The sequence below is a fragment of the Ramlibacter sp. genome (genome assembly GCF_035627355.1).
Taxonomy (GTDB): domain Bacteria; phylum Pseudomonadota; class Gammaproteobacteria; order Burkholderiales; family Burkholderiaceae_C; genus Ramlibacter.
Window position 1 is genome coordinate 54928 of record NZ_DASPLW010000011.1, and the last position, 55880, is coordinate 110807.

Below are 55880 nucleotides of genomic sequence, written 5' to 3' on the forward strand. Positions count from 1 at the left end.
TACATTGCCGAGTGGAGGTGGGGTCATGAGAACAGACGATGGGGAAGACGCAGGCGGTGCACTGGAGCGTCTTCGAGCTACCTTGGAGGGCACCTACGTGCCGCCGAGAAAGGACGCGTTCGACATCGGCACGGATACCCTCTACGGGGCCATAGGCGGCCTTGAACTGCACTGTCCTCACTTTGACCTTCTGCCCGGTTTGCGACTGCGGAGCACGTTCTGCCGGGTCATTGCGCCTTACCTCATGGCGTTCGCGCCTCCACCCCGCCCGGGCCTGCCCCACCCCAACCCATGGGTGGCGCTCGGAGAGGGTGGGCTTACCGTGCTCACCGAACTTGAACTCACAGCGGACGCCGAAGCGATTGGCTTCGACCGGTTGAACACCGTTTGGTTCGTCGTCGCGCTGCTGCGCTTGCGCTTGGGACAGCCGCTGCAAGTTCCTGTCATCGCCGATCGACCGTTCTCCGTGGTCAAGAGTGCGCCGGAGTCCGCCAACATCATCCCCGTTGAACTCGGAGCCCCGCTGGTACGAACGACACCTCATCGCGGCGCTACCCAGTCCGACCTCCAGTGGATCCAATCGCACCTCAGGGCGGCTGCGGCCCTGATGCAGGACCCCATCTTTAACCGTGCGCTGCAGACCTTTGACCGCGCCGTGGCAGTGCCATACCCAGGGGCTGGAATCGTCATCGCGTGGGCATCAATCGAGTCGCTGTTGCGCCCCGGGCAGCAGCGCATCACGGAGAGGTTATGCCGGGCGCTTGCCACGCTTCTCCACCCGCCCGGCAGCACGCGCGACCGAGCATTCACGGAAATTGCGGCCTGCTATGAAGCGAGGGGTGGTGCCGCGCACGCCGGCCACATGCCGGACACCAAGCAATTCACTAAGGCCTTTGACCTCGCCCGAGCCGCCCTCATGGCAACCATTGAACAGGGCCGTTTGCCATGCAGGGATGAGCTCCTGCGGCGTTGGTCCCAAAAGCTGTAGCCGTGTACGAAAGCGTCCGCTTTCGTACACCTTGGTACGACAGGTACGAAAACTAGCTCCAACCTGTTTTGGACATGGCGCAGGATCTGGACGGCCATTTCGTACAGAGGTCACACCATGCCCCGCACCTTCGCCTATTGCCGCGTCTCCACCTCCGACCAGACCACCGACAACCAGCTGCAAGAGGTCATCCAGGCCGGCTTCGCCGTGGACCCGCGGCGCGTGGTGGCCGAGACCATCTCCGGGTCGGTGCCGACCAGCGAGCGCCCCGGCTTCAACCGGCTGGTGGACAAGCTGGAGGAAGGCGATGTCCTGGTCGTCACGAAGCTGGACCGACTGGGCCGGAACGCCATGGACGTGCGTGCCACGGTGGAGGCGCTCGCCGGCCTGGGCGTGCGGGTCCACTGCCTGGCACTCGGCGGCATCGACCTGACCAGCGCCGCCGGGAAGATGACCATGGGCGTGATCGCCGCGGTGGCGGAGTTCGAGCGGGACCTGCTCATCGAGCGCACGCAGGCAGGCCTCGCCAGGGCAAAGGCTGAAGGGAAGTTGCTGGGGCGGCCCTCAGCGCTGACGGACAAGCAGCGGCATGAGGTTCGGGCCCGCTTGGCCCGGGGCGAGTCGGTCGCGGCCGTGGCGCGCGAGTACGGAACCAGCAGGCAGACCGTCATGCGCACCCGGGGTACAGCGGCGCATGGCACGGCGACAGGTGCCTGACGAGGAAGAGCGAGCCGGCCGCGTGGGGGCGACCGGGTTGGCACCCGAAGCGCCGAAACGACCGGGACGGCGTACCCAGCTGCGCCGGGCCGTCGGCACGATGGAGCGCAAGATGAGCGACGCCTTCCACCCGCGATAGCTCGCCTGGCCCCTGCGCTGACCCCTGGCAGGGGCGGCAGGTGGGCGACACGCGAGTTGGTGTTGTTGCGGCGCCGTGACGGCGATGTCGCAGTGGCCGTCACGGTGATGTCACGCCAGGGTCGTGACAAGCGCGTGACGCGCCGCGAGGCGCGGTGGGCAGTTCTACACGTCAACCTCGTCCTCAATGCGCTTGTGGGGTGCTGGCGCGGTCGTGTAGTCGGCCGCCGCGCGTCAGACTCCAGCTCGCTCCAGCATCTTGACGAACTCCTGCGGCGTCGCGGCCCCGGGCAACAGCACCAGACCCTGCCGCAGTTTTTCGGGCCACTCGCCGGTCATCCGATCCTGCTCGGCGCATGCGAGCCAGGTATCCAGAAGCGCGTGCACCTCTTCCAGGGTTTCGGCCAACCCTGATGACAAGGACGACGCGACGATCTGCCCCAGCGGTGCCGCGGGCCGCTTCACCAGATAATCCGGCCGTGGGCTGTAGGTGCCGATGTAGTCCGGCGCGGTGGGGTCCGGCACGAGCAGCAGGCCTTCGTCCGACTGCGGGTAGGTGGATTTCCGACCGCTTGCTGGCTTCGGCACTTGGAACCCCTCTTGCACCGGCCTGTGCTGCGCGCACACCCTACGCCGGCAAAAGCGCTTGCGCCATCGCAAACGCACGGTCCTTGAGCAGGGCGCCTTCGCCGAACCAAGCAGCATCCAGCCCGGTCTCGCGGGTGGACCCGCGCTCGAAGTCAACGAACTGCGTGACCGCGTTGACGGCGCCCCAGAGGGTCTTGCCGGCCATGGCGGAGCCCATCGCCTGGCCGTTGAACAGCGCGGTGATGCGCCGGTAGGCCTTGGTGTTGCGGGCGACCGCGATGGCCGGCGCGTCGCCGCCGTCCACGCGGTACAGCTCCAGCAAGAACGCATCCAGCCGGTCGGCGTCGATCTTGGCTGCGGCCAGCCGCCTCGTTTTGATGAGGAACTCCTCCCAGGACGAGGTGGCAATGGACAACTGCTCGCGCACGGCCTGCGCGTCGAACTTGCTGGCGTGCGGGATGCTCACGCGCGGCTCGTAGGTGCGCCCGCTGGAGCCGTGGTCGCCGACGGCCGCGGTCAATGTGTTGTTGCAGACGACGCGGACGGCCGTGAACTGCGCCGTGGTTGCAACCGAGCGGTCGTAGCTGGTCGCCAGCAGCAGGTAGGGTCGCACCTTGTCGCCGTCCACGACGTTGGCGCCCTCGCCGACCCTGGCCAGCGCCCAGATGCGCCTGCCGCCGCGCAGGCTGCCGGCCGTCTCCAGGGTGAAGCCGTTGCCCTTCACCAGCTCCTCGAAGAAGCCCAAGACCTCGCCGGGCTGGACCACCTTGTACCGGCGCGACACGATGGACAGCGGGGCGCGGGTGTCGCTGCGCAGGAGCAGCTTGTGGTCGGACACCAACCGCAAGTTGCCGGCGCCGCGGCGGGGCCGGTACAGCACTGGTTGCGCTTTGACGGACCACTCCAGGCCGGCGGCCTTGCGCCAGGTGAGAAGGTCCGCGCCGGCCGGGAGTTCAGAACCCAAGGTGTGCCAAGGCGCCTTGCCGATATAGGCCATGTTCGCGCGGCCATTCGAGAAGTCGAGCTCGTGCGCCATCGCTGCCTCCTTTGCCCCGTCCAGTGACGGTCGGGTGGACCGCCGGCCGAGCCCGTCACGAGGCCCCAGCCGGGCACGCCGCCAGCCTACACGGCTTTGGCGAGGGCAACCATGGGGGCATCGGGTTTCCAAGCCAGTTGCACGATCAGCCCGCCCCCCACCACTGGCGTCGCTATGAACGAGCGGCTGAGCCTTGGCAGCTAGACTTGTCGAGCTACCAAAATCCTCCGGCTGAGGGCCCATGACCGCACTGCAACAAATCCTCGAATCCTTCCGCCAGACGGCCAAGACGGAGCGCGAAAAGGGCAACTACTTCGAGAACCTGGCCAAGCTGTACTTCACCCATGAACCCAAGTTCGCCGAGCTGTACAGCCAGGTGTGGCTGTGGGAGGACTGGCGGGCGGACTGGGTCAAGGCCGGGCACACCGACCCCGGCGCGGACACTGGCATCGACTTGGTGGCCAAGACCCGGGGCACGGACGAGTACCACGCGATCCAGGCCAAGTTCTACGACTCCGACAGCACCATCTACAAGAAGCAGGTGGATTCGTTTTTCACCGCTTCGGGCAAGAAGCCCTTCGCGCAGCGCCTCTTGATCCTGTCCACCGACAAGATCAGCCCGCACGTTGACGCGGCGATGCAGGGGCAGCACATCCCCTGCCAGAAGATCACGCTGGCGGACCTGGAGCTGAGCGCCATCGACTGGGCGGGCACGTTCAAGAAGCACGCCGTACAGCTCAAGGCGCGCAAGGAGCTGCGGGACTACCAGAAGGCTGCCATCGCGCAGGTGGTCGAGGGCTTGGCCCAGGCCGACCGGGGCAAGTTAATTATGGCGTGCGGCACCGGCAAGACCTTCACGGCGCTGCGGCTGGCCGAGCAGATGGCCGGAGCGGGCGGGCGGGTGCTGTTCCTGGTGCCGTCGCTAGCGCTGCTGTCGCAGTCGCTGACCGAGTGGACGCAGGAAGCCGCCACCCCCATGCACAGCTTCGCCGTGTGCTCGGACAGCGACGTGGGCAAGAAGCGCGACAAGGACGACGACTACCAGATGCTGGTGCACGAGTTGCAGTACCCAGCCACCACCAACGCCACGGCGCTGGCCCACGAAATCGGCAAGCGGCACGACGCCAAGCACATGAGCGTGGTGTTTTCCACCTACCACTCGATTGATGTCATCTCGCAGGCGCAAAAGCAGCACCACCTGGCTGAGTTCGACCTGATCGTCTGCGACGAGGCCCACCGCACCACCGGGGCCACCTACGGCGACGTGGACGAGTCCGCGTTCGTCAAGGTCCACAGCCAGCACACCATCAAGGCCAAGCGGCGGGTGTACATGACTGCCACGCCGCGCATCTACGGCGAGCTGGCCAAGGCCACGGCGGAGAAGGACAACGTGGCCCTGTTTTCGATGGACGACGAAGCTGTCTTCGGCAAGGAGCTGTACGTCATCACGTTCTCGGAGGCGGTGCGGCGCGGGCTGCTGGTGGACTACAAGGTCATCGTGCTGGCGGTGGAAGAGGCCCACGTCAACCGGCGCCTGCAAAACATTCTCAAGGACGACAACAACCAGCTGCGGGTGGACGACGCGGCCAAGATCGTCGGCTGCTGGAAAGCTTTATCGAAACAGGAGCTGGAGGGGGCCAAGGACCACGACCCCATGAAGCGGGCCGTCGCGTTCTGCCAGGTGATCGAGGTGCAGAAGGGCGCCAAGACCCACAAGGTCAGCTCCAAGAACATTGCGGGCATGTTCCAGGCCGTGGTGGATGCGTACCAGGAATCCGCTGATGCCGACGAGCAGCTGGCCACGCTCACCTGCGAGGCCGAGCATGTGGACGGCGGCATGAACGCCAGCCAAAAGGAAGCGAAGCTGAATTGGCTGAAAGCCCCCACGCCCGACAACACCTGCCGCGTGCTCAGCAACGTGCGCTGCCTGTCCGAGGGCGTGGACGTGCCCGCGCTGGATGCCGTCATCTTCCTGACCCCTAGGAATTCCCAGGTGGACGTGGTGCAGTCCGTGGGCCGCGTGATGCGCAATGCGCCGGGCAAGAAGCGCGGCTACGTCATCCTGCCGGTGGTGATTCCCGCCGGCCTTGAGCCGCACGAGGCTCTGAACGACAACAAGACCTATGCCGTGGTGTGGCAGGTCTTGCAGGCCCTGCGCTCGCACGACGACCGCTTCGACGCGATGGTCAACAAGCTCGACCTGATCGGCAAGGACACCAGCAAGATGGAAGTCATCGCCATCACCGACAAGCTGGCGAAGAGGCCCACCAGCAAGGGCACTGGCGCGAACAATGGGCAGGCCGGCAAGGGCTCGTTCGTCATTGGCGGGGCAGCGCCAAAGCCCCCGGCAGGCGACCAAGCCCACCTGCCCTTTGAGATCGGCGAGATCGAAAAGGCCATCTACGCCAAGCTGGTGCAGAAGGTGGGCAATCGGCACCACTGGGAGGACTGGGCCAACGACATCGCCAAGATCGCCCGCACCCACATCGACCGCATCACTGCCATTGTCGAGAACCCCGCCAACAAGGCGGAGCGCCAGGCGTTCAACAGTTTTGCCGGCGAGCTGCGCGACGACCTGAACCCCAGCATCGACAACGGCGAAGTGATCGAGATGCTGGCGCAGCACCTCATCACCAAGCCGGTGTTCGATGCGCTGTTTGCCGACTACAGCTTCGCGCAGCACAACCCCATGTCCAAGGCCATGCAGAGCGTGCTGGACGCGCTGCACGAGCACCGGCTGGACAAGGAGGCTGACACGCTGCAACGCTTCTACGACAGCGTGAAGATGCGCGCCGAAGGCATCGACAGCGCCAGCGGTAAGCAGAAGATCGTTGTGGAGCTGTACGACAAGTTCTTCCGCAACGCCTTCCCCAAGATGACCGAGCGGCTGGGCATCGTGTACACGCCCGTGGAGGTCGTGGACTTCATCATCCACAGCATCGACCACATCCTGCGCGCCGAGTTCGGGCAGACCCTGGGCAGCCAGGGCGTGCACATCATCGACCCCTTCACCGGAACCGGCACCTTCATCACCCGGCTGCTGCAAAGCGGGCTAATCGCTCCCGCCGAGCTGGCGCACAAATACAAGCACGAGATCCACGCCAACGAAATCGTGCTGCTGGCCTACTACATCGCGGCCATCAACATCGAGGCTGCCTACCACGGCATGGTCGGTGGCCAGTACCAGCCCTTCGAGGGCATCTGCTTGGCAGACACCTTCCAGATGTACGAGAAGGAAGACTTGATTGACGCCCTCCTGGTGGATAACAGCGCCCGTCGCAAGCGGCAGAAGAAGCTGAATATTCGGGTGATTGTGGGAAATCCACCTTATTCCGTGGGCCAGAAGGACGACAACGATAACGCGGCGAATATCAGATATCCGCAGCTAGACGCGCGACTGCAAAGCACATATGTTGCACGCTCTACCGGAAATCCACGCAGCTTGTATGACAGCTACATCCGAGCCCTTCGTTGGGCATCGGATCGTATCGGTGATGCAGGGGTGATTGGGTTCGTCACAAATGCCGGGTACATCGACGGAAAAGCAGCCGATGGACTGCGCAAGTGCTTGGCCGACGAGTTCAGCAGCATCTATGTGTTCCACCTGCGAGGGAACGCGCGCACCTCGGGTGAGCTGCGGCGCAAAGAGGCTGGCAACGTCTTCGGGCTGGGCAGTCGCGCCCCTATCGCAATCTCCATACTTGTGAAGGACCCGAAGGCAGCGCAGCATGGTCAGATTTACTTCTACGACATTGGTGACTACCTGAGTCGGGAGCAGAAGCTGGAGAGGGTCGGCGCATACGCCAGTGTGGCGGGCATTGCCGCCACAGGTGAGTGGCGCACCATCGTGCCAGACGAACATGGTGACTGGATAGCGCAGCGCAAGGCTGGTTTTGAGCTATTCATGCCCATGGGCGATAAAGACAAACAGGTGCCTGCAATTTTCTCTGCATTTTCCAATGGGGTTAAGACTAACCGCGATAGCTGGGTTTACAACGCATCGCGCGCGACACTTATCCGCTCCATGCGGTCAATGATCGACTTCTACAACGAGGCGGTGTCAGGTGAAGTCTTGGGGGATCTGAATGATTCTTCAAAGATCGGATGGTCGTGGGTTCTTCGGGAACGCTTTGAAAAAGGGAAGCGCGGTGTCTTTTCGGAAAAGAAAGTCATAAAAGCCGTGTACAGGCCATTCGAGCGACGGTGGATGTACTACGACGGGTTCTTCAACGAGAACCGCTATCAAATGACCAAAGCCTTCCCGACAGGAGAAGAAGAAAACTTGATGATCGTTGTCAAGCAGCGATGGTCAGGCCATGGACAGTTTGCATTGATGGTCCAAAACGTGATCGATGTGCAATCGGACGGTGGCACGCAGTGCTTCCCCTTCTATATCTATGACGAAGGAGCCGGGGTTCAAGGAAATACGGGGGAGCTGTTTTTCGAGCAGACGGCAGCACCGCGCAAGGGCCGCGACGCAATCACCGCAGAAGGTTTGGCCCACTTTCAGAGCGCGTACCCCGGCGAGGTCATCGGCAAGGAAGACATCTTTTACTACGTCTACGGCCTGCTGCACTCGCCCGAGTACCGGGAGCGCTTCGCCGAAAACCTGGCCAAGGAGCTGCCGCGAATCCCCTGCGTCAGGGGGGCTGCGAGCTTCTGGGCTTTCAGCCAGGCCGGCCGCAAGCTGGCCGATCTGCACCTGAACTATGAAACCGTGTCGCCCCATCCCATCACCATCGACACGGGCGGCAAGAAGCTGACCGATGCGGATTACCGCGTCGAGCAGATGAAGTACGGCAAGAGCGGCAAGGAAAAGGACCTGAGCACGCTGCACTACAACGCCAAGATCACGCTGCGCGGCATCCCGCTGGAAGCTTATGAGTACGTGGTGAACGGCAAGCCGGCGCTGGACTGGGTGGTGGAGCGCCAGCGCGTGAAGACCGACAAGGACAGCGGCATCGTCAACGACGCGAACGACTGGGCGGTTGAGACGATGGGCAACCCGCGCTACCCGCTGGAGCTGTTCCAGCGCGTCATCACCGTGAGCTTGGAGACGATGAAGTTGGTGCGCGCCCTGCCGGCGCTGGACATCGCGGAGTCCCCGGGCTCGGCTGGCGAGCGCCTCGACCTGCTGGCGGCTGCCGCTTAGGCCAATACTTGAGCATTCCGAGTGCCAGGCGGACAAGCAGGAGCAGGCGACCGAGGCGGTGCAGCGGCTGGCGAAGTCGGTGTGGCTGCTGGTGCAGTCGCCCAGGGCACCCTGGCCCCCAGCCCTTCTTGGTGTAGCCGGGTAGCTATGCGGGCCCGCGTGGTGCTCGTCGCCTGCTTCCTCGTTGCTGCTACGGCCACCGCCGCGGCTGCCGCCGACGCCACCATCAGCGGCTTGGTCGTGGGCGTCGCCGACGGGGACACCCTCACGGTGCTGGACGCCCAGTACCGACAACACCGGGTTCGCCTGGCCGGGATCGACGCGCCTGAAAAGCGCCAGGCGTTCGGCCAGCGGGCCAAGCAGAACCTGTCGGCCATGACGTACCTGCGGCAGGCCGACGTGCAAGGCGGGAAGTTCGACCGCTATGGCCGGATCGTCGGCAAAGTCACGGTCGGCGGCACCGACGTGAACCTGCGCCAGGTCGAGGTCGGCCTGGCTTGGCATTACCGGCGCTACGCGCGCGAGCAGTCGCCGCTGGACCGCGAGGCCTACGCCGCTGCCGAAAGCGCCGCTAAGGGCGCATTGAGGGGCTTGTGGGCCCTGCCCAGCCCCACGCCGCCATGGGAGTTCCGGCGCCGCGGTGCCCGGTCACGGCGGTGACCAGGCGAGCTGCGTGTCTGCGGCCAGGGGTGCTGCCGGGTGGCGCCCGGTGGCGGAGGGTCGGGGTGCGACGACATCCTCGCCTACGCTCCCCGCGCCTATACGTTCTCGTCACGGGGAGGGTGCGTGCACCACTGCCGGATTATCCTGGTCGCCAGCCACGCCGCGCTGTGTTGGCGGGGCCCCTGTGCGTGCTGTTGTGCTCCATGTGAAACATCTCGCAGTCGGTGCCGCACACAAGGAGAAAGCGGAGGCCTACAGCAGCCTCGGTGCTCGGCTCGATAAGGTGCGACATGGCCGCCCCTGCACCCAGCCGAGCCTTGTGGAAGGGCAGCATCAGCTTCGGGCTGGTGTTCATCCCCATTGCGCTGCACTCGGCAACCGTTGAGATTCGCCCGAAGATGCGGATGCTCGACGCCGACACGGGCGCACCCGTTGGCTACCAGAAGGTGGACAAGAGCACTGGCCAGGCCGTCGCCCAGGCCGACGTGGTCAAGGGCGTCGAGGTGGACAAGGGGCAGTTCGTCACGCTCACCAAGGATGAGATTCGGGAGGCGCTGCCCAAGACGACCCAGACCATCGAAATCGAGGCCTTCGTCAAGCTGGCGGAGGTGCCGACGGTCTACTTCAACAAGCCCTACCTGACCTCGCCGACCGGCAAAGCGGGCAAGGTGTACGCGCTGCTGCGGGAGGTGCTGCGCCGTACCGGCCGAGTCGGCGTGGGCCGCGTGGTCGTCACCAGCAAGCAGCACTTGGCCCTGGTGGTTCCGCACGGCGACGGCTTGGTCGTCAACCTGCTGCGCTGGCACGAGGAAATCCGCGACCAGGCCGGCCTGCCGCTGCCCGGCGACGCCAAGCAGGAGGGGCTGTCCGAGCGCGAGTTGAAGATGGGCGAGCAGCTGGTGCTCGACCTCGCCGACGACTGGCATCCCGAGCGATTCCACGACGAGTTCGCGGCGAAGGTGCAGGCGCTGATCGAGGCCAAGCGCAGCGCCGGCGAGGTCAAGCAGGTCGCGGAAATCATGGGGGCAGAGGTGCTGCCCTCCAGCGCCGAGGTCGTGGACCTGACGGAGCTCTTGCGCCGCAGCTTGAAAGGTGCCGATGCAGCGGCCGGCGCGGCAGCTGGGCCGGGAAAGAAGGCTGTCAAAGGGCGAACCGGCCCCACCAGCCGGAAGGCCGCCAACGACGAGCGAGAACGTGCTGCTGCGGCACTTAATTCGGGAGGCCAGTCCCGCTCGTCCACGAAGCCGGGAGCGAAGCGGAAGTCCGGGTAGAGCTGGCCATGCCGAAGCGCGCGGGGTACTCTCGGTCGGCCGCTGTGGGTGCAGGTTCAGCCCGCAGGGCGTAAGAAGAGCCCGCCGAAGCGGGCTTCGATGAAGCGAGTCAGTTCGGCGGCAACGCCGGTCGGCCTGCGCTGCGGGCGCGCGGCAGAAACTGACCTCGCGGCGTGCGCTTCTTCACTGGCGCCGAGTTTTCGAGCATCAGCATCTTGTCCAGCGCGGCGAGAGCCTGTGGGTCGCGCTGCTTGAAGTATTCGACCGCTTTTGTAGGAAACCACTCGGTCGAGAGCAACTGCAAGAAGTCCCCTAGGAACTGCACCGGGTACAGGTTGGCCTCGACCTCACGGCCGTCGGGAAAGGTGTGCAAGTACACAGGCAGCGCGTCCGTGTCCACGCCACGGCGCTCACGGAGGAACTTGCACAGCATGCGGCCATGCGCGATGTCGGGCATCATTGATTCGGGTAGGCGGTAACCTTGCGCTTCCATCGGCGCGACGAGCCGGTTCGTCATCTCCTGCAGCACCGAGAAATAGCCGGTGGGGATCTTGTGATAGTTCAGCATGTGCCGCTCGATGTGGTACGGCAGCTTGCTCGGGGTGAGTTTCCCCGTCATCCAGTCGTGAACCCACTCCGTCACCTGTACGGCGAAGTCCGCGGACAACCACTGCGCCAGGTGCAGGGCGACCTTCGGGTGGACCCAGGTGCTCGGCACGCCGTCGGGCGTTCCAGCGCGCACCTCCTGCACGAGGTCCAAAACTCGGATCTGAGTTTTGGCCTCTAGCGCCCGCAGGAACTTGCCCGTGGTCTCCAGTCGGTGGAAGTTGTACCAGCGCTTGCCCGCTGCGTTGCACAGCTGGGTGGCGTTGATGTACCCGTCTTCCGCGCGCTGCTGAATCAGGCTTTCGGCCACCTTGTGGTCAATGAGAGAGAGTGAGAATTGATGCGAAGGCACGGATAACCCTTTCAAGTGCCTTGCGTCGGGATTACCCGCAGTTGCATTGCTGCAATGCAGCACATATAATCACCGACGCGGTTCAGAAAACCGTCGCGCTTGATATCTTGGCGGATGCGGCGCGGCGGAACGAAGGCCCAAACCAATACCGGCACATCGAGAGGTGATGCCGGTTTTCTTTGGGGCTTTAGGATTATGGCTGAGTTTGCATCCAGTAGTCATCCGCAAAAACCGCGAGCTGCGGTCTTTATTTCTGACCGATCAGTCATTAACTGCTCAGTTCGCCTTCCGGAACCTCGCCGGCGAACTGGGTAGCCCTCTTGCGGCCGAACTTCGTCACCTGGTCCGGCCGGCTCACGACTGCCCTTCCGCCGCAGGCGGCCAGCACCGCCACCGCGGCCAAACCTCCAGGCTGATGAGGCGTGGACGGCTTCTCGCACATCGGCATGCGGTGAAATGTGGCTGTGGTCAAGATCCCGCCCCCCATGCGCGCGCTGGGCAAGCTGCACCAGCCCTTCACCAGCCGCAGATGGATCGTCCAATTCGAGAGCGACAGCCACGGCTGCTTCGCCTTCATCGAAGCCGACAACGGCGCGCGCCCCAGAACGCGCATGGAGAGGGCCACCATCGCCGCCCTGCGGGTGGACCTCAAGACCAAGCTTGGTGTTGATTGCAGCGTCCTGTTCCCCCAGGTGACCGACGCCCTGGCCATGCTGCCGGGCGGCCCGCATGTCATCGACGGGGAAGTTGGCGTGATGCCCCCGGACGACACCAGCAACTTCGACTTGGTCCAGCCCTCTGCGCATAGAAACCACTACTTCCCGGGCGGCCCACGGGCCGTCTACCGCGCTTGCGACCTGCTGGTGCACGACGGCAAGAGCGTGACGGCGTTGCCGCTGATCGAGCGAAAGGCCCTGCTGGAGCAGCTCTTGTCCAACGCGCCCAAGAGCACGATATTCGTGGGCGACTTACCGGCCGAGGTGGGCCTGTACCGTGCCATGGCCCCCGGGCAGGTCGAGGGGGCTGAGGCCCACCTCGCCATCTACAAGTCGTCGGCGTCTGGCTGGCCGGCGGGTCGGCAGTCGGTTGCGACGCCGCCGTGTTCGAGGTGCTGCGCCGTGACCCCGAGAAGCCGCTGCGGATGAGTGCTTCATGTGAAACACTCATCCGTTCGCGCACGGCGACCGGCACCATCAGGCACTCGTAGCCGCCGGCCAGCGCCTTGTCATCGAGCTCCAGCAGCACCGGCGCGCTTGGCGCCGGAGTTCGGAACCGCCACCATCTGGGCCGGCCCGCCCGCGCTCGTCGGCAAGGCGGGCTTCTCGCGGCGGCGCTCGTTCATCAGGCGGCTGCCGATCTGGCCCTTGACCCGGGAAGGCACCTCGCGGCGCTCCAGCGCGTGCATCTGCTCGACCAACGAACGCTCGGCGCGCGCCAGGCGATTGCGGACAAGCCTCGCGCAACGACCCGCAAACCGGCGAGCTGCCCGAGCGGGCGAAGAAACCCACTGGGTTTTCGGCGGAAACCAACTGGGTTTCGCCGCCTACACCGGGCTAGGGCCGGACCAGCAAGCGCCACGCAGCTGTTACGCCTGCGGCGCGTAAGCCCCACTCGGTGGTCACGCCCAGCTAACGCCAGAGCTAACGGTGAGGTAACGCGCGGCGCGTTACCACTCCCGGTCGATCAAAGCCCCGCGAGGCCGTGAACCGGACTTGGACGTCGGGAGGGCACCGAGGAGACCTGGGTGCGCAACGGTGCGCAGCTGCGCACCAGAGTGCGCACTGACAAAGAACTTGGCCGAGTGCTCTTGCGCGAACGGCGGGCGACCCAGCTGCTTCTCGACCAGCAGGCGCCCGCCTGGCATCCGCAAAGCGTCCGCAAAATTTCCGCATTGGATGCGGACAGCGAGCAGCCGGCGCTGGCCGACCCAGAGGGGTGGCCCATGGGAAGCACGATTCCAGCGCCTTCGGCCAGCGGCGCTTGAGTCTCCTTTGTTGGTTGGGGTTGAGGTTGGGGCTGCTTGAGGTACTTGGCCGCCGAGTCGTCGGGGAAGACATACACGGTCACAGCTGACCGCAGATGGCATGCTCTAGATGGTGTCCGTCAGCCGGTCAAGGCGCGGCCTCGCCCAGGGTCTCGACTGCACCGGTTGCCGGACCAATAGCCCGGCCCTGCTGTCCGCCATCCGGTGCAATGGCGCGGTCCATGTGTCCGGGAGCCGGACAAGGCTTTGCGTTTTCCATCAGCCGCGGCGTTTTCGCGTAAGCGCCGCGCCGGAACAGGAGTTCAACACCGGCGTCGTAGTGGGGGTGGTGGTCCAGCTTGAGCCAGGTGAGGGCGTACCAGCTTGCGCGATTCGGGCGCTGGCCCTTGACGGTCTCGAAGATGAACCCGCCATCGAGCAGTTGCTGTTTGGCGCGCGCGATGACATCCACGCTGTTCCAGCCGCGGTCGCCCAGCCGTTTCCTGCTGATCATCAGCTGGCCGTTGTTGTGGCCGCTGTACTGGCGCGCGATCTCCAGCAGGAGGCTGCGCGCCGGGTAGCCCAGGTCCTGGAAGGCGGCGCTGTCCATGACCACATGGGGCACGAGGACGAAGCGGTCGCCATCCCGGCGCGACTCGCCGATCCTGCGGCGCAGGCGCGCGTCAAGAGCCATCTTGAGCCTGCGCCAAGCGGCCACCGCCGCCGATGCCGTAGTGCTGCTGCACGGCTTCGAGACTGCGGTGCCGGAGCAGGTGGCCTTCGCGCTCGGAGATGAACTGCACGGTGCCGTCCTCCGCGTCGGTGCGCCACAGCGCCACGCCCGTCGCCGCCAGCTGCGTGCGCAGCCGGCCGAAGCAGGCCTCGGCACGCTGGCTGGTGGGTTGGTCGAGATCGTTGCGGGTCTCGGCCCCGAGCTCGTCAAGAGCCTCGCGCAGCTTTTCGATGGGCACCTCGCGGGTCCATGCCCCGCGGGACAGAATGATGGTGGGGCGGCCGTGCTCGTTGTGCGACGGCTCGGCGGCGATGCCCTGGAGCGCGGCGTCGGCGCGGGCCGTCACCAGGGCCTTGTGGGAGGGCCGTGCCATTACAACAGGCTCCCGGCCGCAACTTCGGGGTGCTCGCGCAGCTGGCGCTCGATGAACTTCGCCAGCTGCGCGCGCGGGTACAGCACGCGGTTGCCCACAACGGCGTAGGGCGGGGCGCGGCCACGCTTGCGCCAAGCGACGGCGGTGCCGGGCTTGATGTCGAACAGGGCGCACAGGTCCGGCTCGGTCAGGCAGTCCAGCAGCTGCGCCAGCGCGCTGGCGGCCTGTGCCGCTTTGACCTGCTGCACCAAGTCGGAAAGTGCCGGCACACCGGCCTGCGGCCTGCCGTCGGCGTCCGGCTGGGCAACGAGGGGATCAGCAATTTCGGTGGTCATGGGTCTTGTCGGGTACATCGACAAGACCACTCTGGACTACTTCAGGTGTACGGACTAGCGCCATGCAGCGCAGGCTACGTACTCTGCGCCGCAGAGTACGGGTAATCAGCCGGCAGAGCGCCGTGGCTGCTGGCCATTCGCCTTGCCCTTCCACACGCGGCACCAGCGGGTGATGACCTGGCTGCTCTGCAACACAGTGAACTCGTCGAGCATGTCCCGTGCGAACTGCTCCGCGCTGCTGTACTTGGTCGGGTTCAGCTGCCACTCCTCCCAGCGCTTCTTGACCTTGCCCTTGGCGTGATGCTTGGGGTCCTGCGCGTGGCGCAAATCTGCCGACTTCGACTTCCTCTTGCTGCGCAGCCGAAAGAAGTTGGCGAGCCGCGCTTGGTCGCCGGCGTGAATGAAGGCGACCATCCCCAGCGCGCGGGCGAGCTGGTCGATGCACGGCTCGGCTTGTCCGAGCCGGTGCTTCCTGTGCGCCTGTTGCAGATGCCAGAAGAAGGTGCTGTAGTGGAACGCGAATGCCCCATCGGCGATCCACTGGTCCGCGCGGCCGGCCAGATCGGATGCCATCAGCACGCGCTCGCCGGCGTCATGCAGCGCTTGCAGCGACGCGAACCGGCGCCTGGCCTCATCGCGCACCGCGTGCACCGTCCTGCGGATCGAGCCGCGCCAGCCGGCCTGTGAATCGTCCGGGCCGACGATGGGGCTGGCAAAACCCTCGAAGTTGACGGCCTGGGGCAGCACGCCGAACTCCGGGATGACGAGCCAGTTGTCGGGGTCGTTCTGGCGATCTTCCCAGGGCTCCTCCGCGCTGGCGGCCAGTTCCTCTTCAGGCTCCCAGTCCGCGGGGGGCGGCTCCGGCGCGGGAAGCGCTGCCAGTTGCGCTTCCAGCCATTGAAGTTTCCTTTTCGTGTTCATCCGTACCTCACCAATTGCCATCCGTCGGCAGCAGCGCTCGCCCTTGGCAACAGCCGGTCGGCCACTGCCACCCGCACGCAGCCCGCGTTAAGCTGCTGCTTTCGCATCGCCGCTGCGCACCAGCGCGGCGTGCACGTCGGCCGGCTTGATATCGGTGTAGCGGCGCAACATCGACCAGGTGCGGTGCCCGGTGAGCAGGGCCACGCGCGGGATGTCCAGCCCCATGCGGAAAAACTCTGCGGTAGCGCGATGCCGCAGGTCGTGAAAGCGCAGGTCGGCAATCGGCGGGTCCAACGCCGCGCAGGCGCGGGTGAACGCGGTGGACACCGAGGCGGCGCGCACGCCGAAAATGCTGCCCTCGGTGCGCTCGGCCACCAGCGGCTCCACGATGGCCCAGGCGTCGGCCAGCAGAGGCACCACCTGGTCGTTGCCGTGCTTGTTGTTCGGGTCCTTGCGGTCGCGGATGACCACGGTCTTGCGCTCGCGGTCGAGGTCTTCCACCTGGAGCGAACAGATCTCATCCTGGCGCATCCCAGTGGCCAGCGCGAAGCGGCACAGCGTGACCATGTCGATGCGCTGGCGCGGCCGGGCGTGCCAGTGCTCGTACAGGCGGCGCAGTTCCTCGTCCGAGGGCTCCCGGGCGCGTTGCCTGGAGCGGGTGCTCAGGCCCCGGTATTTGAGGCTGGCGCGCGCCTCCAGCGCGAGCCGCTCGGGGATGTCCAGCTGGCGGGCATGCCGGCCCCACTTGAGCACCGACGACAGGAACGACAGGTCGGCGGCGATGGTGACGCCGCCGGCGCCGGCCTTGAGGCGCCGGTCGATGAAATCGCGCAACACGCCGGCGTTCAGGCTGGCCAGCTTGACCCGCCCCAGCTCGCGCGAGAGCATGGTCAAGGTGACATCCTTGGTCTTGCCCAGGCTGCGGCGCAGGTTTTCGCGGTACTTGTCGATGAGGTCGCCGACGGTGGCACCCTTGGGCACCGGCATCACTCCGCTGGCGGCAAGATGGTGGGCCTGAGCCTCGGCTTCCTGCCCCCAAGCGCGCGCCTCCCGCTTGGTGGCGAAGGTTTTGCCGCGGTAGAGTCCGCCCTTGCGTACCTGCACACACCACTTGCCGCTGGGGATCTGGAAAACCGTCGGCATGTGCACCCCGTGTGTGTCCGGTCGTGCACCCATTATGTACCCCAGCCCCAGCCGTGTGCACCCCGTGTGCACCCCGATGCGCAAACGGGGCCTGAAAGCACCAGCGAGTGACCGAAAAAACCGTTGAAAATCAACTAGATAGGTCGAGGCGAATATCTGTCGCTCCGATGATGGACTGGACGGACCGCCACTGCCGGTATTTCCACCGGCTGCTGAGCCCCCACGCCTTGCTCTACACGGAGATGGTGACCACCGGCGCGCTGCTGCACGGCGACGTGCCGCGGCACCTGGACTTCAACGGGGAGGAGCACCCGGTGGCCCTGCAGCTGGGCGGCAGCGAGCCGGCCGAGCTCGCCAAGTGCGCGCGGCTGGGCGAGCAGTGGGGCTATGACGAGATCAACCTCAACTGCGGCTGCCCGAGCGAGCGGGTGCAGCGCGGCGCCTTCGGTGCCTGCCTGATGGCCGAGCCGGCGCTGGTGGCCGACTGCGTCAAGGCGATGGTCGATGCGGTGGGCGTGCCGGTGACGGTGAAGCACCGCATCGGCATCGACCGCGAGGAGCACTACGGCTTCGTTCGCGACTTCGTCGGTGCGGTGGCCGAGGCGGGTTGCCGGGTCTTCATCGTGCACGCGCGCAACGCCTGGCTCAAGGGCCTGTCGCCCAAGGAGAACCGCGAGGTGCCGCCGCTGCGCTACGAGGTGGTGCACCGGCTCAAGCAGGAGTTCCCGCAGCTGCAGATCCTCGTGAACGGCGGGATCACGACGGACGAGCAGGTCCGCGAACAGCTGGCGTACGTCGATGGCGTGATGGTCGGCCGCGAGGCCTACCACAACCCCTGGTGGCTGGCGTCCTGGGAACGGGACTTCTTCGATGCGCCGCCGCGGGCGCACAGCCGCGACGACGTGGAGGCGGCCATGGCCGCCTACATGGCGCGGCAGGCGCGCGAGCACGGCACGCCCTGGAGCGCCATCGCCCGCCACATGCTGGGGCTGCGCAACGGCCTGCCGGGTGCGCGTCGCTGGCGCCAGGTGTGGAGCGACCACCGGATCAAGGACCTGGATCCGCGCGAGGTGATGGACCTGGCGCACCGCCCCGCCACCCTGGCAGCCTGACGGCCAGCGCCGGGTCGCCGCCCGCAATTCCGCGCTTGCGGTCGCGCCCAAATGCTTTAAACTTAAATTATCCAGGCTTGGAGTATCCGGATGAAGATCGTCTGCATCGGCGGCGGCCCAGCGGGGCTGTACTTCGCCCTCCTGATGAAGAAGCAGGACCCGCGCCACGACATCACCGTCGTCGAGCGCAACAAGCCCTACGACACCTTCGGCTGGGGCGTGGTGTTCTCCGACCAGACGCTGGGCAACCTGCAGGCGGCCGACCCGCAGACCGCCGGCGAGATCCTGGGCGCCTTCAACCACTGGGACGACATCGAGGTCAACATCCGTGGCGAGCGGATCCGCTCGGGCGGCCACGGCTTCTGCGGCATCGGCCGCAAGCGCCTGCTCAACATCCTGCAGAAGCGCTGCGAGGAACTGGGCGTGAAGCTGGTGTTCGAGCAGGACGTGCAGGGCGAGGAGCAGTACCCCGACGCCGACCTCATCATCGCCAGCGACGGTCTGAACAGCCGCATCCGCACGAAATACCAGGCGACCTACCAGCCCGACATCGACGTGCGCCAGTGCCGCTTCGTCTGGCTGGGCACGCACAAGCTGTTCGAGGCCTTCACCTTCGCCTTCGAGGAGACCGAGCACGGCTGGTTCCAGGCCCACGCCTACCAGTTCGACGGCGACACCTCCACCTTCATCGTGGAGACGCCGCAGGACGTCTGGGAGAAGGCCGGCATCGACCGGATGGAGAAGGAGGAGTCCATCGCCTTCTGCGAGCGGCTGTTCGCGAAGTACCTCGACGGCCACAAGCTGATGTCCAACGCGGCCCACCTGCGCGGCTCGGCGCAGTGGATCCGCTTCCCGCGCGTGGTATGCAAGACCTGGGTGCACCACAACGGCCGCCAGCCCGTCGTGCTGATGGGCGATGCCGCGCACACCGCGCATTTCTCCATCGGCTCGGGCACCAAGCTGGCGCTGGAGGATGCGATCGAGCTGGCGCGCTGCATCGGCAAGGCGGGCGGCGACCTGAACCGCGCCCTGTCCGACTACGAAGCGGTGCGCAGCGTGGAAGTCCTGAAGATCCAGAACGCGGCGCGCAACTCCACCGAGTGGTTCGAGAACGTGGCCCGCTACGTGAACCTGCCGGCGCCGCAGTTCGCCTATTCGCTGCTGACCCGCAGCCAGCGCATCAGCCATGAGAACCTGCGCCTGCGCGACAAGGGCTACGTGGAAGGCTACGAGGACTGGATCGCCCGCGCCTGCGGCATCCAGCGCGCCCCCGCGCAATCGCCGGTGCCGCCGATGTTCACGCCGTTCCGCCTGCGTGGCACGGAGCTGAAGAACCGCGTGGTGGTCTCGCCCATGGCGCAGTACCTGTGCCAGGACGGGCAGCCGGCCGACTACCACCTGGTCCACCTGGGCGCGCGCGCCATGGGCGGTGCCGGCATGGTGGTGGCGGAGATGACCTGCACCTCGCCGGATGCGCGCATCACCCCCGGCTGCCCGGGCCTGTGGAACGAGCAGCAGCAGGCGGGCTGGAAGCGCATCGTCGACTTCGTCCATGGCTTCTCCGACGCGAAGATCGCGATGCAGCTGGGGCACGCCGGCCCGAAGGGCTCGACCCGCGTGCCCTGGGAAGGCGAGGACCAGCCGCTGGAAGCGGGCAACTGGCCGCTGCTGTCGGCGTCTCCCGAGCAGTACATCGACGGCGTGAGCGACTGGTCGCGCGCCATGACGCGCGCCGACATGGACCGGGTACGCGACGACTTCGTGCGAGCCGCACGCCTTGCCGCCGGCGCCGGCTTCGACTGGCTGGAGTTGCACTGCGCCCACGGTTACCTGCTGTCCAGCTTCATCTCGCCACTCACCAACCAGCGCACCGACGACTACGGCGGCCCGCTGGAGAACCGGCTGCGCTATCCGCTGGAGGTGTTCCGCGCCATGCGCGCCGTCTGGCCCGAGCACCTGCCGATGTCGGTGCGCATCTCGGCGCACGACTGGGTGGAAGGCGGCATCACGCCCGACGACGCGGTCGAGATCGCCAGGGCGTTCAAGGCGGCCGGTTGCGACCTGATCGACTGCTCGTCGGGGCAGGTGAGCAAGAAGCAGAAGCCGGTGTACGGCCGCATGTACCAGACGCCGTTCGCCGACCGCATCCGCAACGAAGCCGGCATCGCCACCATGGCGGTGGGCGCCATCACCGACGCCGACCAGGTCAACAGCATCATCGCTGCCGGCCGCGCCGACCTGTGCGCCATCGCGCGTCCGCACCTGGCCAATCCGGCCTGGACGCTGCTGGAGGCCGCCAAGCTCGGCTACGGCGACGTGAAGTGGCCGGTGCAGTACCTGTCCGGCAAGGCGCAGCTGGAGCGCAACCTCGAGCGCGAGAAGGCGATGGCCGCGCAGGCCGCCGGCCTGTCGCCGCTGGAGCAGGCCAACCAGGCGCAAGGCGTCTGACCCCCGATTCACAGGAGACACCATGACGAACGACACGCAGGACCGCGTCGACCCGGCGCTCGTCGCCGGCAACCAGAAGGCGCTGGCCGGCTACCAGGCCAGGCACTTCGGCTGGTCGGTGCAGGGCAAGGTGGCCACCATCACGCTCAACCGGCCCGACCGCAAGAACCCGCTCACCTTCGATTCCTACGCGGAACTGCGCGACCTGTTCGGCCAGCTTCGCTACGCCACGGACGTCAAGGCGGTGGTGGTGGTGGGCGCCGGCGGCAACTTCTGCTCGGGCGGCGACGTGCACGAGATCATCGGCCCGCTGGTGCGGCTGGAGGCGCCCGAGCTGCTGATGTTCACCCGCATGACCGGCGACCTGGTCAAGACCATGCGGGCCTGCCCCCAGCCCATCGTGGCGGCGGTGGACGGCGTCTGCGCCGGCGCCGGCGCCATCGTGGCGATGGCGTCCGACCTGCGCCTGGGCACCGCGCGCAGCAAGACCGCTTTCCTGTTCAACCGGGTCGGCCTGGCCGGCTGCGACATGGGCGCCTGCGCCATCCTGCCGCGCATCATCGGCCAGGGCCGCGCCAGCGAGCTGCTCTACACCGGCCGCTCGATGTCGGGCGAGGAGGGCGAGCGCTGGGGCTTCTTCAACCGCCTTTGCGACCCGGAGGCCGTGTTGCCCGAGGCGCAGAAGCTGGCCGCCGACCTGGCCGACGGCCCCACCTTCGCCAACGGCATCACCAAGACCATGCTGCACCAGGAATGGGCCATGACGCTGGAACAGGCGATCGAGGCGGAAGCCCAGGCGCAGGCCATCTGCATGATGACCGAGGACTTCAAGCGGGCCTACCACGCCTTCGTGGCCAGGCAGAAGCCGGTGTTCGAAGGGAACTGAAGGTGGCCGACCGCGACTACCTCGACTGGCCCTTCCTCGAGCCGCGCCACAAGGAGCTGGCGCTGGCCCTGGACGACTGGGCCACGCAGAACATCGCGCACGCGCACGGGCCCGACGTCGATGCCGAGTGCCGCTCGCTGGTGAAGGCGCTGGGCACCGCCGGCTGGCTGCGCCACGCGGTCGGCGGCGGCTTCGGCGCCGCGCCGGCCATCGACACCCGCGCCATCTGCCTGATCCGCGAGACGCTGGCCCGGCACAGCGGGCTGGCCGACTTCGCCTTCGCCATGCAGGGGCTGGGTTCGGGCGCCATCAGCCTCCAGGGCACGGCCGACCAGAAACAGCGCTACCTGCCGCGAGTGGCGGCCGGCGAGGCGATCGCCGCCTTCGCGCTGTCGGAGCCCGACGCCGGTTCGGACGTCGCCGCCATGCAGTGCAGCGCCCACGTGGACGGCGACCACGCCGTGCTCAATGGCGAGAAGACCTGGATCTCCAACGGCGGCATCGCCGACTTCTACGTGGTGTTCGCGCGCACCGGCGAGGCGCCGGGCGCCCGCGGCATCTCGGCCTTCATCGTGGACGCTGGCACGCCGGGTTTCGAGATCGCCGAACGCATCGAGGTGATCGCGCCTCACCCGCTGGCGCGCCTGCGCTTCACCGATTGCCGCGTACCGCTGTCGCAGCGCATCGGCGAGGCCGGCGAAGGCTTCAAGGTGGCGATGCGCACGCTGGACGTGTTCCGCACCTCGGTCGCGGCCGCCGCGCTCGGCTTCGCCCGCCGGGCTATGGACGAGGCGCTGCAGCGCGCCACCAGCCGGAAGATGTTCAACCAGGTACTGGCCGACTTCCAGCTCACCCAGGCCAAGCTGGCGCAGATGGCGACCACCATCGACGGCTCGGCGCTGCTGGTCTATCGCGCCGCCTGGCAGCGCGACCAGGGCCGGAACGTCACGCGCGAAGCGGCCATGGCCAAGCTGACCGCCACCGAAGGCGCGCAGCAGGTGATCGACGCCGCCGTGCAGCTGTTCGGCGGCCTGGGCGTGGTCAGCGGGCAGCCGGTCGAGACGCTGTACCGCGACATCCGCGCCTTGCGCATCTACGAGGGGGCGAGCGAAGTGCAGCAGCTCATCATCGCCCGCCAACTGTTGAAGGGAGATCGGAAATGAGCCACCAGGTGGTGTTGCCGGCCGGCTGGCCGCGTCCCAAGGGCTATGCGAACGCGGTGATCGCCACCGGGCGCCAGCTGTACATCGCCGGCATGATCGGCTGGGACGCCGACCAGCGGTTCCACAGCGACGACTTCGGCGCCCAGGCCCGCCAGGCGCTGCAGAACATCGCCGACGTGCTGAAGGAAGCGGGCGCCAAGCCCCAGCACATCGTCCGCATGACCTGGTACGTGACCGACAAGCGCGAGTACCTCGCTGCCGGCCGCGAGGTCGGCCAGGCCTTCCGCGACTGCATCGGGCACTACGACATCGCCATGACGGCCATCGAGGTCAAGGCCCTGATCGAGGACCGCGCCAAGGTCGAGATCGAGGTAACGGCGGTCATCCCCGACTGAGGACGCCCCCCTCGCGCGCGCCGGCGCACTCGTCGAGCAGCCACTGCCGCAGCTCGGCCACGGCCGGGCTCTCGACGCGGTCGGCGGGCGTGACCAGGTAGTAGCCGAGGTTCGCCAGGGCGTGCTGCACCGGAACGACCAGGCGCCCGGCGTCCAGCTCGGCCGCCATCAGGTAGTCCGGCATCAGCGCGACACCGAGGCCGGCCACCGCCGCCTGCAGGGAGAAGGAGAACAGCTCGTAGCGCGGCCCGGCCAGTGCGTTGGCGTCGGTGACGCCGGCCGAGGCGAACCACTCGCGCCAGGCGTACGGGCGCGTGGCCTGCTGCAGGAGCGGCAATTGGGCGAGCTTGCGAGGCGTGACCTTGCGTGCCGGCGCGATCAGTGCCGGGCTGCAGACCGGCACCACGCGCTCGGGCATCAGGAAGGTGGCCTGGGTGCCGGGCCAGGGGCCGGTGCCCGCGTAGATCGCGGCGTCCAGCCCCGAGTCCTGGAACAGGAAGGGCCGGGCCCGGCTGGCCAGGTGGACCGTCAGGTCCGGGTTGCGCTCGCGCAGCCCGGGCAGGCGCGGCACCAGCCACTGCGTCCCGAAGGTGGGGACCACGCCGAGTTCGACGCTGCCGCCGCGGCCGCGCCGCCCCTGCAGGTCCAGCACCTCGCGCTCCATGTCGTCGAGCGCGCGGGCCACGTGCCGGTAGTAGGCGATCCCGGCGTCGGTGAGCGCGATGCCGTGGCGGGTGCGGCGGAACAGCGGCACGCCCAGCAGGTCCTGCAGGGCCGCGACCTGCCGGCCGACCGCGCTCTGCGTCAGCGCCAGTTCGGCGGCCGCGGCCGTGAAGCTCTGGTGGCGTGCGGCCGCCTCGAAGGCGGCGAGCATGGCGGTGCCGGGCAGCTTGCGTCGCATGGGAGTTCCTCCAGTTCTGCAATTCTTGCAGAACTGCGTGCAAAACCCTCATTTGCCGTGGGAACCACTGGCGACTAGAGTTGCCGTGTCCCAAGACTTTCCTGCACATCTGAAATGAGCCAAGCCAAAGCCAAGGCCGCCTTCAACTGGGCCGATCCACTGCTGCTGGACCAGCAGCTCACCGACGACGAGCGCGCCGTGCGCGATGCCGCCCACAGCTATTGCCAGGACAAGCTGGCGCCGCGCGTGCTGGAGGCGTTCCGCAGCGAATCCAGCGACCCCGGCATCTTCCGCGAGATGGGCGAACTGGGCCTGCTGGGCCCGACCATCCCCGAGCAGTACGGCGGCGCCGGCCTCAACTACGTCTGCTACGGCCTGATCGCGCGCGAGGTCGAGCGGGTGGACTCCGGCTACCGCTCGATGATGAGCGTGCAGTCCTCGCTGGTGATGGTGCCCATCTTCGAATTCGGCAACGAGGCCACGAAGCAGAAGTACCTGCCCAAGCTGGCCACCGGCGAGTGGATCGGCTGCTTCGGCCTGACCGAGCCGAACCACGGCTCCGACCCGGCCAGCATGATCACCCGCGCCCGCAAGGTCGATGGCGGCTATCGGCTCACCGGCAGCAAGATGTGGATTTCCAATTCGCCGTTTGCGGACGTGTTCGTGGTCTGGGCCAAGGACGATGAGGGCGCCATCCGCGGCTTCGTGCTGGAGAAGGGCTGGAAGGGCCTGTCGGCGCCCAAGATCCACGGCAAGGTCGGCCTGCGCGCCTCGGTCACCGGCGAGATCGTGATGGACGAGGTGTTCTGCCCCGAGGAGAACGCCTTCCCCGAGGTGCGCGGCCTCAAGGGCCCGTTCACCTGCCTGAACTCGGCCCGCTACGGCATCGCCTGGGGCGCGCTCGGCGCCGCCGAGGACTGCTGGCACCGGGCCCGCCAGTACGTGCTGGACCGCAAGCAGTTCGGCAAGCCGCTTGCCGCGAACCAGCTGATCCAGAAGAAGCTGGCCGACATGCAGACCGAGATCACGCTGGGCCTGCAGGGCTGCCTGCGCCTGGGCCGCATGAAGGACGAGGGCACCGCCTCGGTGGAGATCACCTCGATCATGAAGCGCAACTCCTGCGGCAAGGCGCTGGACATCGCGCGCCTGGCGCGGGACATGATGGGCGGCAACGGCATCAGCGACGAGTTCGGCGTCGCCCGCCACCTGGTGAACCTGGAGGTGGTCAACACCTACGAGGGCACCCACGACATCCACGCGCTGATCCTCGGTCGCGCGCAGACGGGCATCGCGGCGTTCTGATCCGCGGTGGTGGGGCACGGTCAAGCATGAAGTCTGCTGCCGGGCGCTTGGCGATCAGCACTGGATCGTGTTGCGGCAGAACCGCTCCAGTTCGCGCACCACTGCCTGTTCGCCGACCGGGTTCACCGCCCGAGCCCCGACTTCCAGGCTGAGCTTCATTTCGTACTTGCGGAAGAACTCGCCGAACAGCTCCCCGCCCAGGGTGGCGAAGGCAGTGAGGGTGTCGGCCTTCGGATCGTGCTCGAGCAGGACGGCGCACAGCGGCTGCTCGGCCGGCCCCGACAGCACGCGCGCACCCTGCGCGGGGTCGTACTGGCTGTTCTCCGAGCAGCAGTGGATCAGTTCGTCGCGCACGCCCTTGGCCGCGCGCGTGCGGCGGAAGCTGATGAAGCTCACCTGTCGGGTCGGATAGACCAGCCGGTGCGCGCAGATGGCGCAGAACGCCACGATGCTGCGCCTGGGGCCGACCCCGCCGGGCCATGCGTAGCTGTCGTGCTCCTTCGTGGCGAGGGTCGCCGGGGGAGCCGCCTTGCCCAGGTCCAGCAGGAAGGCGGGCGTCGCCTCGTACGGGTAGTGGAAGACGTAGTTGGTCAGCGGCCGGAGGCTGGAAGCCTTGAAGGGCCGGCGTTGTTCGTCGACCAGCAGCGCCCTCGAATACGCCTTGGGCCGCGCGTCGGCGGCCCAGGCCTGCGGCAGCGCCGCCGCTGCCGTGGCGCAACCCAGCCGGGCGGCACAGGATTCGATGAAGCTGCGACGGTCCATGCGGGACTCCTTGCGGGCGACGTGCGGAGCCGCAGCGTACATCCGATCGCCGCCGGGAATGGCTCGTCCGGGAGGCGCCGGCGGGCGGACCGCAACGGGCCCGCCCCGGGCGTCCGTTCGACCCGATCAGCGCGTCGCAGGCGTGGCCGGCGCAGGCGAGGGGCTGCCGCCCATGGCGCCGGTCGGCTGTCCGCTGTCGCGCATGCGGGCGAAGGTCTCCTGCGACACCAGCCGCGCCTGGCCGTCCTGCATGACCAGCGCCACGGCAGGGGGTGCGGCATTGCCGGTACCGACCAGCATGCCGTTCGGGCCGGCGGTCACCACCGCCAGCGGGTGGCGCTCGTCCCAGCCGAGCGTGGGCATGTACTGGTGGCGGTCGTGAAGCGACGTGCGGTTCCAGTCCACCGGTGGCGGCGAGGCGCAGCCGCCCATCGCGAGCAGCGCGGCGCCCAGGAGCGCGAGACGGGCCGGGGCCAATCGGGGCTTGTTCATCGGGACCTCCCTGCGGACCGCGCGACGTGCGCGGACTCCCGCTCAGCCAATTAGAGGTTCGAGCCGCGGCCGCCGTGTGTGTGCGCGTGTTTTAGCTGTGTACGGCTGTGGCATCCGGGAGCAGCAATGCGTGCGGCAGGGCACCGTCGGACTCTGGGACACTCGGACCGTCGATCACTTCACGCATGACCGCCATGACCATGAACCTCCCCCAAGACCCCCAGTTCCAGGCCGGCCTGGCCACCCGCCGCAAGGTGCTCGGCGACGAGTACGTGCAGGGATCGCTGGACAAGGCGACCGACTTCACCGCGCCCCTGCAGGAGTTCGTCACCCGCAATGCCTGGGGCAACACCTGGCAGCGGCCCGGGCTCGACCTGCGCACGCGCAGCATCGTGACCCTCTCGCTGCTGCTGGCCCGCGGGCAGATGCACGAGTTCAGGATCCATGTGCGCGGCGCCCTGAACAACGGCGTCACGCCGGCCGAGCTGCAGGAGATCATCCTGCACGCGGGGGTCTATTGCGGCGCGCCGACGGCGGTGGACGGCTTCCGCACGGCCGCCGAAGTGGTCGGCAAGACCTGAGCCGGGCGGTCCGGCCATGTCCCGATAACACCTTTGGCCGCACCCTTAGGGCTGCGCCCGACGCCCTCGCGCCGATTGCCTAAGGCCGCTACGGATTCTCCGGCGAGCCCCCCGGAACATCCTGTCGCGCCCTAGGCGCTTGGCTACCGTGAATCGCCGAGCCGGTTCGCAGACTGCTCTCCAGGACAACGAAGTCCGGGAGAAGCAGGATGAAGGCCAGGCAGTCGGTGGTAGTTGCAGCGGTGATGCTCGCCGGATGGCTGGGCTGGGCCGGCTTCGCTTCGGCGGAAACCACCTGCGAACCCACCGCGCAGGCGGGCGTGGAACGGTGCGTCACCGGCCTTCCCGCCGAAACGGCGGCCGCCATGTCGCAGACCCAGCGCGCCAGCCGATGGTGCTGGGCGGCCAGCATCAGCATGGTGCTGCGGACCTGGGGGGTGGACGTGCCGCAGGAACAGATCGTGCGCCAGCACTTCGGCACCGCCACCGACCTGCCCGCGGAAGGCGAGGACATCGCCCGGCTGCTCAACCGCACCTGGCGCGATCGCGCGGGCCGCTCCGTTTCGGTGTCGGCTGATGCCCTGCCGCTCGGGCCCGCAACCATGGGGCTGGCCGCTCCCGAGCTCCTGCAGGACCTGGACGACGAGCGTCCGGCGGTCCTGGTGCTGCCGCGGCATGCGGTCGTGCTGGTGCAGCTTGTCTACGAGCGCCCCATCGGCCAGCCCGGCGAGGTGAAGCTGCTCGATGCCACGGTGCTGGATCCAGCGCGGCCGGAGGTGCTGCGCAGCCTGAAGCTGGCCACCGACATCGTCCACCTGACCCGCGTGCTGGCGGCCAGCGGCACCGAAGTGGCAGCCGCCGGCTCGTCGACGACCTTGCGCTAACCGCGGGGCAGGGCGCCCGTCGTCGGCGTCAGTGCTGGCCGACCGTGCCGCGCCAGCCGCCCGTTTCGGCGCCGCGCGATTCCACCAGTTCCTTGAAGCGCTGCAGGTTGCCCTTGGCCGTGACCTTCACGCCGCCGACGGCATCGCCGACCTTCTCGGCCAGCGATTCGGGGCGGTAGTCCATCTGCATCATCACGCGGGTCCGGTTCTCGCCGAGCCGGTGGAAGGTGACCACGCCCGAGTTCATCGGTCCGCTGGTGCTGCGCCAGGCGATGCGTTCGTCCGGGATCTGCTCGGTGATCTCGGCGTCCCATTCCTTGGTCTTGCCGGCCACCACGGCCTTCCAGTGCAGGTGGGTGTCGTCGATCTGACGCACTTCCTGCACGCTCGCCATGAAGCGGGGGAACTCCTCGAACTGGGTCCACTGGTTGTAGGCGGTGCGCACGGGAACGTCGAGGTCGATCGACTCTTCCACGGTGGACAGCGAATAGCCGTGCCGGCCCGCACGCCTGCGGTTCGACAGCAGCATGCCGCCCAGCGCGACCGCCGCGGCGGCGGCGAGCAGGGTGCCCGTGTGGTGTTGCCCGTGCAGGTGACCGTCGGCATGGCCGTCGTAGAAGAGCTCGGGGTCATGGCGGTGTCGCATCCGGTTGGACAGCAGCAATCCGCCGGCAGTCAGCGCGGCTAGGGTCGGCAAGGTGGCTCGCATGGAGGGTCCTTCAGGTCTGGATTGGGTGGGCAGATACACGCTGGGTACCTGCCGTCCATGCTCGCAAGTTGCCCGCGCGCCGTGGGCAACAGAGTGAAAAAGGACCGTCGCGGTGCCTCACTCCAGCGGCGCCGGCCGCGTCTCGCGCGCTTGCCGAAGGTAGGGCCCCAGGCTATCCGTGCCCTCGCCGCTGCGCTGGCCAGGCGGGGCCAGCCGGGCCGGTGCCGGCCGCAGCTTGTCGATCAGGCGGCTCACGAGGCCGCTGGCCCCGCCCTTCGGCGGCTTGGGCGGCAGCTCCACGGCCCTGTGCTTGGTCTTCATCACCGTTCCTCCCCGGCTCGGTCTGGTGTGAAGGCTCAGCTTCCCGTGAACGCCGCAGTCGATCAAGTGCGCGCCTGAAACAAGCCCATGCAAACGTAACGGGCTGCCGGGACCGCGAGCCGGTCCCGCCGCGGCGCCGCAGCCCCGCACAATCGTCGCAGCCCCGGCACGGCCCTCGCATGCGGCCGGCCTGACGCGGCCGATCTGATGCCTGACATGGACTCCCTGATGGCCCTGCTGCAGTCCCTGCAGGGCGCACCGGCCTACCTGCTGCTGTTCGCCGTGCTGGTCGGCAGCGGGGTTGGGCTCCCGGTCAACGAGGACCTGCTGCTGGTCGCCGCCGCCGCGCTCACCTTGCGGCACGTGATGGAGCCGGTGCCGCTGGTGGCGGTCGCCTGGTGCGGCGTGCTGTGCGCCGACGGGTTGATCTTCCACTGGGGACGGCGCTTCGGGCCGCAGTTGCTGCGGCACCGGCTGACGGCCCGGGCGTTGCCGCAGCGGCGGGTCGATGCGATGCAGCACGCCGTCCAGCGCTGGGGCCCGGCCTGCATCTTTGCCGTCCGGTTCATGCCGGGCCTGCGCAGCGCGCTGCTGTTCGCCGCCGGCTCCCTGCAGATCCGCTACCGGCACTTCTTCCTGTTCGACGGTGCCGCCGCGCTGGTGGAACTGCCGCTGCTGGTCTGGGCCGTGCGCCGGGTGGGCGGGAACTGGGAGCAGATCCTCGACCTGGTGCAGCGCTGGCGGGCCGTGCTGCTGCCCGGCGTGGTGCTGCTCGCGGCGGCCGCCTGGCTGACTGTGCGCTGGCGCAGTCGCCGTCGCAACGGATGAGCTTGATAAAGCGCAACAGGAACCGGGGGCAGAGCAGGCAGCATCCGCTGCGTGCATGAAAACCACAACGCGCAGACGGTTTCTCCCTCCCTCCCCGTCGCGCGCATCGTCTATGCCAGCCAGGCGAACATCTGCGGCCCGGTGTACGCGCAAATGGAGAGCATCCGGGCCTCCGCCGTCCGCCACAACGAGCCCAAAGGCGTCCATACGGCACTGCTGCACCAATCGGGCTGGTTCGTCCAGTGGAAGGAAGGCCCCGGCCCCGCGCTGCGTGAGCTGATGGAGCGGGTGGCCAACGACGTGCGCCACCACTCGCTGCGCATCGTCCACGCCAGCCGCGGACCGAGGCTGCTGTCCGGTCCCTGGTCCATGGCCATCGTGCAGTGCGACGACGGGCCGCAGGACATGACCCGGCGGGTCGAGTTGCTGCGCAAGAAGATGGACGCCGGCCGCCAGTACTCGCCGCCGGCCGTCTGGCGCCAGTTGTCCACGCCGCTGCGCCATCCGGGCGCCGCGCAGCAGGCCGATCCCGAGGCGTTCCAGCGGGTGCTGGTGTGCTCGGCCCGCGGACTGGCGGCGTTCCAACTGGTGCTCTGGCTGGCGCAGCGCAGCGGCCAGGAGGTGGTGCACCGCCGCTTCGCAGGGGCGCAGGACCTGGACGTCGCCACCGACTACGTCGACTTCGTCGAAGGGTCGCGCATCATGCGCGTGATCGCGATGGCGCGCCGCGGCCTGGCGCTGCCGCTGACTCGCGCGTTCGTGCCGGACTACTCGCATGTGGTGGTGCTGCTCTCGGGCGAGCCGGCGGCCGACATCCGCCTGCTGCACAAGGCAGCACTGGCCTGTGCGCATGCCCCGGTGCGGCCGGTGCTGCTGGGCGTGTCGGCCCGTCCCGACGCCCATGCACCGCTGGCCCAGCTGACGTGCGAGCTGGACCTCGACTACGAAGCCGTGACCGCTGCGCCCGATGCGGCCGCCTCGGTGTGGGCCGCGATCGAGCCGCACCTCGCCCGCGGGCGCGAGGCGGCCAACAGCAGCGCTGCCCAGTCACTGCAAGGCGTGCTGGACGACTGAACCGTTCGCCGCGCCACCCCCCGATTCGAAACCACCAAGGAGCCCACCATGTCCCCCGTCGAGCTGTTCCGGAACAGGGACCACGCCTGCCTGATGTTCACCGACCTGGTCGAGGAGGACGGCCAGGCGGTGCAGGCCAACCAGTTCCTCATCGTGGACCACGGCCAGGGCGCGCTGATCGACCCGGGCGGCAACAACGGCTACAACGAGCTGTACCTGGCGATGTCGCGCTTCTTCCCGCCGCAGAACCTGAGCTACCTGATCGCCTCGCACGGCGACCCGGACATCATCGCGTCCCTGGACCGCTGGCTCACCTCGACCCGGGCGCGGCTGGTGATCTCGCGGCTGTGGGAGCGCTTCGCCCCGTACTTCACCAAGGCGGGCAAGACCACGGAACGCATCATCGGCGTACCCGACGCCGGCGGCCGCCTCCCGCTGGGGAAGACGGAACTGTGGCTGCTGCCGGCGCACTTCATGCACGCCGAAGGCAACTTCCACTTCTGGGATCCGGTCAGCCGCATCCTCTTCACCGGCGACCTGGGCGTGTCGCTGGGGAGCGGGGCCGACGCGCAGAAGCCCGTGCGCGAACTCGCGCCGCACATCCCGAAGATGGAGGGCTTCCACCGCCGCTACATGGTGTCCAACAAGATCCTGCGCATGTGGGTGCGCATGGCGCGGCAGCTGCCGGTGTCCATGCTGGTGCCGCAGCATGGCGCGCCGATCGAGGGCAAGGCGGCGATCGGCGACTTCTTCGACTGGATCGAGCAGCTGTCGGTCGGCGTGGACCTGTTCGACGACCGCAACTACCAGCTGCCCCACTCGCAGATCGACGTGCAGAGCGGGCAGCTGCGGCCGGTGCTGCGGGCGGTCGGCGGCTGACGCGCGGGCCACCCGCGGTATACGCCCGGGCCGGCCGCGCGTGGGGCCGTTGCAAACTTCCGCCCGGCTGCTGCGGATAAGATGCGTGCCTTGGGGGGCGACCGGCCCGTCAGCGGAATGCGGCGACGATCGCAGCGCTGTCACATACAAGAGGAACAAGGTTCCATGGCAAACATCGGCACCGTCCTGAAAGAGGAAATCGCACGCGTGGCGCGCAAGCAGCAACGCGCCGAGCTGGCCCAGCTGAAGAAGTCGGTCGCGCAGTACCGCAGCCAGATCGCCCAGCTCAAGCGCCGCATGGAGGCGCTCGAACGGCAGGTGCGCAAGCAGGCGCGCAGCGCTGGGCGCGCGGCGCCCGCGGCGCAGGCCGAGGAGGACAAGCCGGCCCTGCGCTTTTCCGCCAAGGGCCTGGCGGCGCAGCGCCAGCGCCTCGGGCTGTCGGCGGCTGCCGTCGCCAAGATCCTCGGCGTGTCGGCCCTGTCGGTCTACAAGTGGGAGAGCGGCAAGACCCGCCCGCGTCCGCGCCAGCTCGAGGCCATCGCGTCCCTGCGCAAGATGGGCAAGCGCGACGCGATGGCGCGGCTGGCGGCCTGACGATGCCCTTGCCCGAACCCGCCCCGCGGCGGCACCTGCACACCCGCGCCGTCACCTACCGGGGATTCCTGCGCGACGACGGCCTGTGGGACATCGAAGGCGAACTGTCCGACACCAAGACCTACGGCTTCCAGCGCTCCGACGGCACCGACATGCCGCCGGGCCGGCCCATCCACCAGATGGCCATCCGCGTCACCGTGGACGAATCCATGACCATCCGGGCGATCGCCGTCGCCATGGACCACACCCCATTCGGCGAATGCATCCAGGGCGAGGATCCGATGCAGCGGATGGTCGGCGCGCGGCTGGGTCCCGGCTGGCGGCAGGCCATCGAGCGGGCCCTGGGCGGGGTGCGCGGCTGCACCCACCTGCGCGAACTGCTCTTCAACATGGCCACCGCGGCCTACCAGACCATCTTCCCGTGGCAGGAGCGCGAGCGGCGCCTGGCGGGGCAGGGCGGCGAAGCGGCGACCGAGCCGCCCTACCATCTGGGCCGCTGCATCGCGTGGGCACCCGACGGCGCCGTGACGGCGCGCTACTACCCGCAGTTCTTCGGCCAGCCGCTCAAGCCGCTGCGCCGGAAGGATCCTCCGGCTTGACCCAGGTGAACACCCGCACCGGCGGGACGTTGATCCACTCCCAGCGCTTGTCCGGTTGGCCGAGGTAGGGGGATGCGAAACCGGCGACATGCGCGCGGACCTGGTAGGCCACGAAGCGCCCGCCCGGCCGCAGCACCCGCGCGATGGCCGCGGCGACACGGTCCGACACCTCGGGCGGCATGGTGGAGAACGGGATGCCGGACACGATCGCGTCCGGCGCGGGCAGCCGGCGCGCGGCCAGGATCTCGTCCAGCCGTTCTGCACTGCCCAGTTCCAGCAGCAGCCGGGAATCGTGCAATGAAGCGCACAGGTGGCGATGGAAGGTCGGGTCCAGCTCGATCGCCAGCAGGCGAGCGGCGGCTCCCATGGCCTGCAGGAAGGCGGCCGTGGTGCCGCCCGTTCCGGGGCCCAGCTCGACCACGGTGCGTGCCTCCCGGATGCCTGCGCTGCGGACGAGGCGCTGCTCCAGCCGGTGCGAGCTCGGGACCACCGAGCCGACCTGGGCCGGATGGCGCAGGAAGCCGCGCAGGAACTCGATGCGGTCGCGTCGCGTCCCCGACGGGGCCGGTCCGGCAGGCAGGACGTTGGATCCGGCCGCCGGGCCGGCGCGGGGATCGGAGGGCGCCATGGGTGTTGGAGTTCTCGTGGGTGTGCGGCGATTCTGGTGGTCGCGCGCAGCAGCCCGTGTCGGACAGGGTCGACAAGGCTGCACTCGACCCGGTCCTTCGTCAAGCGGAAAGTGCCGCGGGTCGTGCCCCGCGGGGCGCTGCGGTCCTACAAAGGGGGGCCGCGGGCGGCCCTAGATTGGGACCATGAACCCGGCCATGCGGCAGGGGCTGGCCGTCGCGGCGGCGTGGCTGCGGGCTGGCGTGCGCGCCTTGCGGCGCCACCCGTGGCGGGCGGCGCTGCTGCTGCCTGCGCTGGTGCTGCTGTACGTGCTGCTGGTGGTGCCGTTCACGCCGGGGATCGCCAACCTGCGCAAGGCCAAGGTCGAGGCGCCGGCGGTGCTGGTGTCGGCCGACGGCGTGGTGCTGGCGCGCTACCAGCGCGTGCACCGCCGGTGGGTGCCGCTGGACCGGGTGGCCCCCGCGGTCGTGCAGGCGCTGATCGCTACCGAGGACCACCGCTTCTGGGAACACCACGGCATCGATCCGTACCGCACCGCCGCGGCGATGTGGAACACCCTTCGCGGCGACCGGCAGGGCGGATCGACCATCACCCAGCAACTGGCGCGCAACCTGTACCCGGAGGAGATCGGGCGCTCGCCCACGCTGCACCGGAAGGTCAAGGAGGCGATCACCGCGCTGAAGATCGAGGCGGTCTACAGCAAGCAGGAGATCCTGGAGACCTACCTCAATACGGTGCCCTTCCTCTACAACGCCTTCGGCATCGAGATGGCCGCGCGCACCTACTTCGACAAGTCGGCCAGCGAGCTGGACCTGCTGGAGAGCGCGACCCTGATCGGCATGCTCAAGGGCACCAGCTATTACAACCCGGTGCTCAATCCCGACCGGGCGCGCCAGCGCCGCAACGTCGTGCTCGCCCAGCTCGCGCGCCGCGGCAAGCTGCCGGCCGAACGCGCGCAGGAGCTCTCGAAGCGGCCCCTGCGTATCGACTTCGAGCGCCAGCAGGAGCCGCTCGGGCCGGCGCCGCACGTCGCGCAACAGGTGCGCAAGTGGCTGATCGCCTGGGCCGACCGCAAGGGCTACGACATCCACGCCGACGGGCTGGTGGTGCGCAGCACGCTCGATACGCGGCTGCAGAAGGCCGCCAACCAGGCGGTCGCGCGCCAGCTCGCGCAGCTGCAGCCGCTGGCCGACCGCCGGCGCAAGGCCGGCCAGGAGCGCGAGCGCCTGGAGGCCGGCTTCATGGCCATGGACCCGCGCAACGGCCACGTGCTGGCCTGGGTGGGCAGCAGCGACTTCCGGGTGGACCAGTTCGACCACGTGAACCGCGCCCGGCGCCAGCCCGGATCCACCTTCAAGCCCTTCGTCTATGCGGCCGCATTCATGGAAGGCTGGCGGCCCACCGACACGCTGCTGGACCAGCCGGTGGCGCTGCAGGGCGAGGACGGCCAGGTCTGGAGTCCGCGCGACGCGACCGCGCCCACCAACCGGCCCTGGTCCCTGCGCGAGGGCCTGGTGCATTCGCGCAACTCGATCACGGCGCAACTCATGGCGCGCGTGGGCCCGCAGAAGGTGGCGCAGCTCGCCCGCGACATGGGCGTGCTCGACAGCGAGCTGCAGGCCGTGCCGTCGCTGGCGCTGGGCACCAGCCCCGTCACCCTGCGCGAGATGGTCTCGGCCTACGCCACGCTGGCCAACAACGGCCGCTGGATGGACCCGCTGCTGGTGCTGCGCATCGAGGACGCCAGCGGCAAGGTGCTCGACGCCTTCGTGCCGCCGCAGTCGAAGCAGGCGATGCCCAAGCCGCGCGCGCTGGCGCTGGTCAACGCCATGCGCGGCGTGGTGGACGAGGGCACCGGCAGTGCCATCCGCAGCCGCTACGGCATCCAGGCGGACGTGGCCGGCAAGACCGGCACCACCCAGGACAACACCGACGCCTGGTTCATCCTGATGCACCCGCAACTGGTCGCCGGTGCCTGGGTGGGCTTCAACGATGCGCGCGTCACCATGGCCGACAGCTGGGGCACGGGCGCGCGCAGCGCGCTGCCCATGGTGGGCGACTTCTTCCAGCAGACCCTCAACCGCAAGTGGATCGATGCCGGCGCCGAGTGGGACATCCCGCGGCCGCGGCCCAAGCCCAGGCAGCCGCCGCGCGATCCGGTCGAGCAACTGGTCAAGGACGTGATCGACCAGGTGCTGAAGATCTTCCAGTGATCGCCCGTGCCATCGGACGGGACACGCAGCAACGAAAAAGCCGGGCCTTTCGGCCCGGCTCCGGTCGCCCTCCCTGAAGGGTGACAGCGGTGAGGACGCTTACGGGCGGCTTCCTTCCGACACGTAGATTCCGCCGGTGACGTTGTCGATGAACCGCCCGGCGGCCACGGCCATGCGGGTCGCATCCGCGGACATGGTGATGGAACGCCAGAAGGCGTCCGTGACCGGCGTGCCGCCCACGCTCACCGTCACCGGGGCGAAGGTCGTGCCGCCGTTGCTCGACATCAGGATCTGGCCGGCGCCGGCAGCGTCGGCATTGTCCGAATGCGTCACCGCGATCACGCCGCCGTCGGCCGACATCGCGATGCCCGAGTAGTCGGCGACCAGCGTGTGCGCCAGCGTGAAGGTCGCACCCTGGTCCTTGGAGACGTAGATGCCGTCACCGGAAGACCCGCCGAAGCCGTTGGCGACCATGACGATGGTGTTGCCGTCGCCGGACACCTTCACGCGGTACCAGGCCTGGTTCGTCACGGCCACGGGCGGGGTGCCCACGGCCACCGGCATGGCGGCCCAGTTCACGCCGCCGTCGGTCGAGATGGAGGCCACGGGGTCCTGCCCGACGGCCACGATCACCTGGCCGTTGTTCGAGCTGTCGATGGACCGCCAGCCGGCCGTGGGCGCCGCAGTGGTGGGGGTGACCCAGGTGACCGTGCCGGCCCCGTCGACGTTGCCGACGATGACGGGACCGTTCATCGCCACGGCGGCGATGCGGCTGCCGTCCTGCGACATGGTGACGCCCTCGAAGTCCGGCGACACCACGCCAGCGGGCAGCGGAACGGCGTTGAAGGTGGCGCCGCGGTCATTGGACAGGAAGATGCCACCCGCCAGGTTGACGACGACGATGCGGTTCCCGTCGCCCGAGACGTCGGAGGCGATCCAGATCGCACCCGGGAGGCCTGCGGGATCGGACCAGGTCTGGCCGCCGTCGGTGGACAGGCTCAGCATGCTGTTGGGGATGTCGCCGGCCTGGGCCTGTCCCGCCACGATCACCTGGCCATCGTCGCTCGACGACAGCGAATGCCACACATCAGTCGGGCCGGGCGCGGTCCAGTTCAGGCCGAGTGCCGGAGCCGGGGCCGGAGCTGGCGCCGGGGCGGGGGCCGGGGCCGGGGCCGGTGTGCCGGCGGCCGGCGGGTTCGGTGCCGCGGCGGTGTCGTCGCCACCGCCACCACCCCCACCGCATGCGCTGAGCCACATGGCGGCCACTGCGGCCGTCACCACGACTCTGGTTCTCGTCGATCCCTTGTTCATCTGGAGCCTCCAAGTTGCGTTGATGACGCGGTCGAAACACGTCGAAACGGATGCTCTGCGCACTCGAATGGCTGCGCTTGCCGGTTTGGAGCGTGTCCGTGTAGGAGAACTTCCTTGCCAGAACTCTGCCGATTGCAAGTTGTGTCAACGCCTGGCCTGACGGAGCCATTGACCCCCGCATGGGGCGTGCGGATGCCGCGGTCCGGTTACCCGCTTGCAATCCGATGGGCAGGCCCTACGTGCGCGAAATGAATGACACGCTGCACGTCGTCTGCCCCGCCTGCCGGGCTACCAACCGCCTCCAGGCGGCGCACCTGGACCGGTCGCCGGCGTGCGGGCAATGCGGGCAGCCGCTGTTCCAAGGGCGCCCGCTGGAACTGGACGAAGCCGGCTTCGAGCGCCAGGTGCAGCGCAGCCAGGTCCCGGTGCTGGTCGACTTCTGGGCACCCTGGTGCGGCCCGTGCCGCGTGATGGCGCCCGCTTACGAACAGGCGGCGGCGCTGCTGGAGCCACACATGCGCGTCGCCAAGGTCAACACCGAGGATGCGCAGGCGCTTGCGGGCCGCCTGAACATCCGCAGCATTCCCACGCTCGCGCTGTTCATCGGCGGTCGGGAAGTGGCCCGCCAGCCGGGGGCACTGACGCGGGCCGAGGACATCGCGCGCTGGGCCCGGGCGCACGCCTCGGCCGTCGCGGCGCCGCACTGATCAGCCAGGGGGGCTTTCAGCACGTTGCGTGCGACGACAGCTTGTTACGCCCCCCTCCTACACGAATGGCCGGCGCGCACCGCCTACGCTGCGACGGATGCGCCATCAGGCGTCCAGGGAGCAACGGAATGCAGGACGGACAGCCCAGCCAGCGGTCGGCCGAGCGCTTCGGCATCGCACTGCCGATCACCATGGAAGGCGAGGAATGCGCCAGCCATGACATCAGCGCGACCGGGGTGCTGCTGGAATGCCCTGCGGCGCCCGTGCTGGGCGCCCTCGTTTCCCTGACGCTGCAATACCGGGCCGGAGACCGGGACTTCTGCCTGGACTGCCGCGGCGAGGTGGTGCGGGTGGAGCGGGCCGGCGAGAACTTCAACATCGCCGTGCGCCTCAGCGAGCCCCTGTTCCGTGACGCGGTGCCGCAGGAAGGCGGCACCGGCTGAGGCCAGGGGCGCGCGATGGTGCCGACTTCGGACGGCCAACGGGAGAGCAGAACATGGCAACGAGCGAACCCAGGGTGGTGGTGCCGCTAGGCCGGCTCCAGGAGAAGCGCGGCGCCGAGCGCTTCGAGATGGAACTGCCGATGACGGTGGGGCAGGGACAGGCCGGGATCACGCGGGACGTGAGCGTCAGCGGGCTGTCCTTCACCTCGCGCCAGCCCTACGCCGTCGGCGAGCGCATCGACCTGACCGTGGAGTACCTGCTGGACGGCCACAACTACCCGCTGCGCTGCGAGGCGGTGGTGGTGCGCTGCGCGGCCTGCGCGGGCGGCTTCACCATCGGCGCCCGGCTGGCGACGGCGTTCATCGATGAAGGCCCTGATGGGCCGGAGGAACCGGGCGCGTGATAATGCGCCCACCATGGGGCTGCTCGACAGGTTGTTGAAGACGGAACCGCGCAGCGGTGCGCCATCCGTGCCGCCGTCCGCCACCGCTTTCCAGGACAGCGGAGGCGGGCCGGATTCCGACCCGGCCGCCCGCACGGCCGTGCGCCGCGAGCTGGTCCAGGTCACCCTGCGCGAGACGATGCGGCGCCATGCCGTTCCGTCCGACTGGCTGGAGGTGCGCATGCTGCCGGTGGTCTCGCGCCGCAAGCGCAGCGGCCTGCACGTGCAGCTGGTCGTGCGGCAGGGCCAGGGCAGCCTGCTGACCTACATCCCGTCCTTCCAGTCCAGTTTCATGGCCGAGATCGAGAAGTTCGATCCGCGGGCCTGGGAATGGCTGCTGAGCATTTCCTGGCAGTTCGCCGCCATCACCTCCACCAGCGCCGGCGAGATGCCCAGCGCGAGCGACTGGCGGGTGACGGCGCCCGGCGCCGCCCCTGCCGCGGCCCACGAGGCACCGCGGGCCGCGGCCGCATCCGGCCCCGCGCCCGAGGACGACGTGGAGGAAGACCTGCAGGCCTTGTTCGCGATCCGCGATGCGGCCCTGCAAGGCACCCCGGCCGCCGAGGACGCGCAGCCCGACTTCGAACCCACCCAACCCGGCGCCGAAGACCGGTAGCGGCAGGCCGACCGCGACCTGGGCGCCAGCGCGTGATCAGGGCAGGAACTCGATCTGCTCGGCCAGCAGCACGTCGTCGACCACGCGCGAGCCGCTCACCTGGACTTGGCGGCCATTGGCCAGGTCCGCGGCCGAGCCGTTCACGTAGAGCACGTCCGCCGAACCGGCATCGATCTGCTGGCCCCGGACACGGAAATCGGCCGGCGAGCGCAAGGCGCCTATCGGTCCGCTCGCGCTGAAGGGGGCCTCGGCCGGCGCCGAGGGCGCGTGGCGCAGCTTCAGCCGCGTGGCCACCAGCACGCCGTCGCGCAGCGTCCCGGCGACCTCCACCCGGGCCCCGGGCAGCACTTCGCGGGCAGGACCGCCTGAGATGCGGGCCGCGGAGGCATCCACCGGCACGCCATCGACCTGCAGGTCGGCCAGCCCGGACGCCCGGGTGATCACGCCCCCGAGCGAGAACCGGCCAGCTGCGCTCGCGGGCAAGGGGTACAGGAGCTCCACCGAGGTCGCTTCCAGCGGATCGCCGGCGCTGCGTGCGCGAACCCGCACCGCCTGGCCCTCGGCCAGGCCGGTGGCCGGCCAGACCCCGAGGAAGTCCGCTGCCGCATAGCGCACCCGCTGGCTGCCGATGCTGAACGTGCGCTGCGCCGTGTCGAGCGCCTGCACCGGTCCGGACAGCACCGGCGGCGCGTCGGTGGCCAGCAGCTCGATCCGGGTGGCGCGCAGCTGCGAGCCGAGGCCGGGCATGCCGTGCACCTGGACGGCATCGCCGGGACGCACGTCGGCGAGCGAACGCAGGCCGCCGGCATAGACCGTGGACGGGTCGGTGGCCACCGGCACCGACAGCACGCTGAAGCGGCCGGCTGCGGCGTCGAGGTCGGCGACGCGGCCGCGCAATTCGGCGGCCGACAGCACCAGGCTGGCCGTGCCGGTGGCGAGATCGGCACTGAGCGTACCGGTGACCCGCACCGTCATGCCCAGCCGCAGGGACGGCGCATCCTCGAGCAGCAGCTGGGCACTGTCGATCTCGAAGCGGGTGCCGTTGACGATGATGCTGCCGAAGCCGTCCACCGAGCCGATGCTGCCGCCGTCGGCCACCGCGCCGGTGCCGCCGGAGCCCACGCCCTCACCCGAGATGCCGGTGCCGCCGGAGCCGATGCCGGTCCCGCCCGAGCCGATGCCGGCGACGCCGATGCCGCCGTCGCCGCCCGTGCCGCCGGCAGGCCCGCCGGGGCCGCCGCCGGCCCCCTCCATGAAGACGCCGGGCAGCGTGCCCGATCCGCCGCCGCCGCAGCCCGGGATGGCCAGCAGCGCCGCGAGCAGCAGCGCGAACAGGGAACGGCCGGCGCGCGTCATTCGGCCTCTCCTTCGCGCTCGGCGTGATAGACGTAGACGCCCACGCGCAGGCGGCGCGACCCCTGCGCGCCACTGCGGGTGAGGGCTTCGCTCAGCTGGCTGACCAGGTCACGGTGCAGGGCCGCCCAGCGCTCGCGCATCCACTGGTGCACGGCGTCGCAGTCGGCCTCGCCCAGGCCTTCGGCGAAGACGGCGCGTTCCAGCAGCAGCGGCGCCTCGCCCAGGGCATTGGAGACGGCCGCCGCCGCGTGGTCGCGCAGGTTGTCGCCGAGGAACGCCAGCGTGGTCTGCAGGTCCGCGGTGGGCACGAAGCCTTCGGCGGTCAGTTCGACGTGGTTGGCATCGGCCTTGGCGACCATGCCCAGCCGCATCAGCTCATCGAGCACGGCGCGGTGGTGCACGTCGCCGCGGCTCGCCTCGCGCGCCACCTCCTCGAAGGACAGGCCCTCGTCGCCGCCCGCGATGGGCAGCCGCAGGAGGGCCGGATCGCGGCTGGCCAGCTGCAGCCAGCGCGTGAAGGTCTTGGCCGCCGCGGAGAGCTCGGTATGGGGCAGGGGATCGGCGGGCCGGCGCACCCGCGCCGTCACGTCCTTGCGGTTCAGGCCCGTGGTCACGGCCAGCTGGCTGATGTTCGGCGCCGCGACCCCCTGTTGCTGCCACAGGCGCGTGGCTTCGTCCAGCAGCAGGTCGCGCAGCATGCTCTCGAGATGGGGGTGCTTCAACCCCATCCCGAGCGCGAGTCGCACGAGAGGGCGCATGACGCGCGCGCAGGCTGACTGGGCCCAGGAAATCCGGTCTTGCATGGAGGCGGACCGCAGGCGCCGTTCACTGCCTGGCGCGCTGCGTCCCGTGAGCGTTTTTCCCATGCATGGGGCCCTTCCGGGGGCCTGCATAGTCCGAACGGGCCATGAAGAGGCGGGAACTGCCGAGGCAGGTTCACGGATGGGCGTAGGACCGCAGCACTTCATAGCCGCGCGCCGGGCTGCTGCGCACCAGCACGTAGCCCCTGTCGGCGTGCCACCAGGCCGGCGCCGGCGCGCCTTCGGATGGCGGCCGTGCGCCCGCCGCGCGCCGGGCCAGGGTCACGTGCGGACGGTAACGCCGCGACTCCACCGGCCAGCCCAGCCCCGTCAGCGCATCGGCCAGCGCGGCATGCAGCCGCAGCAGTGCCGGTGGCGGTGCGAACTCCAGCACCGCGAGGCCCCCTGGCCACAACCGGGGCGTCGCACCGGCTAGGTCCAACGCGAGCGGCTCAGTGGGGACGTCCAGCGCGTGCGCGAACGCGTCGAGCCGCTCCAGGGGCACGTTGCCGAGGAAGTGCAGCGTCAGGTGCAGCCTGTCGGCGCGCACCGGTGCTGCGCGCGGGGGCCAGGACCAGCCCTGCTGCAGGGCCTCCAGGCGCAGCCGGACCTCCGGTGGCGGCCACAGGGCCAGGAAGAGACGTGCGGTGGGAACGTCCGACGCCATGCGATTCATTCCACGGATGAGCCCACAAGCAGAGCTTGAATTGTTAGAGTCCCCGGCTTCATGTCAGTCCCTTCACCCATGCCGGTCCCGTGACCCAGCACGACCTGCCCGCGGACTTGCGGCGTTTCATCCTCACCAGCATCCCGTCGGTCCCCTACCTGGAGGCCGTGCTGCTGTTGCGCGGCGATCCAGCCCATGAGTGGAGCGCGGCCGACGTCGCACGCCGCCTGTACCTGCCGGAGCAGCGTGCGGCCGAGTTGCTGCAGCAGTTGTCCAGCGCCGGCATCGCAGTCGCCGGCGCGACGGGCGGCTGCCAGTACCGGCCGGCGACGCCGGAACTCGGCGAGATGCTCGACCGGGCGGCGGCCCAGTACGCCGCCGACCTGGTCGGCGTCAGCGGGCTGATCCATTCGACGGTCGACAAGAAAGCCAGGCAATTCGCGGACGCGTTCCGCTGGAGAAAGGACGATTGAGATGGCCGCGGTCGTATATGCACTGTGCGCACTGACCAGCCTGACCTGCTTCGTGCTCCTGTTCCGGGGCTGGAAAGGTGGCGGCCACCGGCTGCTGTTCTGGGCGGCGCTGTGCTTCGCCGGGATGACGCTGAACAACTTCATGCTGGTCGTGGACAAGGTGGTGTACCCGACCGAGGTGGACCTGAGCAGCTGGCGCCTGTGGGCCGCGCTGGCGGCCGTGCTGTTGCTGCTGTTCGGCCTGGTGTGGGAGGAGGAGTAGGGCATGGACCAGATGTTGATGGGCGCCATCGCCATGGGCTCGCTGGTGGCGGGCCTGTTCTTCTTCCGTTTCTGGCGCACCACCCAGGACACCTTCTTCCTCTGGTTCGCGCTCTCGTTCTGGCTGGAGGCCGGCAACCGGGTGGCGCTGGCCCTGCTGTTCGCGGCCAGCGAACTGGAGCCGCTCTTCTATTTGCTTCGGGTGGTGGCCTACGGGCTGATCGTCGTCGCCATCCTGCAGAAGAACCAGCGCCGGCGCGCGAAGTGACTTCGACCTAGAGCTTCGGAATCCGCAGGGTCTTGCTCACCATCAAGGTGCCCGACAGCACGAACAGCAGCGCGAGGGGGTGCAGCTCCCACGGCCCCAACCGCGTGGAGCCGCCGTACAGCGAAGGGCCCAGCCGGTCCTGCCAGGCGGCCCAGGCCAGCACGGCCGTGAGCAGCACGCTGGTGGGAATGGGCGTGCCCTCGAAGTAGGCCACCTTGCCGCCGGCCCCGGACATCGATTCGGCGGTGACGTTGTAGCGGGCCAGCCGGCTCACGCCGCAGCAGACGAAGTAGATCAGGGCCACCGCGTCCCAGCCGCCCTGCAGGCCGGCGGCGAACCCCAGCGCGGCCGGGGCGACGCCGAAGGAGATCACGTCGGACAGCGAGTCCAGTTCGCGGCCCAGCGGCGAATGCTCGTGGCGGGCCCGCGCGATCCGGCCGTCCAGCACGTCGAAGGCGAACGCGGCCGGCGCCAGCGCCGCCGACGCCAGGAAATGCGTGCTGTCGCCCGTGGCGAGGTACAGCATGGCCAGGAACACCGCCCCCACGCCGCAGGCCGCGTTGCCGAGGGTGAAGAAGTCCGCGAGGTGGAAGCCTCGCAGCATGGAGAAGTGGCGGACGGTCTGCTGCATGGCGGGGGAGCGGGCTGGCTCCACCTTAGGCGGCGCTGCCGCCGGGGCCGGTCGTCCCCCGGCACGGGACCTTGTAGTCAGTGTCCGACGGAGTGCCGGGGTCGGCCGCGCTACTGGCGGATCCGGCCGCTGCCGCTGATGATGGACAGCTCGACGAAGCGCGAACCGGTGCGCATGCCGGGCTTGAAGCCGATCAGGTAGCCGCCCAGGTCCACCCGGTCCATGCCATCCAGCGCCGTGGCCATGCCCTCGCGCGAGGGCCGCGCGCCCTGGCGCCGCACGGCCTCGACGATCACCTTGGCCGTGATGAAGCCTTCCATCATGGCGTAGCTCACCGGCACCTCCAGCTTGGGCGTCTTCTCGACCAGGTCGGTGAACTCCTTGGCGAGCCGGTTGGAGATCTTGTACGGGCTGGGCGTGACCTGCGCGATGGCCACGCCCTGCATCTGCTCCTCGCCCAGGCGCTTGGACATCTGCTCGATGTCGGCGCCGGAGTGCGCGAACAGCTGGGCCGTGCCGCCGCTGCCGCGGTACTGCTCGATGAAGGCCGCCGCGGCGGCGCCGCTGGACACCATCAGGATGGCCTGCGGCGTCTGCTTCAGGAGCTGGTCCACCGCCGGGCCCACGGCCGCCCCGCCGGGCGCGTAGGACCCGCGCGCGATGATCTTCACCTTGGTCTTGGCGGCCGCCTCGTCGGCTGCGGCGATCAAGGCCGGCGCGCCGGGCCCGTCCTCGTAGAACAGGCCGAGCCGGTTGATGCCGATGGTCGCGAGGTGCTCGGTGAGCTTGTTCAACTCGTCGCGCAGGCCGGCCCGCACGCTGTACACCCAGGGCTTGTCCGGGCGGATCTCGGCGGTGCGGTAGCCGACCAGCGCGATGCGCTCCTTCTCCAGCAGCCCGGACTGCAGCAGCTCGCCCACGTTGCGGCTGCCCATGTAGCCGGCCAGCACCATGGGCTTGTCGTCGGCCAGCAGCTGGCGGGTGGCGGGGACCGTGTCGTCGGCCCGGCCGCCGTCGTCCTTGCGCACCAGGGTGAAGGCGTGGCCGTTGACGCCGCCGGCGGCATTGACGCTGTCGAACGCGAGCTGCATGCCCACCGCGTAGGCGCGGCCCTGGCTGGCCTCCGGTCCGGTCATCGCGGCGACCTGGCCGACGACGATGGGGGCGGCGTGCGCGAGCGGGGCTGCGAGTGCGAGCCACGCGGCAATGGCGCGCAGTTTCTTCATGGCGTTTTCCTTCTCCGTACTGACCCGGTGAAGATAGCAAAGCCCTGCCGTCCGCTATCGTGGAAACTGCCTACGCGCGGAGCCCGCCTGCGCACTATGCCGCGTCGGTGTTCCAATCCGCGGATGGACCGAACCGCCGCCCTGGGCCTGCCCTCCGCTTCCGCCCGCCACGCCGTCGAATCCCCCTATGCCTGGTGGCGCCTCGCCGTCTCGCTGCTGCTCATGACCATAGGCGGCTCGGGCATGTACTCCGTCACCGTGGTGCTGCCGGCCATCCAGTCGGAATTCGGCATCGACCGGGGCGCCGCTTCGCTGCCCTACACGCTGACCATGATCGGCTTCGGCATCGGCGGCGTGCTCATGGGCCGGATGGCCGACCGCTTCGGGGTGCTGGTGCCCGTCGCGGTCGGCGGGGTCGCGCTGGGCGCGGGCTTCATCGCCGCCGGCCTGGCGCCCGGGCTGTGGACGTTCGGCCTGGCGCAGGGGGTGTTGATCGGGCTGCTGGGGACCTCGGCGACGTTCGCCCCGCTGGTCTCCGACACCTCGCAGTGGTTCGACCGCCGCCGCGGCACTGCGCTGGCGATCTGCATGAGCGGCAACTACGTGGCCGGCGCGGTCTGGCCGCCGGTGATGCAGCACTTCATCGACGGCGTGGGCTGGCGCCAGACCTACGTCGGCATGGGCGTTTTCTGCCTGCTGACGATCCTGCCGCTGGCCTGGTTCCTGCGGCCGCGGCCGCCCGCGCCCGAGCCGGTGCAGTCGCACGCTTCCGAAGCAGCCGCAGCGGCAGTGGCTGGCACCAGCCGGCCGATGGGCCTGAGCCCGGCGACGGCCCAGGCGCTGCTGTGCGTGGCCGGCGTGGCCTGCTGCGTCGCCATGTCCATGCCGCAGGTGCACATCGTCGCCTACTGCACCGACCTCGGGTTCGGTGCCGCGCGCGGTGCCGAGATGCTGGCGGTCATGCTGGGCATGGGCGTGATCAGCCGGCTGGCCTCGGGCTGGATCTCCGACCGGATCGGCGGCCTCAAGACGCTGCTGCTCGGATCGGTGCTGCAGGGGATCGCGCTGCTGATGTTCCTGCCGTTCGACGGGCTGGTGTCGCTGTACCTGGTGTCGGCGATGTTCGGCCTGTTCCAGGGCGGCATCGTGCCCTCGTACGCGCTGATCGTGCGGCAGCACTTCTCGCCGGCGGAGGCGGGCGCGCGCATGGGCACCGTGCTGATGGCGACGCTGTTCGGCATGGCGCTGGGCGGCTGGATGTCGGGCGCGGTGTTCGACCTGACCGGGTCCTACCGCGCCGCCTTCCTCAACGGCATCGGCTGGAATGTGATCAATCTCTCGATCGTGCTGTTCCTGCTGCACCGGGTGCACAGCCTGGCCCGCGCGCGGGCCGGCTGACGCCGCCGCTGGCGCCGCGGTGCCCACCATCCGTCCGGCGGCCTTCGCGTCGCCCGGCGCGCCACCGACGCGTTGCTATAGTGGCTCGGCCATGCGCGCTGGTTCCGACCCGGATCGCCGACTGCTCCTGCCGCTTGCGCCCTGGGGCGTCCCTGGGATCTGGCGCTGGTGCTGTGCGCTGGCCTGCCTGCTGTTCGCGATGGCTACGCCGGCCAGGGCGGTCGACCTCGTGCTGGGCGGCGGCGAGAGCTACGACCTGTCGCCGGTCTTCCATTACCTCGAGGACCCCTCGGGCCAGTTGCGCTTCGACGACGTCCGGGAAGCCGCGGCGCAATCCCGCTTCCAGCCGGTCCCGGCCTCGGGCGTGGGAGCCAACTTCGGCATGAGCCGCTCGGCCTGGTGGCTGAAGGCGACCGTGCAGGTCCCGCTGGGCGCCCCGCGCGACTGGCTGCTGGAGGTGGCCTACCCGCCGCTGGACCGCATCGAGGTGTTCTCGCCCGACCTCGCATTCGGCTACGAGCGCGCGGCCGGCGGCGACAGCGTGCCGTTCGTCGCCCGCGCCGTCGCGCACCGCAACCACGTGTTCCCGGTGCGCCTGCTGCCCGGCACCTCGGCCACCCTGTACCTGCGGGTGCAGTCCGCCGGAACGGTCGTCGTGCCCGCGCGGCTGTGGCAGCCGGCCGCCCTGGCGCAGTACGACCAGGGCGCCTATTCGCTGCTGAGCCTCTACTTCGGCCTGCTGCTGGGGCTGCTCCTGTACAACCTGCTGCTGTTCGTCTCGGTGCGCGAGCCGGGTTACCTGTACTACGTGGCCTTTGCCGCCGCCATGGGCCTGGGGCAGGCCGCCCTCAGCGGTCTGGGCGCGCAGTACCTGTGGCCCGGCGCCGGTTGGTGGAACGCCGTGTCGGTGCCGGTCGGCTTGTCGGCCGCCGCCATCTTCGGCCTGCTGTTCGCGCGCGATTTCCTCTCCAGCGCCGCGCGCATGCCCAGGCTGGACCGGCTGATGCTCGCCGAACTGGCGGGATGGGGCCTGGCCCTGCTGGCGGCACTGGTCCTGCCCTACGTGGTGTCGGCCTACATGGTGCTGGTGCTGGCGGTGGTCAGCGTGGTCACCATGGCCGTGATCGGCTGCATCAGCATCCGGCACGAGTTCGCCGGCGCGCGCTGGTTCTTCACCGCCTGGGCGCTGCTGCTGCTCGGCGTGGGAACGCTGGCGATGCACGACACCGGGCTGCTGCCGTCGAACGCACTGACCTCCAATGCCCTGCTGATCGGATCGGCGCTCGAGATGGTGCTGCTGTCGTTCGCGCTGGGCGACCGCATCAACGTGGCCCGCCGCTTCAAGGCGGCGGCGCAGGCGCGCATCGCCGCCGAGCATGCGATGGTGCAGTCGCTGCAGCAATCGGAGGCCCGCATCAAGGAGGCGCTGCAGGAACGCGAGATCGTGCTCGAGAACTCGATCGTGGGCATCGCCTTCCTCACGCCGGAAGGCCGGCTCAAGTGGGGCAACAAGGCCATGCTGGACATGTTCGGTGCCGGCAAGCGCAAGGTGACCTCGATGGAGCCCTTCTACCTGTCGCGCGAGCAGTACCTGGAGGTGGGCGGGGATTCGGCCCGCGCCGTGGCACGCGGCGAAACCTTCGAGCGCGAACTGCAGGTGCAGCGCTTCGACGGCACGCGCATCTGGATCCACCTGTCGGGCAAGGCCGTGAACGGGCGCGACCTGAGCGGGGGCACGGTCTGGGTGATCATGGACATCACCCAGCGCAAGCAGCTGCAGGAGCAGCTGCGCGTCACCATGTCGGAGCGCGAGGCCGTCCTCAACAACGCGGTGGTCGGCATCGTGCTCTCGGTCAACCGGCAGCACGAGTGGGTGAACGAGAAGTTCGCCCGCATGATGGGCTATCCGCGGCAGGTGCTGATCGGCCAGTCCTCGCGCTACCTGCACGCCGACGACAGCGGCTGGGAGCGGTTCGGTGAAGTGTCCCGCGCCGCGCTGGTCGCCACCAACGCCTACATGTGCGAGCACCAGGTGCGGCGGCGCGACGGCGAGCTGCTGTGGGTGCAGATGGGCGGCAGCTGCGTGCGCGCGCACGACCCCGATTCCGGCGTCGTCTGGACCTTCCTGGACATCACCGAGCGCAAGGCCTGGGAGGCCGAGGTGCGCAGCGCGCTCGACCAGCAGCGCAAGCTCAATGAGCTGCGCGCCCGGGTCGTGGCCGTTGCCAGCCGGGAGTTCCGTAGCCCGCTGGCGGCGATCCGCTCGGCCCAGGCCCGCTTGCGCGACGACAGCCTGGAGGCGTCAGCCCGGCGGCAGGCGCTGGATGCGATCGGCGCCGCGACCCAGCGCATGTCGAGCCTGCTCGACCGCGTGGGGGTGCTGGCCCGGGCCGATGCCGGCCTGCTGGCCTTCAACCCGGTCGAGGTGGACCTGCACGCCCTGTGCCGCCAGCTCGTGGAGAAGGCGAGGGCCCAGCACCCGGAGCGCGCCTGCGAGGTCGACCTGGAGTGGGGGGAGGACGCGGGCCGCGGGGTGTTCGATCCGCACCTGCTGCGCCACATCCTGGCCAACCTGCTTTCGAATGCCGTGAAGTATTCCCCGGCGGGTGGCCGGATCGGGTTCGCGGTGCGCCGCGAAGGCAGCGAGATGGTGTTCGAGGTGCGCGACCGCGGCATCGGCATCCCGCCGCAGGAGATGGAGGACCTGTTCGGGTCCTTCCATCGGGCCAGCAACGCCGGCGCCATCCAGGGAACCGGCCTGGGCCTGGCGATCGCGCGCAGCGCCGTGGAGACCCACGGCGGACGCATCGAGGCGGCCAGCGAACTGGGGGTGGGCACCACCTTCACGGTGCGCCTGCCGCTGCAGATGGAAGCGGCCGAAGCCGCGGCCTGAAGGCCCCCGGGCCCGCCGGGATCAGCCGAAGACTTCCAGCAGGCGGTCCAGCCCGCCTTCGTTGATCTGCACCATGGCCTGCTCGCGCACCTTGGGCTTGGCGTGGTAGGCCACCGAGAGGCCGGCCTCGCCCATCATCGGGAGGTCGTTGGCGCCGTCGCCGATGGCGATCGCCTGGCGCGGGCTGATGCCGAGCTGCTCGCAGGTTTCCAGCAGCATCTTGCGCTTCTCCGCGCCGTCGCAGATGTCGCCCCAGGGCTGGTCGACCATGCGGCCGGTGAGCTGGCCGCAGTTGGGGCCGGACTCGACCTCCAGCACGTTGGAACGGGTGAAGTCGATCCCCAGACGGTCGCGGATGCGGTCGGTGAAGAAGGTGAAGCCGCCCGAGACCAGCAGCGTCTTCAGGCCGGCCGCCTTGCAGGCCTGGACCAGCCGCTCGGCTCCCGGGTTGAGCTGCAGCCGACCGGTATAGACCAGCTCCATGTCGGCGATGGTCACGCCGCGCAGCAGCTTCACGCGCCGGCGCAGGCTTTCCTTGTAGTCGGTGATCTCGCCGCGCATGGCCGCCTCGGTGATGGCCGCCACCTCGTCCTTGAGGCCGACCGCATCGGCGATCTCGTCCACGCATTCGATGTTGATCAGCGTGGAGTCCATGTCGAAGACGGCGAGCTTGAAGTCGCTGAGCTTCAGGGGCGGCATGAAGCCCTGGATGGCAAGGCCGGGTGCGAATTCTCGGGTGCTCATGATGGGGCGATTGTCCCATCTGTGCGGCAACGGCCCGGATCGCTGCCGAGCCGCCACGGCCGCGGCGCGGTCATCGGTTGTCGGTTTGCAACCGCCCTTGGCAGGGCCTGCCGGCAGGCGGATGATGCGGCCGCCCGGGCCGCCTGCACCGGCCCGCAAGGAGCTGCCATGACTGCCCACCATCCCGCCGAAGCCCGCGCCGTCGCCCTGGCCGGCAAGCTCAGGGGCCTGGCCAGCGGCGCCCGCGAGATCGACGATGCCGGCGTGGCCGTGCGCGGTTCACTGCCCGACTGGCTGCGCGGCGACCTGCTGCTGAACGGCCCGGCCCTGTGGGACCTGCCCGACGGCAGCTACGCGCACTGGTTCGACGGGCTGGCCATGCTGCACCGGGTGCGCATCGCCCCGGGCGGTGCCAGCTACCGCAGCCGCTTCCTGCGCAGCCGCGACTACCTCGAGAGCCTGGAAGCGGGGCACCCCGCGTATGGCGGATTCGGCTCCCCGGAGCCGCAGCCCTGGTGGCAGCGCCTGCGGCAACTGCGCCAGCCGCGCGTCACCGACAACGGCGCCGTGGTGATGTCGCGCATCGACGGCCGCTGGGTGGCCCAGACCGAGACGCCGTTGCTGACCGAGTTCGATCCGGACACGCTGGAGACCGTCGGCCGCTTCGCCTTCGAGGACCACGAGCCGCTGCACCTGATGTCCGCGCACGGCATCACCGAGGCCGACGGCACCTACTGGAACGTGGGCGCCGAGTTCGGCCCGCACTGCAGCTACAAGGTGTTCCGCGTGCGGCCGGGCAGCCGCCGCCGCGAGGTGCTGGCCCGCATCCCGGTCGGCAAGCCGGGCTACCTCCATGCCTTCGCGCTGACGCCGCAGCACGTGCTGGTGTGGGAGCCGGCGTTGCGCGCGCACATGTTCCGGTTCATGTTCAGCGGCTCGCCGTACATGGACAAGTTCGCCTGGGAGCCGGAGGGTGGCTCGCGCATCCACCGCATCTCGCGCGCCGATGGCCGGGTGCAGACCTGGACGGTGCCGCCCATGATGGCCTTCCACGCCGTGCAGGCCTGGGAGGACGGCGACGACACCGTGCTGGACCTGTGCACCTGGGGCGACGGCATCTTTGCGGACCTGCGCCTGGACCGCCTGCGTGCGGGGCGGCCCCCCGCATCGTCGCTGGAGGTCGTCCGGTACCGGCTGGCCGCCGGCGCCACAGCGGCGTTGCCGCAGCGGCTGGCGGAAAGGGTCGAACTGCCGGCGGTGCACGGCTCGCGCTATAGCCGCAGCCGGGCCCGATTTGCCTGGGGCGCAGGGCTGGATCCGGCCGGACAGGCGCCGATGTTCGATCGCACGGTCAAGCTGGACCTGGATGGCGCGAGCGTCGCCGGCACCTGGCAGCGCCCCGAAGGCGCGGTGCAGATGGAACCGCTGATGGTCGATCGCCCCGGCTCCGGCGACGAGGAGGATGGTGTCCTGCTGGTGCCGACGCTGGCCGATGGTGACGCGGGCACGGTGCTGGCGGTGCTGGACGCCGCATCGATGCAGTGCCTCGCCACGCTGGAATTGCCGCAGGTGGTGCCGTTCGGATTCCACGCCGCCTGGAACGGGCCGGCCTGAGCCCGCGTCCGCCGGGACGCCTCAGCGTTCGGGCGCGCCGGGGAGCCCCTTCAGCAGCGGACCGATCAGTTCCACCGGCAACGGAAAGACGATGGTGGAGTTCTTGTCGCCGGCGATCACCGTCAGCGTCTCCAGGTAGCGCAGCTGCAGGGCCTGCGGCTGCGCCGCCAGCACCGCGGCGGCCTCGGCCAGCTTGTGCGAGGCCTGCAGCTCGCCCTCGGCGTGGATCACCTTGGCTCGGCGCTCGCGTTCGGCCTCCGCCTGCCGCGCGATGGCGCGCACCATGGTGTCGTTCAGGTCCACGTGCTTGATCTCCACGTTGGTGACCTTGATGCCCCAGGTGTCGGTCTGCGCGTCCAGGATCTTCTGGATGTCGAGGTTCAGCCGCTCGCGCTCGGACAGCATGTCGTCCAGGTCGTGCTTGCCCAGCACCGCGCGCAGGGTGGTCTGCGCCAGCTGGCTGGTGGCCTCGAGATAGCGCTCGACCTGGATGATGGCCCGCTCCGGATCGACCACGCGGAAGTACAGCACCGCGTTGACCTTGACCGACACGTTGTCGCGCGAGATGACGTCCTGGCTGGGGATGTCCATCACCACCACCCGCAGGTCCACGCGCACCAGCTGCTGGATGCCGGGAATCAGGATCACCAGGCCCGGCCCCTTGACCTTCCAGAAGCGACCGAGCTGGAACACCACCCCGCGCTCGTACTCGCGCAGGATGCGCAGGGCGCTCGCCAGGAACGCCACGACCAGGACCACCACGAGGCCGAAGCCGATGCCGCCAGCAATCATCCCGTTCTCCTTCCCGGCTGGCCGGCTTCAGGCCGGCACCACGTCCAGCACGCCGTCGTGCAGGCTGCTCACGCGCACGCGATCGCCCACCCGCAGCTGCGGCGGGCCGCGCACCTTCCAGTGCTCGCCCTGCACCAGCGCCCAGCCCTGGCCGTCCGCGAACTCCACCAGCTCGCCGCCGGCGCCGACCAGCGTCTGCACGCCGGTCACGACCGGTTGGCGCCGTGCGCGGGCGGCCATGCCGACGACCAGCAGGACGAAGGCCGCGGTCATCACGGCCAGCCCGCCCACCAGCGGCAGCGGGATGCCCCAGCCGGGCGAATCGCTGTCGATCAGCATCACGCAGCCGAACGCGAAGGCCACCACGCCGCCCAGCCCCAGCACGCCGAAGCTCGGCAGGAAGGCCTCGGCGACCAGGAAGGCGATGCCCAGCGCGATGAGGGCCAGCCCGGCATAGCTGATCGGCAGCATCTGCAGCGCGAACAGCGCCAGCACCAGGCAGATCGCCCCAACTACGCCCGGCGCCACCATGCCGGGGTTGGCGAACTCGAAGATCAGCCCGTACACGCCGACCATCATCAGCAGCAGTGCCAGGCTGGGGTTGGTGATCACCGAGAGCAGGCGGCTGCGCCAGTCCTCGTCGAAAGTCACCACCGGCGCGTCGCGCGTGTGCAGCTGCTTCACCGCAGCGCCCATGCGCACTTCTCGGCCTTCGAGCTGGCGCAACAGGTCGGGCAGGTCGGTGGCGACCAGGTCCACCACCTTGAGCTGCAGCGCTTCCGGGGCGGCGAGGCTGAGGGCCTCGCGCACCGCCTTCTCGCCCCATTCGGCGTTGCGGCCGCGCAGTTGCGCCAGGCTGCGGATGTAGGCGGCTGCGTCGGAGATGCGCTTGGCCGCCAGTGCATCCCCGACCTCCGGCGCCGCGGGTGCGCTGGCGCCGGGGGAGGGCGCGCCGGCCGGCGCGGGGTTGTTCGGCTGCGGCCCGCCCGGCATGCCGATCGCCACCGGCGTGGCCGCGCCCAGGGTGCTGGCCGGCGTCATCGCGGCGATGTGGCTGGCATACAGGATGTAAGTGCCGGCGCTGGCCGCCCGGGCACCCTCGGGCGCGACGAAGGCTGCCACGGGCACCGGCGAGGACAGGATGTCCCGGATCATCATCCGCATCGACCCGTCGAGGCCGCCGGGCGTGTCGATCTGCAGCACCAGCAACTGCGCCTGCTCTTTCTGCGCCAGCGCCAGCCCGCGCCGCAGGTAGTCGGCGCTCGCCGGGCCGATGGCGCCATCGACCTGCAGCACCACCACCGGCGGCCGCACAGGCTCGTCCGCCGAAGCCCAGGGCGGGGCAAGCCACAGGGCCAGCAGGCAGAGCAGGCGGAGGGCACGGCTCATGCGCCGAGTCTCGACACTCGGCAGGGGTTAGGCAAGCTCAGCGTTCAAGCCACCATTGCCGTCCCGACTTCGCATCCGGACTTCGTCATTGCCGCGAAGGCGGGAATCCAGGGATTCCGCGTTCGGCGGACTGCAGGAAAGCACTGGATCCCCGCCTGTGCGCCTGATCTCCGGAAACCGTTCGCATCGACAGGTGCTCATGTCGGGCTCGCACCCGCAGATCGGTTCCCGCGGCGGGTGGCGCCGGGCGGGGCTGATTTGTGGGGCGCCGCGAAATTTCTCCGGGCTGGGGCAGCGCGCCGCAGGCGCGCGTTCGTGCTCTGACTGGCGGCATCTGTTTGAGCAGCGCGACGAAGGAGCGCAGCGAGTTATGCCGCCCGCCCCAGGCCGGAGAAATTTCGCGGGAAGCCCCTGCGAGCCACAGCGAGCAGGGACCGCCCCACCATGAAGCAACGTCCGGCGCCGCCCGCCGCGCCCCCCGCCCTCAACTCGACGGCCTAGATGCGCGCGCCTTGCGCGCTGCTCAATGCGGGAGCACTGGATCCCCGCCTGCGCGGGGATGACGTGGGTGGGGGATGACGTGGATGGGGCGCGGAATGGCCCTTACGCCACTTCCGCCACCTTCGGTTGCCCCAGCGACCGCAGCACGTCCCGCACCATCAGCGCGCGATCCTTGGGCTCCTTCAACTCGCGCTCGATGCGCAGCTTCTCGTTGCCGGCCAGCTTGATGTGCCGGTTCTTCTGCACCAGTTCGATGATGCGCATCGCGTCCACCGGCGGGTTGGCGCGGAAGGTGATGTTGGTGACACCCGGCGCGGCGTCGACCTTGGCCACGCCATAGGGCCGCGCCAGCACCCGCAGCCGGTGCACGTCGATCAGCGTCTGGGCCTGCGGCGGCAGCTTGCCGAACCGGTCGACCAGTTCCTCCATCAGCGTGTCGATCTGGTCGCTGGTCCTGGCCGTTGCCAGCTTCTTGTAGAACGACAGCCGCAGGTGCACGTCGCCGCAGTAGTCGTGGGGCAGCAGGGCGGGCGCATGCAGGTTGATCTCGGTGGTGACCGACAGCGGCGCCAGCAGGTCCGGCTCCTTGCCGGCCTTCAGCGAACTGACCGCCTCGGCCAGCATCTCGTTGTACAGCTGGAAGCCCACCTCCAGCATGTTGCCGCTCTGGTTCTCGCCCAGCACCTCGCCGACGCCGCGGATCTCCAGGTCGTGCATGGCCAGGTAGAAGCCCGAGCCCAGTTCCTCCATCTGCTGGATCGCCTCCAGCCGCTGCGACGCCTGCCGGGTCAGGCTCTCCGTGTCCGGCACCATCAGGTAGGCATAGGCCTGGTGGTGGCTGCGGCCCACCCGGCCGCGCAGCTGGTGCAGCTGCGCCAGCCCGAACTTGTCGGCGCGGGCGATGACGATGGTGTTGGCGGTGGGCACGTCGATGCCGGTCTCGATGATGGTCGAGCACAGCAGCACGTTGAAGCGCTGGGCCACGAAGTCGCGCATCACGCGCTCCAGCTCGCGCTCGGGCATCTGGCCGTGGGCCACCGCGATGCGGGCCTCCGGCAGCAGCTGCTGCAGCCGCTCGCGCCGGTTCTCGATGGTCTCGACCTCGTTGTGCAGGAAGTAGGCCTGCCCGCCGCGCTTGAGCTCGCGCAGGATGGCCTCGCGGATCACGCCGCCGCCCTCGTTGCGCACGAAGGTCTTGATCGCCAGCCGGCGCTGCGGCGCCGTGGCGATCACCGACAGGTCGCGCAGGCCCTCCAGCGCCATGCCCAGGGTGCGCGGGATCGGGGTGGCGGTCAGCGTCAGCACGTCCACCTCGGCGCGCATGGCCTTCATCGCCTCCTTGTGGCGCACGCCGAAGCGATGCTCCTCGTCGATGATGAGCAGGCCCAGGTTCTTGAACTGCACGCTGGGCGACAGCAGCTTGTGGGTGCCGACCACGATGTCCACGCTGCCGTCGGCCAGGCCCTTGGCGGCGGCGGTGATCTCCTTCTGCGAGCGGAAGCGGCTCATCTCCGCCACCTTCACCGGCCAGCGCGAGAAGCGGTCGACCAGCGTCTGGTAGTGCTGCTCGGCCAGCAGCGTGGTGGGCGCGAGGAAAG

The 55880-nt window shown here is 69.1% G+C and carries 55 protein-coding genes (1 of these 55 running past the window's edge); 30 read left to right on the forward strand and 25 right to left on the reverse strand.

Features of this window, described 5'->3' with window-relative positions:
• Positions 1-82: 82 nt before the first annotated feature.
• Both VEC03_RS04625 and VEC03_RS04630 read left to right on the forward strand, forming a co-directional pair.
• On the forward strand, positions 83-988 hold the full coding sequence (locus VEC03_RS04625; RefSeq protein ID WP_324913035.1) for a hypothetical protein: 906 nt from the start codon (positions 83-85) through the stop codon (positions 986-988).
• Positions 989-1105: 117 nt separating this feature from the next.
• The gene (locus VEC03_RS04630) at positions 1106-1705 is read left to right on the forward strand and encodes a recombinase family protein (RefSeq protein ID WP_324913037.1); all 600 of its coding nucleotides are present in this window, start codon (positions 1106-1108) and stop codon (positions 1703-1705) included.
• A 372-nt stretch (positions 1706-2077) separates the two neighbouring features.
• Here the strand turns inward: VEC03_RS04630 and VEC03_RS04635 are convergent, their stop codons facing one another.
• The gene (locus VEC03_RS04635; protein WP_324913038.1) at positions 2078-2449 is read right to left on the reverse strand and encodes a hypothetical protein; all 372 of its coding nucleotides are present in this window, start codon (positions 2447-2449) and stop codon (positions 2078-2080) included.
• A 22-nt stretch (positions 2450-2471) separates the two neighbouring features.
• Complete coding sequence (locus VEC03_RS04640; RefSeq protein WP_324913039.1) at positions 2472-3467, reverse strand: DUF932 domain-containing protein; 996 nt, start codon at positions 3465-3467, stop codon at positions 2472-2474.
• A gap of 241 nt (positions 3468-3708) precedes the next feature.
• Here VEC03_RS04640 and VEC03_RS04645 point away from each other — a divergent pair, with 241 nt between their 5' ends.
• The 3 genes from VEC03_RS04645 (at position 3709) to VEC03_RS04655 (ending at position 10553) form a co-directional block, all read left to right on the forward strand.
• Positions 3709-8619 (forward strand): DEAD/DEAH box helicase, encoded by a 4911-nt coding sequence (locus VEC03_RS04645; RefSeq protein WP_324913041.1) that lies wholly within the window; start codon positions 3709-3711, stop codon positions 8617-8619.
• A gap of 159 nt (positions 8620-8778) precedes the next feature.
• Positions 8779-9279 carry a thermonuclease family protein gene (locus tag VEC03_RS04650; protein ID WP_324913042.1) on the forward strand — a complete coding sequence of 167 codons (501 nt, stop codon included), beginning with the start codon at positions 8779-8781 and terminating at the stop codon, positions 9277-9279.
• A 293-nt stretch (positions 9280-9572) separates the two neighbouring features.
• Positions 9573-10553: a Ku protein gene (locus VEC03_RS04655; RefSeq protein ID WP_324913044.1), complete on the forward strand. Its 981-nt coding sequence runs from the start codon at positions 9573-9575 to the stop codon at positions 10551-10553.
• A gap of 109 nt (positions 10554-10662) precedes the next feature.
• On the opposite strand, the gene VEC03_RS04660 is transcribed toward VEC03_RS04655, so the two are convergent.
• Entirely contained in the window at positions 10663-11511 is an 849-nt protein-coding gene (locus VEC03_RS04660; protein ID WP_324913045.1) for a KilA-N domain-containing protein, read from the reverse strand.
• A 485-nt stretch (positions 11512-11996) separates the two neighbouring features.
• Here VEC03_RS04660 and VEC03_RS04665 point away from each other — a divergent pair, with 485 nt between their 5' ends.
• Entirely contained in the window at positions 11997-12656 is a 660-nt protein-coding gene (locus tag VEC03_RS04665) for a hypothetical protein (protein WP_324913046.1), read from the forward strand.
• Positions 12657-12736: 80 nt separating this feature from the next.
• Here the strand turns inward: VEC03_RS04665 and VEC03_RS04670 are convergent, their stop codons facing one another.
• From VEC03_RS04670 to VEC03_RS04695, 6 genes are all read right to left on the reverse strand, one after another.
• Complete coding sequence (locus VEC03_RS04670) at positions 12737-12928, reverse strand: hypothetical protein (RefSeq protein ID WP_324913048.1); 192 nt, start codon at positions 12926-12928, stop codon at positions 12737-12739.
• Between the two features lie 694 nt (positions 12929-13622).
• On the reverse strand, positions 13623-14168 hold the full coding sequence (locus VEC03_RS04675) for a hypothetical protein (RefSeq protein WP_324913049.1): 546 nt from the start codon (positions 14166-14168) through the stop codon (positions 13623-13625).
• A complete protein-coding gene (locus VEC03_RS04680; protein WP_324913051.1) occupies positions 14158-14553 on the reverse strand; it encodes a hypothetical protein in 396 nt (131 codons plus the stop codon). The genes VEC03_RS04675 and VEC03_RS04680 overlap by 11 nt, the downstream gene beginning before the upstream one ends.
• Before the next feature lie 26 nt (positions 14554-14579).
• Positions 14580-14915: a helix-turn-helix domain-containing protein gene (locus VEC03_RS04685; RefSeq protein ID WP_324913052.1), complete on the reverse strand. Its 336-nt coding sequence runs from the start codon at positions 14913-14915 to the stop codon at positions 14580-14582.
• A gap of 105 nt (positions 14916-15020) precedes the next feature.
• Complete coding sequence (locus tag VEC03_RS04690) at positions 15021-15836, reverse strand: hypothetical protein (RefSeq protein ID WP_324913053.1); 816 nt, start codon at positions 15834-15836, stop codon at positions 15021-15023.
• Between the two features lie 87 nt (positions 15837-15923).
• Positions 15924-16979, reverse strand: a complete 1056-nt coding sequence (locus VEC03_RS04695; protein ID WP_324913131.1) for a site-specific integrase — start codon at positions 16977-16979, stop codon at positions 15924-15926.
• Between the two features lie 107 nt (positions 16980-17086).
• Between VEC03_RS04695 and dusA the strand changes: the two genes are divergently transcribed.
• From dusA to VEC03_RS04720, 5 genes are all read left to right on the forward strand, one after another.
• A complete protein-coding gene (gene dusA / locus VEC03_RS04700; protein ID WP_324913054.1) occupies positions 17087-18091 on the forward strand; it encodes a tRNA dihydrouridine(20/20a) synthase DusA in 1005 nt (334 codons plus the stop codon).
• A gap of 90 nt (positions 18092-18181) precedes the next feature.
• Positions 18182-20539 carry a bifunctional salicylyl-CoA 5-hydroxylase/oxidoreductase gene (locus VEC03_RS04705; protein ID WP_324913056.1) on the forward strand — a complete coding sequence of 786 codons (2358 nt, stop codon included), beginning with the start codon at positions 18182-18184 and terminating at the stop codon, positions 20537-20539.
• A gap of 22 nt (positions 20540-20561) precedes the next feature.
• Positions 20562-21425, forward strand: a complete 864-nt coding sequence (locus VEC03_RS04710; protein ID WP_324913058.1) for an enoyl-CoA hydratase family protein — start codon at positions 20562-20564, stop codon at positions 21423-21425.
• Positions 21426-21427: 2 nt separating this feature from the next.
• Complete coding sequence (locus VEC03_RS04715; RefSeq protein ID WP_324913059.1) at positions 21428-22588, forward strand: acyl-CoA dehydrogenase family protein; 1161 nt, start codon at positions 21428-21430, stop codon at positions 22586-22588.
• Positions 22585-22983 (forward strand): RidA family protein, encoded by a 399-nt coding sequence (locus tag VEC03_RS04720; protein ID WP_324913060.1) that lies wholly within the window; start codon positions 22585-22587, stop codon positions 22981-22983. Before VEC03_RS04715 ends, VEC03_RS04720 begins: the two co-directional genes overlap by 4 nt.
• Here the strand turns inward: VEC03_RS04720 and VEC03_RS04725 are convergent.
• Entirely contained in the window at positions 22970-23884 is a 915-nt protein-coding gene (locus VEC03_RS04725) for a LysR substrate-binding domain-containing protein (RefSeq protein WP_324913062.1), read from the reverse strand. The two genes, VEC03_RS04720 and VEC03_RS04725, sit on opposite strands and share 14 nt — an antisense overlap.
• Positions 23885-23998: 114 nt before the next feature.
• On the opposite strand from VEC03_RS04725, the gene VEC03_RS04730 reads away from it, so the two are divergent.
• Positions 23999-25186 carry an acyl-CoA dehydrogenase gene (locus VEC03_RS04730; protein ID WP_324913063.1) on the forward strand — a complete coding sequence of 396 codons (1188 nt, stop codon included), beginning with the start codon at positions 23999-24001 and terminating at the stop codon, positions 25184-25186.
• 54 nt (positions 25187-25240) lie between these two features.
• Here VEC03_RS04730 and VEC03_RS04735 read toward each other — a convergent pair whose 3' ends face one another.
• Both VEC03_RS04735 and VEC03_RS04740 read right to left on the reverse strand, forming a co-directional pair.
• Positions 25241-25948 (reverse strand): (2Fe-2S)-binding protein, encoded by a 708-nt coding sequence (locus tag VEC03_RS04735; RefSeq protein WP_324913064.1) that lies wholly within the window; start codon positions 25946-25948, stop codon positions 25241-25243.
• A gap of 126 nt (positions 25949-26074) precedes the next feature.
• Positions 26075-26440 (reverse strand): hypothetical protein, encoded by a 366-nt coding sequence (locus VEC03_RS04740; RefSeq protein WP_324913066.1) that lies wholly within the window; start codon positions 26438-26440, stop codon positions 26075-26077.
• 200 nt (positions 26441-26640) lie between these two features.
• Here VEC03_RS04740 and VEC03_RS04745 point away from each other — a divergent pair, with 200 nt between their 5' ends.
• Together VEC03_RS04745 and VEC03_RS04750 are read left to right on the forward strand one after the other, a co-directional pair.
• On the forward strand, positions 26641-27021 hold the full coding sequence (locus VEC03_RS04745) for a carboxymuconolactone decarboxylase family protein (protein WP_324913132.1): 381 nt from the start codon (positions 26641-26643) through the stop codon (positions 27019-27021).
• A gap of 209 nt (positions 27022-27230) precedes the next feature.
• Entirely contained in the window at positions 27231-27905 is a 675-nt protein-coding gene (locus VEC03_RS04750) for a papain-like cysteine protease family protein (RefSeq protein ID WP_324913068.1), read from the forward strand.
• Between the two features lie 28 nt (positions 27906-27933).
• Here the strand turns inward: VEC03_RS04750 and VEC03_RS04755 are convergent, their stop codons facing one another.
• A complete protein-coding gene (locus VEC03_RS04755; protein WP_324913069.1) occupies positions 27934-28614 on the reverse strand; it encodes an SRPBCC family protein in 681 nt (226 codons plus the stop codon).
• A 117-nt stretch (positions 28615-28731) separates the two neighbouring features.
• Positions 28732-28935, reverse strand: coding sequence for a hypothetical protein (locus VEC03_RS04760; RefSeq protein WP_324913070.1), 204 nt, complete (start codon positions 28933-28935; stop codon positions 28732-28734).
• A gap of 216 nt (positions 28936-29151) precedes the next feature.
• Between VEC03_RS04760 and VEC03_RS04765 the strand changes: the two genes are divergently transcribed.
• From VEC03_RS04765 to VEC03_RS04785, 5 genes are all read left to right on the forward strand, one after another.
• Positions 29152-29763: a DedA family protein gene (locus VEC03_RS04765; RefSeq protein WP_324913071.1), complete on the forward strand. Its 612-nt coding sequence runs from the start codon at positions 29152-29154 to the stop codon at positions 29761-29763.
• Between the two features lie 51 nt (positions 29764-29814).
• Complete coding sequence (locus tag VEC03_RS04770) at positions 29815-30837, forward strand: BLUF domain-containing protein (protein ID WP_324913073.1); 1023 nt, start codon at positions 29815-29817, stop codon at positions 30835-30837.
• Positions 30838-30885: 48 nt separating this feature from the next.
• Positions 30886-31716, forward strand: a complete 831-nt coding sequence (locus VEC03_RS04775; RefSeq protein WP_324913075.1) for an MBL fold metallo-hydrolase — start codon at positions 30886-30888, stop codon at positions 31714-31716.
• A gap of 165 nt (positions 31717-31881) precedes the next feature.
• Complete coding sequence (locus tag VEC03_RS04780; protein ID WP_324913076.1) at positions 31882-32310, forward strand: helix-turn-helix transcriptional regulator; 429 nt, start codon at positions 31882-31884, stop codon at positions 32308-32310.
• Between the two features lie 2 nt (positions 32311-32312).
• Positions 32313-32909, forward strand: a complete 597-nt coding sequence (locus VEC03_RS04785; RefSeq protein ID WP_324913077.1) for a DUF2889 domain-containing protein — start codon at positions 32313-32315, stop codon at positions 32907-32909.
• On the opposite strand, the gene VEC03_RS04790 is transcribed toward VEC03_RS04785, so the two are convergent.
• Positions 32875-33537 (reverse strand): class I SAM-dependent methyltransferase, encoded by a 663-nt coding sequence (locus tag VEC03_RS04790; RefSeq protein WP_324913079.1) that lies wholly within the window; start codon positions 33535-33537, stop codon positions 32875-32877. The two genes, VEC03_RS04785 and VEC03_RS04790, sit on opposite strands and share 35 nt — an antisense overlap.
• Before the next feature lie 184 nt (positions 33538-33721).
• Here VEC03_RS04790 and VEC03_RS04795 point away from each other — a divergent pair, with 184 nt between their 5' ends.
• The gene (locus tag VEC03_RS04795) at positions 33722-35749 is read left to right on the forward strand and encodes a penicillin-binding protein 1A (RefSeq protein WP_324913080.1); all 2028 of its coding nucleotides are present in this window, start codon (positions 33722-33724) and stop codon (positions 35747-35749) included.
• A gap of 99 nt (positions 35750-35848) precedes the next feature.
• On the opposite strand, the gene VEC03_RS04800 is transcribed toward VEC03_RS04795, so the two are convergent.
• Entirely contained in the window at positions 35849-37027 is a 1179-nt protein-coding gene (locus VEC03_RS04800) for a sialidase family protein (protein WP_324913082.1), read from the reverse strand.
• Between the two features lie 281 nt (positions 37028-37308).
• On the opposite strand from VEC03_RS04800, the gene trxC reads away from it, so the two are divergent.
• The 4 genes from trxC to VEC03_RS04820 all read left to right on the forward strand — a co-directional run bounded on the left by trxC (position 37309) and on the right by VEC03_RS04820 (position 39269).
• Positions 37309-37767, forward strand: a complete 459-nt coding sequence (trxC, locus tag VEC03_RS04805) for a thioredoxin TrxC (protein ID WP_324913084.1) — start codon at positions 37309-37311, stop codon at positions 37765-37767.
• Positions 37768-37895: 128 nt separating this feature from the next.
• A complete protein-coding gene (locus VEC03_RS04810) occupies positions 37896-38210 on the forward strand; it encodes a PilZ domain-containing protein (RefSeq protein ID WP_324913085.1) in 315 nt (104 codons plus the stop codon).
• A 53-nt stretch (positions 38211-38263) separates the two neighbouring features.
• Positions 38264-38614, forward strand: a complete 351-nt coding sequence (locus VEC03_RS04815; RefSeq protein WP_324913086.1) for a PilZ domain-containing protein — start codon at positions 38264-38266, stop codon at positions 38612-38614.
• Between the two features lie 13 nt (positions 38615-38627).
• Complete coding sequence (locus tag VEC03_RS04820; RefSeq protein ID WP_324913088.1) at positions 38628-39269, forward strand: hypothetical protein; 642 nt, start codon at positions 38628-38630, stop codon at positions 39267-39269.
• 36 nt (positions 39270-39305) lie between these two features.
• On the opposite strand, the gene VEC03_RS04825 is transcribed toward VEC03_RS04820, so the two are convergent.
• The 3 genes from VEC03_RS04825 to thpR form a co-directional block, all read right to left on the reverse strand.
• The gene (locus VEC03_RS04825) at positions 39306-40625 is read right to left on the reverse strand and encodes a DUF5666 domain-containing protein (RefSeq protein WP_324913090.1); all 1320 of its coding nucleotides are present in this window, start codon (positions 40623-40625) and stop codon (positions 39306-39308) included.
• On the reverse strand, positions 40622-41428 hold the full coding sequence (locus VEC03_RS04830) for a DUF6502 family protein (RefSeq protein ID WP_324913091.1): 807 nt from the start codon (positions 41426-41428) through the stop codon (positions 40622-40624). The genes VEC03_RS04825 and VEC03_RS04830 overlap by 4 nt, the downstream gene beginning before the upstream one ends.
• 133 nt (positions 41429-41561) lie before the next feature.
• Positions 41562-42092: an RNA 2',3'-cyclic phosphodiesterase gene (gene thpR / locus VEC03_RS04835; RefSeq protein WP_324913092.1), complete on the reverse strand. Its 531-nt coding sequence runs from the start codon at positions 42090-42092 to the stop codon at positions 41562-41564.
• A gap of 89 nt (positions 42093-42181) precedes the next feature.
• Between thpR and VEC03_RS04840 the strand changes: the two genes are divergently transcribed.
• From VEC03_RS04840 to VEC03_RS04850, 3 genes are read left to right on the forward strand one after another with little or no spacing between them, the layout of a single operon-like run.
• Entirely contained in the window at positions 42182-42565 is a 384-nt protein-coding gene (locus VEC03_RS04840) for a hypothetical protein (protein ID WP_324913094.1), read from the forward strand.
• A gap of 1 nt (position 42566) precedes the next feature.
• On the forward strand, positions 42567-42827 hold the full coding sequence (locus VEC03_RS04845; protein ID WP_324913096.1) for a DUF5985 family protein: 261 nt from the start codon (positions 42567-42569) through the stop codon (positions 42825-42827).
• Between the two features lie 3 nt (positions 42828-42830).
• Positions 42831-43094 carry a DUF5985 family protein gene (locus VEC03_RS04850; protein ID WP_324913097.1) on the forward strand — a complete coding sequence of 88 codons (264 nt, stop codon included), beginning with the start codon at positions 42831-42833 and terminating at the stop codon, positions 43092-43094.
• 7 nt (positions 43095-43101) lie between these two features.
• Here VEC03_RS04850 and VEC03_RS04855 read toward each other — a convergent pair whose 3' ends face one another.
• Together VEC03_RS04855 and VEC03_RS04860 are read right to left on the reverse strand one after the other, a co-directional pair.
• Positions 43102-43725, reverse strand: a complete 624-nt coding sequence (locus VEC03_RS04855) for a CDP-alcohol phosphatidyltransferase family protein (RefSeq protein WP_324913098.1) — start codon at positions 43723-43725, stop codon at positions 43102-43104.
• Between the two features lie 110 nt (positions 43726-43835).
• Positions 43836-44951 (reverse strand): ABC transporter substrate-binding protein, encoded by a 1116-nt coding sequence (locus tag VEC03_RS04860; protein ID WP_324913100.1) that lies wholly within the window; start codon positions 44949-44951, stop codon positions 43836-43838.
• A 123-nt stretch (positions 44952-45074) separates the two neighbouring features.
• Here VEC03_RS04860 and VEC03_RS04865 point away from each other — a divergent pair, with 123 nt between their 5' ends.
• Both VEC03_RS04865 and VEC03_RS04870 read left to right on the forward strand, forming a co-directional pair.
• Entirely contained in the window at positions 45075-46349 is a 1275-nt protein-coding gene (locus tag VEC03_RS04865) for an MFS transporter (RefSeq protein ID WP_324913101.1), read from the forward strand.
• 91 nt (positions 46350-46440) lie between these two features.
• The gene (locus tag VEC03_RS04870; RefSeq protein ID WP_324913103.1) at positions 46441-49242 is read left to right on the forward strand and encodes a 7TM diverse intracellular signaling domain-containing protein; all 2802 of its coding nucleotides are present in this window, start codon (positions 46441-46443) and stop codon (positions 49240-49242) included.
• A gap of 21 nt (positions 49243-49263) precedes the next feature.
• Here VEC03_RS04870 and serB read toward each other — a convergent pair whose 3' ends face one another.
• The gene (serB, locus tag VEC03_RS04875) at positions 49264-49986 is read right to left on the reverse strand and encodes a phosphoserine phosphatase SerB (RefSeq protein ID WP_324913104.1); all 723 of its coding nucleotides are present in this window, start codon (positions 49984-49986) and stop codon (positions 49264-49266) included.
• A 168-nt stretch (positions 49987-50154) separates the two neighbouring features.
• Between serB and VEC03_RS04880 the strand changes: the two genes are divergently transcribed.
• Positions 50155-51600, forward strand: a complete 1446-nt coding sequence (locus tag VEC03_RS04880) for a carotenoid oxygenase family protein (protein WP_324913106.1) — start codon at positions 50155-50157, stop codon at positions 51598-51600.
• A gap of 21 nt (positions 51601-51621) precedes the next feature.
• On the opposite strand, the gene VEC03_RS04885 is transcribed toward VEC03_RS04880, so the two are convergent.
• The 3 genes from VEC03_RS04885 to mfd all read right to left on the reverse strand — a co-directional run.
• On the reverse strand, positions 51622-52392 hold the full coding sequence (locus VEC03_RS04885) for a slipin family protein (protein ID WP_414708455.1): 771 nt from the start codon (positions 52390-52392) through the stop codon (positions 51622-51624).
• 27 nt (positions 52393-52419) lie between these two features.
• Entirely contained in the window at positions 52420-53781 is a 1362-nt protein-coding gene (locus tag VEC03_RS04890) for a nodulation protein NfeD (RefSeq protein ID WP_324913107.1), read from the reverse strand.
• A 603-nt stretch (positions 53782-54384) separates the two neighbouring features.
• On the reverse strand, positions 54385-55880 hold the 3' portion of the coding sequence (gene mfd / locus VEC03_RS04895) for a transcription-repair coupling factor (protein ID WP_324913109.1). The gene runs 1951 nt beyond the window's last position; 1496 of the gene's 3447 nt are visible here — the last part of the coding sequence; its start codon lies off the right edge, out of view; it ends in the stop codon at positions 54385-54387.

Bases quoted from the DNA above. Each gene is read 5' to 3' on its own strand.
- VEC03_RS04885 (WP_414708455.1), bottom strand. From the start codon at position 52,392: ATGATTGCTGGCGGCATCGGCTTCGGCCTCGTGGTGGTCCTGGTCGTG.
- VEC03_RS04665 (WP_324913046.1), top strand. From the start codon at position 11,997: ATGCGCGCGCTGGGCAAGCTGCACCAGCCCTTCACCAGCCGCAGATGG.
- VEC03_RS04755 (WP_324913069.1), bottom strand. From the start codon at position 28,614: ATGCGAGCCACCTTGCCGACCCTAGCCGCGCTGACTGCCGGCGGATTG.
- trxC (WP_324913084.1), top strand. From the start codon at position 37,309: ATGAATGACACGCTGCACGTCGTCTGCCCCGCCTGCCGGGCTACCAAC.
- VEC03_RS04760 (WP_324913070.1), bottom strand. From the start codon at position 28,935: ATGAAGACCAAGCACAGGGCCGTGGAGCTGCCGCCCAAGCCGCCGAAG.
- serB (WP_324913104.1), bottom strand. From the start codon at position 49,986: ATGAGCACCCGAGAATTCGCACCCGGCCTTGCCATCCAGGGCTTCATG.
- VEC03_RS04640 (WP_324913039.1), bottom strand. From the start codon at position 3,467: ATGGCGCACGAGCTCGACTTCTCGAATGGCCGCGCGAACATGGCCTAT.
- VEC03_RS04730 (WP_324913063.1), top strand. From the start codon at position 23,999: ATGAGCCAAGCCAAAGCCAAGGCCGCCTTCAACTGGGCCGATCCACTG.
- VEC03_RS04810 (WP_324913085.1), top strand. From the start codon at position 37,896: ATGCAGGACGGACAGCCCAGCCAGCGGTCGGCCGAGCGCTTCGGCATC.
- VEC03_RS04765 (WP_324913071.1), top strand. From the start codon at position 29,152: ATGGACTCCCTGATGGCCCTGCTGCAGTCCCTGCAGGGCGCACCGGCC.
- VEC03_RS04710 (WP_324913058.1), top strand. From the start codon at position 20,562: ATGACGAACGACACGCAGGACCGCGTCGACCCGGCGCTCGTCGCCGGC.
- VEC03_RS04705 (WP_324913056.1), top strand. From the start codon at position 18,182: ATGAAGATCGTCTGCATCGGCGGCGGCCCAGCGGGGCTGTACTTCGCC.
- VEC03_RS04870 (WP_324913103.1), top strand. From the start codon at position 46,441: ATGCGCGCTGGTTCCGACCCGGATCGCCGACTGCTCCTGCCGCTTGCG.
- VEC03_RS04845 (WP_324913096.1), top strand. From the start codon at position 42,567: ATGGCCGCGGTCGTATATGCACTGTGCGCACTGACCAGCCTGACCTGC.
- VEC03_RS04880 (WP_324913106.1), top strand. From the start codon at position 50,155: ATGACTGCCCACCATCCCGCCGAAGCCCGCGCCGTCGCCCTGGCCGGC.
- VEC03_RS04685 (WP_324913052.1), bottom strand. From the start codon at position 14,915: ATGACCACCGAAATTGCTGATCCCCTCGTTGCCCAGCCGGACGCCGAC.
- VEC03_RS04750 (WP_324913068.1), top strand. From the start codon at position 27,231: ATGAAGGCCAGGCAGTCGGTGGTAGTTGCAGCGGTGATGCTCGCCGGA.
- VEC03_RS04630 (WP_324913037.1), top strand. From the start codon at position 1,106: ATGCCCCGCACCTTCGCCTATTGCCGCGTCTCCACCTCCGACCAGACC.
- VEC03_RS04860 (WP_324913100.1), bottom strand. From the start codon at position 44,951: ATGAAGAAACTGCGCGCCATTGCCGCGTGGCTCGCACTCGCAGCCCCG.
- VEC03_RS04820 (WP_324913088.1), top strand. From the start codon at position 38,628: ATGGGGCTGCTCGACAGGTTGTTGAAGACGGAACCGCGCAGCGGTGCG.
- VEC03_RS04725 (WP_324913062.1), bottom strand. From the start codon at position 23,884: ATGCGACGCAAGCTGCCCGGCACCGCCATGCTCGCCGCCTTCGAGGCG.
- VEC03_RS04790 (WP_324913079.1), bottom strand. From the start codon at position 33,537: ATGGCGCCCTCCGATCCCCGCGCCGGCCCGGCGGCCGGATCCAACGTC.
- VEC03_RS04795 (WP_324913080.1), top strand. From the start codon at position 33,722: ATGAACCCGGCCATGCGGCAGGGGCTGGCCGTCGCGGCGGCGTGGCTG.
- VEC03_RS04780 (WP_324913076.1), top strand. From the start codon at position 31,882: ATGGCAAACATCGGCACCGTCCTGAAAGAGGAAATCGCACGCGTGGCG.
- VEC03_RS04745 (WP_324913132.1), top strand. From the start codon at position 26,641: ATGAACCTCCCCCAAGACCCCCAGTTCCAGGCCGGCCTGGCCACCCGC.
- VEC03_RS04740 (WP_324913066.1), bottom strand. From the start codon at position 26,440: ATGAACAAGCCCCGATTGGCCCCGGCCCGTCTCGCGCTCCTGGGCGCC.
- VEC03_RS04695 (WP_324913131.1), bottom strand. From the start codon at position 16,979: ATGCCGACGGTTTTCCAGATCCCCAGCGGCAAGTGGTGTGTGCAGGTA.
- VEC03_RS04690 (WP_324913053.1), bottom strand. From the start codon at position 15,836: ATGAACACGAAAAGGAAACTTCAATGGCTGGAAGCGCAACTGGCAGCG.
- VEC03_RS04645 (WP_324913041.1), top strand. From the start codon at position 3,709: ATGACCGCACTGCAACAAATCCTCGAATCCTTCCGCCAGACGGCCAAG.
- VEC03_RS04720 (WP_324913060.1), top strand. From the start codon at position 22,585: ATGAGCCACCAGGTGGTGTTGCCGGCCGGCTGGCCGCGTCCCAAGGGC.
- VEC03_RS04785 (WP_324913077.1), top strand. From the start codon at position 32,313: ATGCCCTTGCCCGAACCCGCCCCGCGGCGGCACCTGCACACCCGCGCC.
- VEC03_RS04655 (WP_324913044.1), top strand. From the start codon at position 9,573: ATGGCCGCCCCTGCACCCAGCCGAGCCTTGTGGAAGGGCAGCATCAGC.
- VEC03_RS04775 (WP_324913075.1), top strand. From the start codon at position 30,886: ATGTCCCCCGTCGAGCTGTTCCGGAACAGGGACCACGCCTGCCTGATG.
- VEC03_RS04735 (WP_324913064.1), bottom strand. From the start codon at position 25,948: ATGGACCGTCGCAGCTTCATCGAATCCTGTGCCGCCCGGCTGGGTTGC.
- VEC03_RS04675 (WP_324913049.1), bottom strand. From the start codon at position 14,168: ATGGCTCTTGACGCGCGCCTGCGCCGCAGGATCGGCGAGTCGCGCCGG.
- thpR (WP_324913092.1), bottom strand. From the start codon at position 42,092: ATGGCGTCGGACGTTCCCACCGCACGTCTCTTCCTGGCCCTGTGGCCG.
- VEC03_RS04815 (WP_324913086.1), top strand. From the start codon at position 38,264: ATGGCAACGAGCGAACCCAGGGTGGTGGTGCCGCTAGGCCGGCTCCAG.
- VEC03_RS04830 (WP_324913091.1), bottom strand. From the start codon at position 41,428: ATGCAAGACCGGATTTCCTGGGCCCAGTCAGCCTGCGCGCGCGTCATG.
- VEC03_RS04825 (WP_324913090.1), bottom strand. From the start codon at position 40,625: ATGACGCGCGCCGGCCGTTCCCTGTTCGCGCTGCTGCTCGCGGCGCTG.
- VEC03_RS04850 (WP_324913097.1), top strand. From the start codon at position 42,831: ATGGACCAGATGTTGATGGGCGCCATCGCCATGGGCTCGCTGGTGGCG.
- VEC03_RS04865 (WP_324913101.1), top strand. From the start codon at position 45,075: ATGGACCGAACCGCCGCCCTGGGCCTGCCCTCCGCTTCCGCCCGCCAC.
- VEC03_RS04855 (WP_324913098.1), bottom strand. From the start codon at position 43,725: ATGCAGCAGACCGTCCGCCACTTCTCCATGCTGCGAGGCTTCCACCTC.
- VEC03_RS04890 (WP_324913107.1), bottom strand. From the start codon at position 53,781: ATGAGCCGTGCCCTCCGCCTGCTCTGCCTGCTGGCCCTGTGGCTTGCC.